The following is a 57,671-nucleotide window of genomic DNA, read 5'->3' on the forward strand; positions in this document are numbered from 1 at the left end:
TCGTCCGCCGACCGAGTTAGCTGACGGGTTCGGGCTGGGAAGATCAGCCCTACCCGCGTGGTCTGCAGCGATCGAGCGTGCTGCACCCCAGGCGGGATTCACCCCAGTGGAAACTTGGGTTCCCGGTTCGGGCTCCTCGCAGAGATCCCGATTAGGCGGTTCCTGACGATGCCGGTCCGTCTTTGGTCCGGCAAGACTTCGTTAGGTCTCAGGAAGGTTACGAAATGATCGCGGCGATGTCGACCGCACCGCGACTTTCATGCGCGATTCGTCCGATTCTGCGTCTTCTCGCGCTCGTTACGCCAATACGATCACAGCGAGATAACGATTAGTTTGGTTTACCGACCATCGACGACGCGTTTCTGTCGAACGCGATCCACGGTCCGAGCCCCCTGCTGGCACCCCGCCCCAGATCAGAAGTGCTTACGTACCAGTAGGACCTTTCCGGCGATTCAAGATCACGAACCGACATGGAGTCGCCTACTTCGACCCCGCAGAGCGTGCCGAACCGGATCAGCACCTGCGATGTCCAATCCAAAATTCAGGAAAACTGTGACGCTCGTCTCTCTTGCGTCATTCAGCGCGAAATGACTGGTGTCTCAACACGAGATACCCAGCCTCCGAACGTCCCGAAATCCACGCCGAAGGTCCTTCTCCTGCCCGACAAAACTTGTCGGACTCTCCCTCTACTGTCTGCTCTGTGAGTCCTGCCTCCACCGAAGCTTTTCCCGCCGCCTCTGAACTCAGCCCACACAACGGGCGCCAGTTGTCGTTCGACGAACTGGACACACCTCTCAGTGAGACCACGTTCGTCGTCGTCGACCTCGAAACAACAGGTGGCAGTGCGGATCAAGATTCGATCACCGAAATCGGCGCCGTCAAGATTCGTGGCGGCCAAGTGCTCGGCGAGATGGCAACGCTGGTAGATCCCGGACGATCGATCCCGCCATACATCGTCGAGCTGACCGGAATCACCGACGCAATGCTGATCGATGCTCCCCGCATCGATCGAGTACTGCCCGCATTTCTCGAATTCGCCGAAGGTGCCGTCCTCGTGGCTCACAACGCCCCGTTCGACATCGGATTCCTCAAGGCCGCAGCGTCACGCACCAGCCGCCCCTGGCCGGCCTTCCGGGTCCTCTGCACGGTCAAACTCGCCCGGCGGGTCCTCACCCGCGACGAAGCACCCTCGGTGAAGCTCTCCGCGCTCGCGCATCTCTTCCACGTCAGCACCCAGCCGACGCACCGAGCCCTCGACGACGCCCGGGCAACCGTCGACGTCCTCCACGGATTGATCGACCGCGTCGGCAACCAAGGCATCCACAGTTACAGCGAACTGATCGACTATCTGCCCAATATCTCGTCACATCAGCGGGCAAAACGATCCTTCGCGACCGACCTCCCCCGCAGTCCCGGTGTGTATCTCTTTCGCGGCCCGTCCGACGAAGCTCTGTACATCGGGACGGCGGTAGATCTGCGCCGTCGGGTCCGCACCTACTTCACCGGCTCCGAAACCCGCGGCCGCATGAAGGAGATGGTGGCCCTGGCCACCCGCGTCGACCACGTCGAGTGTTCCCACGCTCTCGAGGCCGGCGTACGCGAGCTACGACTCCTCGCTGCACATGCTCCCCCGTACAACCGGCGCTCGAAATTCCCCAAACGCGGTTGGTGGATCACCCTCACAGATGAGGCCTTTCCGAGGCTATCCGTCGCCCGCACCCCGACACCCCATTGCGTGGGGCCGTTCAGCTCGCGTGCCACCGCGCTCGACGTGGCCGAGACCGTCGCCGAGTTCACCGGCTTGCGCACCTGCACCAAACGGTTACCCCGAGGTGCTGTCCACGGCCCTGCCTGCCCCGCACGCGAGGTAGGTTCCTGTCCGGCAACTTCCCCAGCCGGAAGCACTGTCTCTACCGACATCACAGAAGAGCAGTACGCGTTCACCGCAACCGAGGTTCGCACATTTCTGCTGGGCCACCACGACCGTCCCTTGCAACGGATGAAGGAACGAATCGAAGGATTGTCTGCCGACGCCCACTTCGAGACTGCGGCACGACTTCGAGATCGAACAGCCGCAGTTGCCGGCGCCTTGCACCGCACCCAGCGACTCGCCGCAGTCGCTGCAATAGATCAGTTGGTTCTGGCCCACCCCGCTGCCGAGGGAGGCTGGGAACTGGCAGTGATACGAGCGGGCCGACTGGCCTCGGCGGGGCTCGCTCGACGAGGCACCCATCCCATGCCGGTAGTCGACGCCCTCGTCGCTGCAGCAGAAACAGTGCTTCCCGACGACGCTCCCCTCCGCGGCGCTTCCCCGGAAGAACTCGCATTGATCGTCCGTTGGCTCGGCTCCGAAGGCATCCGAATCGTCTCGGCCACTTCGGGATACGCGGAGCCTGCAATGGGTGCCGGTCGCTGGGCTGACTGGTGCCAACTCGCCAAGGCCGGAGCCCAATCCGAGCCACGCCGAGACCCACCGTGATCCACCGGTCCGGCGACTGATCGTCAGGACATAAGCTCGATCCAGCTTTACCGGAGTTCAAGATTCACCGGAGTTCACCAGAGGAGAGACATGATCAACGCCATCGTCATGATTCACGCCGAATCCGCACGGATCCCGGAGACAGCGCAGGCCGTCGCGGATATCCCCGGAGTCAGCGAGGTGTACTCATGTGCAGGTGATATCGACCTGATTGCGGTGGTCAAAGTGCGGGACCACGCTCAGATCGCAGACGTAGTCACGGGTGGCATCAACAAGGTTCACGGAGTGACGAAGACCGCCACCCACATTGCGTTCCAGTCCTTCTCCAGCGCTGACGTCGAGGCCGGTTTCTCCCTCGGCGAATGACAGCCAAGCCCGGCTGAACGTCAGGCGCCGTCGGTCAACGCCACCGTGAGCGACGCCCACCGGCGCAACAACTCCGCGGCCGCGCCGCTGTCGATTGCAGTGGCGGCCGATGTCATGCCGGCCGCAATCGCACCTTCCAGGTCGTCACCGACCCCGTTGAAGGCTGCGATGGCGGCGCCGGCATTGAGCAGCACTGCGTCTCTGACCGGTCCCGCCTGACCCGACAGCAGGGTTCTCGCTGCAGCCGCATTCACGTCCGCGTCACCGCCCCGCAATTGGTCCAACGGGACGCGCGCGATGCCGAGGTCGCGCGGGTCCAACGTCGCCGTTCTGACCTTGCCGTCACCGACGACGTAGACCGTCGACGTGGTCGACGTGGTCAACTCGTCCAATCCGTCGTCGCCGCGCACAACCAACGCCGAATTACCGCGTTGCGCAAGCACTCCCGCAACAACTGAAATCAGCTTCGGAAACGCACACCCGATCAATCCCGCGCGTGGACGTGCCGGGTTGGTCAGCGGACCCAGCACATTGAATGCCGTCGGGATTCCGATTTCCTTGCGCGGAACCGCCGCAAACCGCAGTGCCGGGTGAAATACGGGCGCGAAGCAGAATCCGATGCCTACCTCGTCGACGCAACGCGCCACTTGCTCCGGTCCCAAGTTAATTCGCACGCCCAACGCCTCGAGCACATCGGCACCACCACTCTTGGACGACGCCGCACGGTTACCGTGCTTGACGACGCGAATCCCCGATGCTGCCACCACAATTGAGGCCATTGTCGAGATGTTGACCGTGTTGGAGCGGTCGCCTCCCGTCCCCACGATGTCGACGACGTCGGAATCCACAGGCACGGCTTTGGAATGTTCCAGCATGGCGTCGGCGAGGCCCTGCAACTCGGCAGGCGTCTCGCCCTTCATCTTCAGACCCACACCGAACGCAGCGATCTGCGCGGAACTCGCGTTGTCGGACATGATCTCGCGCATCGCCCAACGAGAGTCGTCCAACGAAAGATCGTGCCCGTCGGTGAGTAACCCGAGAATCATCGGCCAGGACCGCACCACGGCGCTCGAATCGGCGTTCACAGCGTTGGATGCGTCGGTGCCGGCCATCTACTTCGGTCCCCTTGTGAGTCGTGCTGGATCGGACCATCGCAGCCTAGTCAGTGCTGTGCCGGGTCCTTGAAGTTGGCCCGGTCACAGAAACACGACACCTGCCCCGGAACTTGGTCACTTGACGGCGGCGGGCTGAAGCGCATCCCAACCCGCGACGAAGCCGCCGAGTCGCTGAGCCAATGCAGCCATCCTCGACCGCTCTTGGGAACAGTGAAGTGCATCGAGCATCTGAGTTCGCTCGAAGAGAACCCGCACCAGTCCGACTCCGTGGGGTTGAACGTCGAACTCCCTCGGAACGCCGCGCCGATAGCCGTCCCGGATGACGAACGCTTCGGCCTCCGCCACTGCAGCCTCCGGCAGATCCAGATGGTGCCGAAGTACGGCTTCCCGCTCCGACTGCCATCGCGGCTCCTCAGCGCTCGCCCGCGCCAAAACAGTCGAGCATGCTTCGACGTCGTCGAAACCCGCGGCGACGATCTCGAGATCGAGCCTTAACGGATCGAGTGGTGCCGAAACTTTTCTGCTGAAAATTCTCAGGAACCAAGGTCTAGTCTGGTCTGTAGCTGCCATTGCGCCAGCATATTCACAGACGCTCCACCAGCACCTACGCAGCCCGAATCCGCGATCTCGGTGCTAGCGACGCGCCGATGGTGGACCCGAGTGGCCGTCTCTTACGACGAAGCGTCATACTTCTGTCTGTGACGAGCGCAGTAGGGACTTCAGGATCGGCAATCACCCAACGCGTGCACTCGCTGAACCGGCCAAATATGGTCAGCGTTGGCACCATCGTGTGGTTGTCCAGTGAGCTCATGTTTTTCGCAGGGCTCTTCGCCATGTACTTCGTGGCACGTGCACAGGCGCCGGTAGGAAAATGGCCGCCGGAGCCGACCGAATTGAACCTGTATTTGGCTGTACCAGTGACGTTGGTGCTTATTGCATCTTCGTTCACGTGCCAAATGGGTGTCTTCGCGGCTGAGCGTGGCGATGTCTTCGGACTTCGCCGTTGGTACACCATCACCTTGATCATGGGGGCGTTCTTCGTCGCCGGTCAGGGTTACGAGTACTACCACCTCGTGCATTCCGGCACCACGATCTCGAGCAGCGTGTACGGCTCGGTGTTCTACATGACCACCGGCTTCCACGGTATGCACGTCATCGGCGGTCTTATCGCCTTCGTTTTCTTGATCGCACGTACCCGGGTCAGCAAATTTACGCCGGCTCAGGCAACAGCAGCGATCGTTGTTTCGTATTACTGGCATTTCGTGGACATCGTGTGGATCGCGCTGTTCGCCACGATTTATTTCATCCGTTAATCAGCTGAACGCCACAGGCAGCCCCTGACGTCCAGTCCGTCCCGACATACCAAAGGGATACAGATGAGTTCATCCCCCCCTCCCACATCCGATACCACAGCGAATGCCGCGAAGACGCGTCGCCAGCGGAAAATCCGCCGGCGCGTCACCGGAGCGCTCGTACTGATGATGGGATTGATCAGCGCCGGCTTCCTTGCCTCCGCCCTGACACCCGCTCCGCAGGTTGCTACCGCCAGCGACGACACTGCCGCTCTCATTCGAGAGGGCAAGCAGTTGTACGACACGTCGTGCATCACTTGCCACGGCGCCAACCTTCAGGGTGTCGAGGACCGCGGTCCCAGCCTGATCGGCGTCGGCGAGGCAGCCGTGTACTTCCAGGTTTCGACCGGTCGTATGCCTGCGGCCCGCAACGAAGCCCAGGCTTCGCGTAAGGACCCCAAGTTCGACGCTGCGCAGACCGACGCTCTGGGTGCATTCATCCAGGCAAACGGTGGCGGCCCGACGCTCATTCGTGACGAGAACGGCGAAATCGCTCAGTCCTCGCTGCGTGGTGGCGACATCGGCCGAGGCAGCGAGCTCTTCCGGCTCAACTGCGCGTCCTGCCATAACTTCACCGGCCGCGGTGGCGCACTGTCCTCGGGCAAGTACGCACCGGTCCTGGATCCGGCGAACGAGCAGCAGATTTATGCCGCTATGGTCACCGGCCCCCAGAACATGCCGAAGTTCTCCGATCGTCAGCTGACGCTCGAAGAAAAGAAAGACATCATCGCGTACGTGAAGTCCTCCGGTGAGGCCAAGAACCCCGGCGGTTACGGTCTCGGCGGCGTCGGTCCGGCCTCTGAAGGTCTCTTCATGTGGGCTGCCGGAATCATCGCTGTCGTTGGTGCAGCATTGTGGATCGGAGCAAGGTCATGAGCGACGCTGGCCAGCAGGGCGGCGATACGCCAAAGAAGTACACGGATGAGGAGCTCGACGCGATGTCTCGCGACGAGTTGGTCACCCTGGGTACCAATCTCGACGGCGTAGACATCGCCTTCCGCCGTAACCGTTGGTCGGTCGAAGGCACCAAGGCTGAGAAGCGCGCCGAGCGGAATGTTGCGTTCTGGTTCGGCCTCGCCGGTGTTTCGGCTATCGCGTTCATCGGAATTTACCTGTTCTGGCCCTGGCAGTACGCCGGTGCCGGTGAGGCGGATTACGGCAAGTACAGCCTGTACACCCCGTTGATCGGCCTCACCATGGGTCTCGCGATCCTCGGTGTCGGTATCGGCGCGGTGCAGTTCACCAAGAAGTTCATCCCCGAAGAGGTGTCCATTCAGGACCGCCACGACGGCGGATCCGCCGAGGTGGATCGACGCACTCTTGTCGCTCAGCTCGGCGAGTCCTTGGAATCGTCAACCATTCCCCGCCGCAAGGCAATCAAGCGCAGCTTGATGTTCGGCGGCGGCGCACTCGGTGTCATGATGGTCATGCCGCTCGGCGGACTCATCAAGAACCCGTGGGCCAAGGGCGACGACTCGCCACTGTGGGTGTCCGGATGGACCCCCAACTACAAGGGCGAGACCATCTACCTCCGTCGTGACACCGGCCGCCCCGAGGACATCGTTCTCGTGCGTCCGGAGGATCTCGACGCCGGATCCATGGAAACGGTCTTCCCGTTCCGTGAATCCGATCGTGGTGACGACCATGCGCTGCTCGCAGCACTGCGCGGCATCCGCAACGCGGTCATGCTCATCCGTCTGCGCACGGAAGACGCCGCGAACGTCACCAAGCGCAAGGGCCAGGAAAGCTTCAACTATGGCGATTACTTCGCCTACTCGAAGATTTGCACCCACCTGGGTTGCCCCACTTCGCTCTACGAACAGCAGAGCAACCGTATTCTGTGCCCCTGCCACCAGTCGCAGTTCGATGCACTGCAGTACGGCAAGCCGATCTTCGGTCCCGCTGCTCGCGCACTTCCGCAGTTGCCTATTACAGTGAACGAAGAGGGCTTCCTGGTCGCCGATGGTGACTTCATCGAAGCACTCGGCCCGGCATTTTGGGAGCGTCGACCGTGACCACAACCACCACACAACCATCCAAGATTGCGGCAGCCGCAGCTGGTCAAGCAGAGGCAGTGGATTCCCGCTACCACCTCGCAGCAGGCATGCGCCGGCAGATCAACAAGGTCTTCCCGACGCACTGGTCCTTCATGCTCGGCGAGATTGCGCTCTACAGCTTCTTGATCCTGCTGATCTCCGGTGTGTTCCTGACGCTGTTCTTCGATCCGTCGATGGCACACGTCGTTTACCAGGGCGCATACCAGCCGCTTCGCGGTGTGACCATGTCACGCGCTTACGAGACCACTCTGAACATCTCGTTCGAGGTTCGCGGCGGTCTCTTCGTTCGCCAGATTCACCACTGGGCAGCATTGATGTTCGCTGCCTCGATCATCGTTCACCTCGCTCGCATCTTCTTCACCGGCGCATTCCGTCGTCCGCGTGAAGCGAACTGGGTCATCGGCTGCTTGCTGCTGGTCCTGGCGATGTTCGAAGGCTTCTTCGGCTACACCATCCCCGATGACCTTCTTTCCGGTACCGGCCTCCGCGCCGCATTCGGTGGCATCACGATGAGTATTCCGGTCGTGGGCACTTGGATGCACTGGATGATCTTCGATGGCGATTTCCCCGGCGACCTCATCATCCCGCGCCTCTACGTTGCACACGTGCTGCTGTTCCCGGGCATCATCTTGGCTTTGATCGCCGGCCACCTCGCGTTGGTCTGGTACCAGAAGCACACGCAGTTCCCCGGCCCCGGACGCACCGAAGAGAACGTCGTCGGCGTTCGCATTCTCCCGGTCTTCGCAATGAAGGGTGGCGCTTTCTTCGCCATCACCTTCGGTATTCTCGCGCTGCTAGGTGGTCTGTTCCAGATCAACCCGGTGTGGAATATCGGTCCGTACAACCCATCTCAGGTCTCGGCTGGTTCCCAGCCCGATATCTACATGATGTGGACGGACGGCCTCGCTCGACTGTGGCCTGCGTGGGAGATCTACCTGTTCGACCGCTACACGATCCCCGCAGTGTTTGCCGTTGCCCTCATCATGGGTCTCGTCTTCGGCCTGCTGTTCGCGTACCCGTGGATCGAGAAGCGCCTTACCGGCGACGATGCGCACCACAACATCCTGCAGCGTCCCCGCGACGTACCGGTGCGTACCGCTATCGGCGCAATGGCCATCTCGTTCTACGTCGTACTGACAATCTCGTGCATCAACGACATCATCGCGTACCACCTGCACATCTCGTTGAACGCAATGACGTGGATCGGCCGTATCGGCATGGTCATCCTTCCGCCCATCGCGTACTTCGTGACGTACCGGTTCTGCATCGGCTTGCAGCGCAGTGACCGTGCAGTCCTCGAGCACGGCATCGAGACCGGCATCATCAAGCGGATGCCCAACGGCCAGTACATCGAAATCCACCAGCCGCTCGGACCCGTCGACGATCACGGACACCCGATCCCCCTCGAGTACCAGGGTGCAGCTGTTCCGAAGAAGATGAACAAGCTCGGCCTGGCCGGCAAGCCCGGCTCCGGTAGCTTGACCAAGGCTGACCCGGTGGAAGAGAGCGAAGCTCTCGAAGCCGCAGACCATGCAGCCGAGCACGAGCAGCTTCAGATTCTGCTCGACTACCAGAACCGCACGCACGGCAAGACAGACGGTTCCAGTGGAGAGCTCCACTAGAACTTGAGCAACAAGTAATGAGGCCCCGCACCGATTTCGGTGCGGGGCCTCATTGCTTTGTCCTCATCCATCACATCTGGATTGCCCAAATGTAGACACGTCTCCCCTGGTCCTGCGCTGGGTTCCACACACCTCGCAGGAATCCCTGACTGGACACCGGAGACTCGCAGGACGTCAGACCGCGTCGGCGCGGGGTTCCTCGGCTCGGGCACGTGAACTCGACTCGATGACCCGGTACGCGCTCGAGTCGAGGAACGAACTGTGGTACTTGGTGTACAAGATCGCGTCTGCGTCTGTCAGATATAGGCCGAGGTTGGTTGCCAGCGACTCCGCGGCTTTCTCAGCTGATCGCGCGTTCACCCAACGGTAGAGTGGCGGGCCGCCGAGAGCCCGAGGGCCAGCGCTCCGACAAGAACGGCAGCGCAGGTCCACAGTCGCTGTGACCGTTTCGGGAACCGAGTCACCGTTTCGGGAACCGAGTCACCGTTTTAGGAACCGAGTCATTGCCCTTACCGACCTGAATTTCCATCGAGTAGTGGATCGGGCGAGTCGACCTCGTCAGACCTCGAACACCGTCGCATAGTGCTCTACGGTCGGGAATGGGCTGTAGAACTTGTGGAGGAGCTCGCGCCAACGTTCGTAGCCCTCAGACTGCCTGAACCCCTCGGTGTGCGCCTCGAGGCTCTCCCACTCCACGAGCAACAGGTACTGCTCCGGCGACTCCAGGCAATGTGAGAGACGCAGTCGAATGAACCCTGGTACCGCCGCAATGATCCCCTTGGCCGTGCCGAAGGCGGCCTCGAACTCCCCGGATAGCTTCGGATCAACTTGCAGGAGTGCATGTTCAAGGATCATTCCTGAAGTGTGACATACGCCGAACTCACGCTCCCCCATTCGGCGACAAACAAAAGAGGCGCCGAGCCCTTGCGGGTTCGGCGCCTCTGAAGAGTGCGGGTGAAGCTAGTGCTTTTCTGGTCCCACGTGGTACTCGAACACGAGGCCTGCACACGCTGCGATGATGCAGATGACTCCAACAGCGATCATCCAGGGCTGGAAGAATGCCAACGAGACGGCTGCGATGGCGGCAGCAGCAGCCAGCAGGATCGGCCAGAAGCTACCGGGGCTGAAGAAGCCCAGCTCTCCCGAACCATCCGAGATTTCAGCGTCGTCGTAGTCTTCCGGACGCGTGTCCAGTCGACGAGCGACAAAGCGGAAATAGGTTCCCACGATGAGTGTCAGTCCTGCGGACAGGACGATAGCCGTGAGTCCGGCCCATTCGATTCCCGTACGCGAGAGCGCGGTGAACACTCCATAGATGATCGCGACGAGAATGAAGAAAACCGTCAGGATCTCGAAGAGCTTGGCTTCGATCTTCATATCAGCACTTGTCCTTGTTCAGTGAAGAGGCTGGCCGGCTCAGTTGCCTGCAGTAGCGACGGTTGCCTGACGGTACTCGCGGTCGGTGTTGAACGGCGTGGTCGACGTTGCCACCGGCGACTGACCGATTGCCGACAATGCCTCAGCTGTGGTCAGACCGCCGTTGCCCTCGGCGTCACCCTTACGCAGTTCGATGTACTTGGCGAAGTCTGCCGGCGATACCGCACGGACCTCGAAGTTCATCATTGCGTGGAAGGTGCCACACATTTCGGCACAGCGCCCGACAAATGCGCCTTCCTTCTCGATCTCACTGATCTGGAAGATGTTGTCGGAGTGGTTCTGCTTCGGGTTCGGCATAACGTCACGCTTGAACAGGAACTCGGGAACCCAGAACGCGTGAATCACGTCGGAGGATGCAAGTTCGAACTGAATACGCTTGCCGGTCGGCAGAACCAGGATCGGGATTTCGGAACTGGATCCGACGGTCTCGATCTTGTCGTAATGCAGGTAACTCAGATCCTGCACGCTGTTGCCGTGGATGGGTCCGGGAACCTCTTCGCCGTGAGCGTTCACGGTCGAGCCCTCAGCCTTGGATGCTTCCTCGGCCTCGGCATCGATGCCGTTGTACTTGGCAGTTCCGTCGCCCAGCTCGATTGAGCGGTAGCCGAACTTCCAGTTCCACTGGAATGCCGTGACGTCGACAACGACGTCAGGGTTTTCCGTCCTCTCCAGAACCTTGTTCTGGACGATGACGGTGAAGTAGAAGAGAACCGCGATGATCACGAAGGGAACTGCCGTGTAACCGAGTTCGAGGGGCACGTTGTATGCCGTCTGACGCGGGAACTCAGGCGAGTCCTTCTTCTTACGGTGGAAGATGACGGCCCAGAAGACCAATCCCCACACCAGAACACCCATGACGAGGGCGGCAACTACCGACCACGTCCACAGCTCTCGCATGCTCTTCGCCTCAGGAGTAATGCCCGAGGGCCACCCGAAACGGAGCACTTCATTGTCGATGGAGCAACCCGACAGCAGCAAGGCAGCAATGCCCAAAGTTACTGCCAGCCCCGCTCGCCGAAGGATCCGACCTTGCGCCACGTTCACGCCTTCCTGATCGCCACAAAATTCAACTAGGGCACCTCGAAGGGAAGGCCCAATTACTACGCAGCGTAGACCAAAGGTGGGCGGTATCCATCCCCGGGTCCTCGGCCGTGTCGCGTCGGACGTCACACAAATCTCTCAGGCGCAGCTCAGGAACTGGTCAGCCGCCGCAAGCGACCTACATCACTGCAATTCGATCGGTCACGATCGGCACAGCCTCGGATCTGCGGCATACTTTCGGGAAGAGTTCGTTGACCTCTCCCTGACGCGTGTTGTCCGGGAGCCTTCTGCATTAAAAAATTCTGAATCGAGGAACCGGACACTGTGTGTGGACTGCTCGGGCTACTGACATCTGGCGGAACCAGCGACGACGCCGTCGCTCAGGTCGACCAGGCGATGCACTGCCTGCGTCACCGTGGACCCGACGAACATGGGACATGGCATGACGACCACCTCGTCTTCGGTTTCAATCGCCTGTCGATCATCGACATCGAACACTCTCATCAGCCGTTGCGGTGGGGCCCGCCGGAGAACCCCGAGCGTTATGCGCTGACATTCAACGGCGAGATCTACAACTACCTGGAGATCCGGGCCGAGCTGGCGAAGGAACATGACGCGAAGTTCTTCACCGAGGGCGACTCCGAGGCCATCGTCGCGGCGTTCCACTACTGGGGCGAAGACGCGGTACGACGCCTACGCGGAATGTTCGCGTTCGCAGTCTGGGATACCGACACCCGTGAGTTGTTCATTGCTCGTGACCCCTTCGGCATCAAGCCGTTGTTCATCGCGACAGGCGCCGGCGGCACTGCTTTCGGCAGCGAGAAGAAGAGCCTCCTCGAGCTGACGGACTTGATCGGAATCGGCACCGAACTGGATCCGCGTGCGATCGAGCACTACACGGTCCTGCAGTACGTTCCGGAACCGGAGACGCTCCACAAGGAGATCCGCCGTCTCGAATCCGGCTGTTTCGCGCGGGTCCGTCCCGGCGAGAAGCCGCAGATCACGCGGTACTTCACGCCCAAGTTCCCGGCCACGCCGTTCGCTCCGGGTACGGAGAAGGCGCGATACAAAGAGATTGCCGACGCCCTCGAAGACTCCGTCGCCAAGCACATGCGCGCCGACGTCACCGTCGGTTCGTTCCTGTCCGGCGGTATCGACTCCACGGCTATTGCCGCGCTGGCAATCCGCCACAATCCCAACCTCATCACCTTCACGACGGGTTTCGAGCGCGACGGTTACTCCGAGGTCGACGTTGCAGCCGAGTCGGCCGAGGCCATCGGCGCCCGGCATGTGGTCAAGGTGGTCTCCCCCGCCGAGTTTGCCGCCGCCATCCCCGAGATCGTCTGGTACCTCGACGATCCGGTCGCAGATCCGGCATTGATCCCGCTGTGGTTCATCGCGAAGGAAGCACGCAAGCACGTCAAGGTCGTGTTGTCCGGCGAGGGTGCCGACGAACTGTTCGGCGGTTACACGATCTATCGTGAACCGTTGTCCCTCAAGCCTTTCGAGTACCTGCCGCAGGGATTACGTCGAGCCGCCGGGAAGCTGTCCGAGCGCATCCCCGACGGCACTCGCGGCAAGAGCCTGCTCAACCGCGGATCCTTGACGCTGGAAGAGCGGTACTACGGCAACGCTCGCAGCTTCAACGACGCCCAACTGCGTGCCGTTCTACGCGATTTCCGCCCCGAGTGGACACATCAGGACGTGACAGCACCGATCTACGCTCAGTCACGCGATTGGGATCCGGTAGCGCGTATGCAGCACCTGGACCTGTTCACGTGGCTGCGCGGAGACATCCTCGTCAAGGCTGACAAGGTCACGATGGCCAACTCACTGGAACTTCGAGTGCCCTTCCTGGACAAGGAAGTCTTCGACGTTGCGTCCCGCGTGCCCCTGGATCAGAAGATCACGAAAGACACGACCAAGTACGCGCTACGTCAGGCGCTCGAAGGCATTGTCCCGCATCATGTTCTGCATCGGGCCAAGCTCGGTTTCCCGGTTCCGCTTCGCCACTGGCTGCGCGGAACGGAACTCTTCGACTGGGCGCACCTGCAGATCGAAGAATCGGGCACCGACCACATCTTCGACAAGGCCGCTGTCGCGAAGATGCTCAATGACCACCGCGCCGGCGTCTCCGATCACAGTCGCCGGTTGTGGACGGTGCTGACCTTCATGGTCTGGCACGGAATTTTCGTGGAGAAGCGCATTGTTCCGCAGATCCAGGAACCGGTGTATCCGGTCAACATCTAGAGACCTGATGTAATGAACAAGCCCGGCTCACCTGTGTGAGCCGGGCTTGTTCGTACCGATGAGTGCTGATCAGGGCAAGATTTTCGCGATCTCTTCCGCAGCCGTGCCGCCGTAGGCCTCGGTGAGACGCCCCCGTGCCTCGTCCCGGTTGAACGTCCACTCCTGCGTGCCGACCGTCTCGAGAACCAGGACTGCGACAAACGAACCCAACTGTGCCGAACGCTCGAGGCTCAACCCCGCCCGGTGTGCGAGGAGGAAGCCAGCGCGGAAAGCGTCGCCGACACCCGTCGGATCGACCTTGCCGGTCTCGGGAACCACATCGACGTGCACCCGATTACCTTCGGCGTCAACGATTTCGACGCCCTTGGCGCCGAGAGTGGTGACACGGATTCCGACCTGCGCGCGGATCTCTTCTTCACTCAGGCCCGACTTCTGCTGGAGCAGGCCCCACTCGTACTCGTTGGTGAACAGGTACTTGGCACCATGGATGAGCGCCTTGGCTTCTTCTCCGGACAGGCGCGCGAGCTGCTGCGACGGATCGGCTGCGAACGGAATTCCGAGTTCGCGGCACTCGTCGGTGTGACGGACCATGGCTTCGGGGTCGTTGGCACCGACGAGAACCAATTCGACCGAACCGGCTGCCTTCGCCACCGCGGCGAGTTCGATGTCACGCGCTTCGCTCATCGCGCCGGGGTAGAACGACGCGATCTGTGCCATGTCCTCGTCCGTCGTGCAGACAAAACGAGCGGTGTGGGCCTTGTCGGAAATCAGGACTGCACTGCAGTCGACGCCGTTGTCCTCGAGCCAGGTGCGATATTCCGCGAAGTCCGCTCCCACTGCACCGACGAGCAGCGGAGATCCTCCGAGGACGCCCATTGCGTAAGCGATGTTTCCGCCGACGCCACCGCGACGGATCACGAGGTCGTCGACCAGGAAGCTGAGCGAGATGTTCGCGAGCTGATCGGCGAGGAGCTGATCGGCAAAGCGCCCGGGGAAGCGCATCAGATGGTCGGTGGCGATGGAACCGGTTACCGCAATAGTCACGGATCGAGGCCTTTCAGCGAAATGTGAGTGGGAAAGAATTCACGGTACCGCGCTCGGTACGCGTTTCGGCACATACGGATTCCGTACGTACGGTTCGCCGCAGACGACTGACGCGGAACCGATTATCGGTTCCGCGTCAGTGATGTACGTCTTAAGTTGTGATCGACTTAACTCAGTTGAACGAGTCGCCGCAGGCGCACGAGCCTGTTGCGTTGGGGTTGTCGATCGAGAAGCCCTGCTGCTCGATGGTGTCGAGGAAGTCGATGGATGCACCTTCGACGTACGGTGCGCTCATCCGGTCGACAACCAGGTTGACGCCGTCGAAGTTGACGGTGAGGTCACCGTCAAGAGTGCGGTCGTCGAAGAACAGCTGATACTTCAGTCCGGCACAGCCGCCCGGCTGCACTGCGATACGCAGCGCGAGGTCGTCGCGACCTTCCTGATCGAAGAGTGCCTTCGCCTTGGCGGATGCGGTCTCGGTCATCTTGACGCCGTGGGTGGCGGTCTCGTTCTGCACAGTCATGGGCTCTCCCTAATATTCGTACCAACCCGTGAACGCTTCAACGGTACGCCGCTGCCGTCTTATTCCCGCCAGTTCTTACCGTGTGCGATTCGCCTTCATCCTAGCTGTTCCCGCTCAGTCGGCAACGACACGTCGACCGTGCTCACGTGAGGCGCCAGATGTGCCAGTCGCGCGCAGTCCGTTCCGCCAGTCCACGCAGGTTCGCCCCGGCCTCTGTCATGGCTTCCTCGACTGATCCGGCGAACTCGGCCACCGATTCGGCGTGAACTATCCCGAACACCGTGTAGTCGGCGTCCGTCAGTTCCACTTGGCCGGCAAGCACCAGCGTGGGGACGCCGTACGACGCACCCGCAGCGGCCACGGAGGTGACCAGCTTTCCGTGCAACGATTGGTGGTCGAATTTGCCTTCACCAGTGATGACGAGATCGGCGGACTTCAGGAGTTCCGCTTGGCCCGTACGTTCCGCAACTACGTCGGCACCCGATCGTCGGACTGCGCCCAGGGCAAAGAGAGCAGCACCGATTCCACCCGCTGCACCCGCGCCCGGCAAAGTCGAGACTTTCATCCCGCCGGCTTTCTCCAACTCGGACGACCATTGCGCGTTCCGTTGTTCGAGTATCTCGACGGCACCGCTGTCAGCGCCCTTCTGTGGCCCGAAAACGGCCGCAGCACCATCCGGCCCGAGCAGTACGTGCTCCACGTCGGTGGCGGCCACCAGATCGACGCCGCGAAGTGCGTCGCGCGCAGTTGCCAATCCACCCAATGCGTCGACGAGGCCACGACCACCGTCGGTGCAACAACTCCCACCGAGGCCGACGGCGATGGTGGTTGCGCCCGCTTCGAGTGCTGCGGCAATGAGTTCACCGACCCCGCGACTGTGCGCGAGAAGTGAACTCTCTCGCGTCGGCGATCCGTCGAGCAGATTCAGTCCACACGCCTGCGCGGATTCGATGTACGCGGCCTCAGTCTCGAGGAGCCACCGTGCGTCGACGCTACGTGTGAGCGGGCCGGAGACTCGTGCGTTTCGGACCTCCCCACCGGTCGCGGAGAGCACATCGACAAACCCGGGTCCACCATCCGATTGCGGCGCCCCGATTACCTCGTCATCCGGTCGCGCTCGTCGCCAACCGTCGACAATGGCCTGCGTGGCCTGAACTGCAGTCAGGGTGTCACCGAAAGAGTCAGGAGCAACGATTACCCGCATATCTGGAGTCTAGGAGCCCAGAATGAAAGTCGATGTTTCACGATCTGCGGAAATACCGAGGTCGGTTTCCCAGAGCAGGCACTTATCCAATAGCCTGGAGGTGTGAAATTGCTACGCCGCGGTGACTCAGACAACTCCGACAAACGTGACGTCGAGGTCACTGAGGCATCCTCCGCCTCCGAAGAGACATCCATCGAGCAGGTGGGCAAGGGTCGCCCCACACCTAAGCGTCGCGACGCCGAAGCCAAGAAGCGTGGACCTGTCGCGCCCGCGCCTCTGACGGCCAAGGAAGCCCGCGCACGCCGAAAAGCAACGCGCGGTTCCAAGGCTGATCGCAAAATCGAAGCTGCCGAGCGTCGTGCGTCCTCAGCGGATCGCCGCGCCCGCATGCTCGCCGGTGAGGACAAGTACCTTCTCCCCCGCGACAAGGGACCCGTTCGCGCCTATGTCCGCGATTTCATCGATGCCCGCCGTAACCTGCTCGGCCTCTTCATGCCGATGGCGTTGATACTGATCATGGTCACGTTCGCCCTTCCCGGGCTCAGTGCCGTCGTCACACTCGCGATGTTCGTCATGATGCTGTTCATGGTCGGTGAAGGTGTCTGGCTCGGACGCATGATCAACAATCGCGTCGCAGAGCGATTCCCCGACAGCACCGACGGCGGATTCAAGCTCGGTTGGTACGCGTTTGTCCGCGCAACTCAGATTCGCAAGCTTCGCGCCCCGAAGCCCCGTGTGGGACCCGGCGACGCAATCTGAGCGTGTCGAAACCTCACAGAACACTCGTCCTCGGCGGCGCGCGGTCAGGCAAATCCGCGCACGCCGAGGCTTTGTTTTCTCCCGGAGCGCCGGTTCGCTACGTCGCCACAGCTCGGCACGACAGCACAGACGTCGACTGGGAAAGCCGTATCGATCAGCACCGAGTCCGTCGGCCGGCGCATTGGTCGACCGTCGAGACCGCTGCGTCCGGAGACCTCTCGATTCAACTCGAACGCGAGAATTCGACAGCAACGCTGGTTGACGATCTCGGCACCTGGCTCACCGGCGAGTTCGATCGACACAACGCCTGGGAATCGCCGCGTGGCACCATCACCCCAGCTGTGGACGCACTGATCGGTAGCGTCCGGAACTACTGCGGATCCCTGGTTCTGGTCAGCCCGGAAGTCGGCCTGGCCGTCATTCCGGAAACCCGCTCCGGACGGTTGTTCCGCGACGAGATCGGCACACTCAATGCGCGCCTCGCAGCAATCTGCGATCGCGTCGTACTGGTTGTCGCCGGCCTAGCGCTTGTCTTGAAAGATACTGCTGCACAACCGGAAGGCACGAAGTGAGCACCGAAGCCAACCCCGCCGAAAACACCGAGGCCGGCCCGGCAGAAAACACCGAGGCCAGCCCGGCCGGTAACACCGACGCCGATGCGGCCGTGTTCGAACCGGTGACTCCCCCGGACCGCGACGTACTCGCGCAAGCCGACGCTCGCCAACTCGACCTCACCAAGCCGGCCGGTTCGCTCGGACGCTTGGAAACCTTGGCCGGTTGGGCGGCCGCATGCCAGGGCGCCTGTCCCCCACATGCTTTCGCTCGTCCGCGCGTCGTTGTCTTTGCCGGTGACCACGGGATCGCCCGCAACGGTGTGTCCGCCTACCCGCCTGAGGTCACGGCACAGATGGTCGCCAACTTCCTCGGCGGCGGCGCGGCGGTCAACGTCCTCGCCGAGGTCGCGGGAGCCACCGTTCGCGTCGTCGACATCGCCGTGGAAGTCGATACCGACCCGGCCGTCTCCAACCACAAGGTGCGCCGCTCTTCCGGTTCCATCGACCGCGAAGACGCCATGACTCACGAGGAAACTCTGCAGGCAATCGCTGCCGGCCGCGCAATCGCCGATGAGGAAATCGACGGCGGCGCTGATCTTCTCATCGCCGGCGACATGGGCATCGGCAACACGACGCCGGCTACCGTCCTGATCGCAGCATTGACCGACAGCGAACCTGTCGCAGTCGTCGGACGAGGCACGGGCATCGATGATGCCGCTTGGATCCGAAAGACGGCGGCGATCCGTGACGCACTGCGCCGCGCCCGCCCCCATGTTCGCGATACCGTCGCACTGCTTCGCACTGTGTCCGGTGCAGACCTCGCGGCGATGGCGGGCTTCCTGGCTCAGGCTGCTTCTCGTCGCACTCCGGTCATCCTCGACGGTGTTGTTGTCACCGCGGCCGCAATGGTGGCCGACGAGTTGGCATTCGGCGCCCGCGAATGGTGGGTTGCCGGACATCGTTCCACCGAACCCGCGCATACGATCGCTCTGACCCGCATGGGAATGACGCCGATCGTCGAATTCGACATGCGTCTCGGCGAAGGCTCGGGCGCAGTCACTGCGCTTCCGATCCTCCAGGGCGCAGTGGCAATTCTCGCGAAGATGGCAACGTTCAGCGAAGCCGGCGTCAGCACCGAAGGCGCCGTACCTGCCGAGACAGACACGGCGGACTGACCGTGGCCGGCGCGCTTTCCGGTGTGCCGCTGGCATTTTCGTGGCTGACGGTACTTCCGGTACGTGGTCCGTCGGATATCGACCGCGCCGCCGGCCGACGCGCCATCGCAGCGGCACCGCTCACGGGCATCGCGCTCGGCGTACTTGCCGTCGCCGTTCTGTGGGGCACTACGAGCGTCGGCCTGAACCCGTATCTAGCCGGCTTGCTGACGGTGGGCGCACTGGCACTGGGAACCCGCGGCATGCACATCGACGGCCTCTGCGACACCGTCGATGGACTCGGCTGCTACGGTCCGCCTGAGCGCGCACGCGAGGTCATGCACAGTGGCGGCGCCGGGCCCTTCGGAGTGGCGGCGTTGTTCATAGTGCTCGGCCTACAAGCACTTTCGTTCGGAACCCTTGCCTCCGCAGACTCCCCCACCCACTGGGCTGCGGTGGCCGTTGCCGTCGCGGCAGGACGTGTGGCCGTCGTCTTTGCTTGTCGCCGAGGGATTCCCGCGTCGAGTCCCACCGGATTCGGTGCGCTGGTTGCCGATTCACAGCCGCTGTGGGTTGGCATCGTCTGGTCGGCCCCGCTGATTGCGGCGTCGGTTTTCGCAGCGGATCGCTGGTGGCTCGGTCCCCTAGTCACGACACTGACACTGCTGATCAGTGTTGTCTGCATACGTCATTGCATTCGCCGATTCGGTGGACTCAACGGCGATGTACTCGGTTTTGCCCTGGAACTGAGCGTGACGATCAGTGCCGTCGGCCTAACCCTCGGAATCTGAACGAAGAAGGCCCCACCAGACGGCGAGGCCTTCTTCGGCTAGAAGAGTGTCAGTGAAGCTTGGTCATCCAGCCATGCGTATCGGCGAACGTGCCACGCTGAATACCTGTGAGCGTGTCGCGCAATGCCATGGTGACCTCACCGGGTTCGCCGTCGGCGATAGTGAATTCGCCTTCGGCAGACTTGACCCGGCCGACCGGCGTGATGACTGCCGCAGTGCCACAAGCGAACACCTCGGTGATCTCACCGCTCTTGCACTTGGTACGCCACTCGTCGGTGCTGATTTTGCGCTCTTCGACCGCGAAGCCGGAATCGGCAGCAAGTGTCAGCAGCGAGTTGCGGGTGATGCCAGGCAACAACGAACCCGACAGCGAAGGCGTGACGAGGCGGGCGTCTGGGCCGGAACCGAAGACGAAGAACAGGTTCATGCCACCCATCTCCTCGACATAGGTGCGTTCGATGGCGTCGAGCCACACCACCTGGTCGCAGCCTTCGTCGGCAGCCTGGGCCTGAGCAAGGAGCGAGGCGGCGTAGTTGCCGGCGAACTTCGCAGCGCCCGTTCCACCCGGTGCAGCGCGCACGTACTCGGTGGACAGCCACACACTGACCGGCTTGACGCCGCGTGGGAAATACGCGCCGGCGGGCGAAGCGATCAGAAGGTAGCGGTACTCGTCGGCGGGACGAACCCCCAGCCCGGCCTCGGTGGAAAACATGAACGGACGCAGGTACAGAGCGTCTTCTCCGCCGGCAGCCGGAACCCAGTCGAGGTCGACGTCGACCAACTCGGTGATAGAGTCCACGAACATCTGCGTCGGCAACTCAGGCATCGCAAGTCGACGGGCCGAAGCTGCGAAGCGCTCGGCGTTGGCTTCTACGCGGAACGAGCTAATTTCGCCGCTCGGCTGGCGGTACGCCTTGAGTCCTTCGAAAATGGCCTGGCCGTAGTGCAAAACCATCGCAGCGGGATCAAGGGTGATGTTTCCATATGGCAACACCTGAGCGTTGTGCCATCCCTTTCCGGCCACATAGTCGATCGAGACCATGTGATCGGTGAAGTGCCGCCCGAAGCCGGGCGCCGCCAAAATGTCGCGGCGCTCGGCGTCGGACTTCGGGGACGAGCTCTGGACACGAACGAAATCGGCGGCACCTGTCATGGCCGCAATCCTATCGAACGCACCCGATGCAGTTACTTGGTGCTGGTCTCGACGAACGGAGGCGACACGACAATGCAACGCAATGCGCGCCCGCGGACGTCGACCGCGACCTCAGCACCCGCAGCGATGCCGACGCCGGAATCGAGGAGCGCCAACGCAATTCCGACCTTCAGCGTCGGCGAGAACGTGCCCGATGTGGTCTCACCGATGGATTCGCCGTCACGCAGAACGCTCAGCCCCGCGCGGAGCACACCGCGGTCGAGAGCCTTCAGGCCCCACAATTTGCGAGCCGGACCGGCAGCCTTCTCGTCGGTCAACGATTCCTTGCCCCAGAAAGTGGGCTTCGTCCAGCCGATAGCCCAACCCGTCCTGGCTTCGAGCGGCGAGATTTCGAGCGACAGCTCGTGTCCGTGCAGCGGGTAACCCATCTCGGTACGCAGCGTGTCGCGAGCACCCAGGCCGGCAGCCTGGCCGCCCTGCGCTTCGACTACCTCGAGCAATGCACGGAAGAGCGGCTCACTGTCAGCCCAACGCGGCAGAAGTTCGTAGCCGACCTCACCGGTGTAGCCACTGCGGCACACGCGAACGGGTACGCCGTTCCACTCTGCGTCCTCGAATGCCATGTACTCGATCTCGGTGGGCAAGCCGAGCGCGGTGAGGACGTCGGCCGACTTGGGTCCCTGTACCGCCATGACGCCGTATTCGCGGTGCTGATCCTCGACAGTTATCCCCTCCGGCGCAACGGCAACCAACGCAGCGACGACGTCGGCTGTGTTTGCCGCGTTCGGCACGAGGAAGATCTCCTCATCGCTGACGTAATAGACGATCAGGTCATCGATGACACCACCGGACTCGTTGCAGCACAACGTGTATTGAGCCTTGCCCGGACCGATCTTGCCCAAATCATTGGTCAGCGCCGAGTTCACGAACTCCGCTGCACCAACCCCACGCACGACGGCCTTGCCGAGGTGACTGACGTCGAAGAGTCCGACATTCTCACGGACAGAAGTGTGTTCGGCAACGACGCCGGCATACGACACCGGCATCTGCCAACCGCCGAACGATGCGAATGTCGCACCCAGTTCGACATGAACGGCGTGGATCGGGCCCTGCAACAGTAGTTCGTCGGTCATGGTCCACAATCTATCGGACTTCGAGCTATCGGACTTCGAGGCCCGAAACATGCTCGCAACCGAGGTAGAGAACCGGCCGACAAACCCGACTGGGCCTAACATCAACTAAGGCATCCGCCCGTACCGGACGCATCGAACACTCACCCCTGCAGGAGATATCTTGAGCACTCGCACAGCCCGATCACTGGGACCTGACCTAGTTCTCGCCGCAAAACTCGGCAAGCGCGCCGACGTATTGGTGGTCGGTCTCACATCGGGTCCCGACGGTCCCGAACTCGCACTCAGCGAAGGCATCGTTGACGAGGAAGTTCTCGCCGAGGTCCTCGACAGCCTCATCGCCGTCGGCGCCACCGGTAAGTCCGAGCAGCTCACCCGCATCCCCGCACCGAGCGACCTGCCCGTCGTCAGCGTCCTCGCCGTCGGCTTGGGTTCGGCAGACAAGCTCAGTAGTGAGCAGATCCGCAAGTCGGCCGGCGCCGCGGCGCGTTCACTGTCCGGCATCGACACCGCAGCTACAACGCTGTCGGTTCTCGATCTCGGCGCTGCAGTCGAAGGGTTTGCCCTCGGCGCATACACCTTCACCGAATTCAAATCCTCGAAGACAGCACCCGGACCCGACGCTCAGCCCCTCGCCCGCGTCGAACTTCTCGTGCCGGCTCCGCGCGCCAAGGAAACCAAAGCAACGCTGGCACGTTCGGCCGCCATCGCCGAAGCCGTCGCCACTGCACGGGAATTCGTCAACACTCCCCCCAGCCACCTGTACCCCGCCGAGTTCGCGGACCGCGCCAAGGCCCTCGGCATCGACGCCGGCCTGACGGTTCAGATTCTCGACGAGAAGGCACTGGCCAAGGGCGGCTACGGCGGAATTCTCGGCGTCGGAAAGGGCTCGTCGCGTCAGCCCCGCCTGGTCCGGATGGAATACGCGTCGAAGAAGCGCGGCGCACGCAAGGTCGCCCTGGTCGGTAAGGGCATCACCTTCGACACCGGCGGAATTTCCATCAAGCCCGCGGCCGGCATGGAGAACATGACTTCCGACATGGGCGGCGCTGCAGCCGTCATCGCGACCGTCGTGCTCGCCGCCAAGCTCGGCCTGCCCGTCAACGTCGTGGCCTACATTCCGATGGCCGAGAACATGCCGTCCTCCACCGCTCAGCGCCCGGGCGACGTTCTCACCCAGTACGGCGGAATCACCATCGAGGTCATCAACACCGACGCCGAGGGTCGCCTGGTCCTCGCCGACGCCATGGTTCGCGCCGGTGAAGACAACCCCGATTACATGATCGACACCGCAACCCTGACCGGCGCGCAGATGGTTGCCCTGGGCAACCGCACACCAGGCGTCATGGGCACCGACGAGTTCCGTGATCGCGTCGCCACCATCTCGCAGAGCGTCGGCGAGAACGGGTGGGCTATGCCACTGCCCGAGGAACTGCGTGCCGATCTCGATTCCAAAGTCGCCGACATGGCCAACGTCACCCCGCACCGTTGGGGCGGCATGCTCGCGGCAGCGCACTACCTCAAGGAATTTGTTCCTGAGGGCGTGCAGTGGGCTCACATCGACGTCGCCGGCCCGGCGTACAACACCTCAGGCCCCTGGGGTTACACCGGCAAGGGCGGCACCGGCGTTCCGGTCCGCACCATGATCTCGGTGCTCGAGGACATTTCGGTCAACGGCTGACCCCTGTGCTGTGCGCCCTTATCGACCCTCCGCGGGTGATAAAGGCGCACAGCACATCAACTTCCGTCCCTCAGTTCCTGCTCGCGAGCGCGCTTGCGCTGAATACGCATGCGCTCGTCGTAATCGCGCATACGCTGCGGATATCCCGTCTTGCGGACGTCGTAAACGGGGATTCTCAAATCCTCACCGAGTTTGCGGGCACCACGTTCGCCGCCCACGCGTCGACGCGTCCATTCGCCGTACTTGTCGACAAGAACAACGGTCACCTCGGTCACGGTAGTTTCCGGTTCCACGAAGGCTTCGACGCCTTCATGCGAGTGTGCCCAGTTGGCCAGATGTTCTGCGTCACCCCTCGCAGCCACTTGCCCCGCACTCGGCTGACGTTTGAATCGATCGAACAATCCCACGCGCGGGTCCTCCTCGGTACCGAGACCGCGGAGTGACCCCGGCCATATGTCAAGTTTGCCAGGACAGAGCAACCATTCCGACAAACGACATACCGTTTGGTCCCATTCGAGCGTTACATTCAGCCGTTGCACGCATACCTACTCGCCGGTAGCGACACACCGAAAACGAACGGCATCCCCCTCAGCGGACGCGCCCGGCGTATCAATGGAAAGATGAACGACGGTGACGCCGCGCCTGCGCGTCGACATCGGCAAAATAGCGACAAGTAGCCGCATGGTGCGCGCAACTCGAGCACAATGCATTACGACCACAAGTCGACAAATTAAACAACCCGAACACAACTGTCGAGGAGTCAAAAGACATGGCCTTCTCCGTCCAGATGCCAGCCCTAGGTGAGAGCGTCACCGAGGGAACTGTCACACGGTGGCTCAAGCAGGAAGGAGACACAGTCGCAGTTGACGAACCCTTGCTCGAAGTCTCCACGGACAAGGTCGACACCGAGATTCCGTCTCCCGTCGCCGGTGTCCTGACCAAGATCGTCGCGCAGGAAGACGACACCGTGGACATCGGTGGCGAACTCGCCGTAATCGGTGAAGCGGGCGATGCTCCCGCAGCTTCGGCACCCGCTGCAGAAGAAGCTCCGGCCGCGGCAGCACCGGTGGAAACGGCAGCGCCCGTAGAAGCAGCTCCCGCACCGGCAGCACCCGCAGCACCCAGCGGCTCCGCCGAAGGTACCTCGGTGACGATGCCCGCCCTCGGCGAATCCGTCACCGAAGGAACCGTCACACGTTGGCTCAAGGCCGTCGGCGACGAAGTTGCTGTCGACGAACCGCTGCTCGAGGTCTCGACCGACAAGGTCGACACCGAGATCCCGTCGCCTGTCGCCGGTGTTCTCCTCGAGATCAGCGCTGCCGAAGACGACACCGTCGAGATCGGTGGCCAGTTGGCTGTCATCGGATCCGGCGCTCCCGCAGCAGCAGCTCCCACACCCGCTCCGGCCGCTCCGGCCGCTCCGGCCGCTCCGGCCGCTCCGGCTCCCGCGGCACCCGTAGCAGCTCCGGCGCCTGCAGCCGCTCCGAAGCCCGCACCGGCAGCGCCGGCAGCACCGGCTCCCAAGCCTGCTGCTCCCGCCGCCGCACCGGCAGCGCCCGCAGCTACCGGTGACAACAGCCCGTACGTCACTCCGCTTGTCCGCAAGCTCGCCAAGGACAATGGTGTCGATCTGGCTACCGTGACCGGTACCGGCGTCGGTGGACGCATCCGCAAGCAGGATGTTCTCGCTGCAGCAGAGGCCAAGAAGGCTCCGGTTGCTGCAGCAGCTCCCGCAGCAGCAGCGTCTGCACCCGCGGCTGCCGCATCGGCCGGTGTCCGTCCCGAATTGGCTCACCTGCGTGGAACCACGCAGAAGGCCAACCGGATCCGCCAGATCACGGCCACCAAGACCCGTGAATCTCTGCAGACCACGGCGCAGCTCACGCAGACCTTCGAGGTGGATGTCACCAAGATCGTCGCTTTGCGTGCCCGCGCCAAGGCAGGCTTCATCGAGCGTGAAGGCGTCAACCTGACGTTCCTCCCGTTCTTTGCCAAGGCAGTTGTCGAGGCACTGAAGTCACACCCCAACATCAACGCCAGCTACGACGAGGCCGCGAAGCAGATCACGTACTACGACGCCGAGCACCTGGGCATCGCAGTCGACACCGATCAGGGCTTGCTGTCCCCGGTCATCCACAATGCGGGTGACCTCGGTCTTGCCGGTATCGCGCGCGCAATCGCGGACATCGCCAAGCGCGCACGTTCAGGTGGGCTGAAGCCTGACGAGTTGTCGGGTGGAACGTTCACGATCACCAACATCGGCAGCCAGGGCGCACTCTTCGACACTCCGATCCTCGTACCGCCGCAGGCGGCTATGCTCGGAACCGGAGCGATCGTCAAGCGACCGATGGTCGTCACCGACGAGAACGGCAACGAGTCGATCGGCGTGCGGTCCATGATCTACTTGCCGCTCACCTACGATCATCGTTTGGTTGACGGCGCGGACGCCGGTCGCTTCCTCACCACGGTGAAGCAGCGGCTGGAAGAGGCTTCGTTCGAAGCCGATCTGGGCCTGTAACCACGAGTTTCCCAGCAGGGGCGCCATCTCCACCAGGAGGCGGCGCCCCTGCTGTTTTCTCGAGTTGTTGTCCGAAGTTATTGTCGTGAGACAACCTCATCGAAGGAGGCACTACGGTATGCGAGTAGTCATCGCCGGTTCGTCCGGTCTGATCGGAACGGCATTGGTGTCGTCTTTGCGCTCCGACAATCACGACGTCGTGCGTCTGGTGCGTCGGCCGACTACAGGCCCCGACGAGTCCCGCTGGGATCCGAATCGAGACCGCCTGGATACGTCCGTGCTACGTGGCGCTGATGCCGTCGTAAATCTGTGTGGAGTCGGGATCGGCGACAAGCGGTGGTCCGGTTCGTACAAGCAGGAAATCCGTGACAGTCGCATCAGCACGACGGACTTCCTGGCTGAGGCCGTCGCGAGTGCGCGCATTCCGGTGCTCGCCAACGCGAGCGCGGTCGGTTATTACGGCGACACCGGCGACCGCATTGTCGACGAGGAATCCCCCGCGGGTACCGATTTTCTGGCTACGACGTGCCGCGATTGGGAACTTGCCACGGAACCTGCCCTCAAGAGCGGAACGCGAGTGGTCAATCTACGCTCGGGCGTCGTGATGTCGCCGCACGGCGGGATGCTCAGCCGCCTGCGCCGAATCTACTCACTGGGCCTCGGCGGCAGGCTGGGTAACGGTCGTCAGTACATGCCGTGGATCTCCCTCGAAGACGAATGCGACGCAATCAAGTTCGCCCTCACTCATCCGACCCTCTCGGGTCCGGTCAATCTGACCGGGCCGGCACCGGTGACGAATGCACAGTTCAACGGCGCGATGTCGCGGATCATGCACCGTCCAGCGCCGTGGATCGTGCCAGGATTCGCGCTCGAGGCATTGATCGGCGAATTCGCGAAAAATGGCATTCTCGGCGGCCAGCGAGCAATACCGTCGGCGCTCGAAAATGCGGGATTCACCTTCCACCACAACACAATCGATGAAGCGCTAGCGGCCGCGATCCATTGAGATAACGTTCGGGCGTAATCTCTAGTGCCATGAGCAGCGCTGCCGTCTCCGCCCGATTGTCGCAACTCCCGATCACCGTCGAACGTCTCGGATTGATCGACTACACGGTCGCGTGGGACCGCCAACGTGAGCTGGCCACAGCACGTGCCGGCAACATCGGCCAGGACACCCTGCTGCTGCTCGAACACCCGCCGGTGTACACGGCCGGGCGGCGCACCGAACCCGAAGACCGCCCCGTCGACGGCACCCCGGTCATCGACGTCGACCGCGGCGGAAAAATCACGTGGCACGGCCCCGGCCAGCTGGTCGGCTACCCAATCGTGAAACTGGCTGAACCCATCGACGTCGTGCGCTACGTCCGCCGCCTCGAGGAAGCCTTGATCGTGGTCTGCACTGACCTGGGACTGACCTGTGGACGAATCGACGGCCGCTCGGGCGTCTGGCTGCCAGCAGAGTTGTCGGGCGGGCAGTGGAAGCCGGAACGCAAGGTCTCCGCAATCGGTGTCCGCGTCCAACAGGGCGTCGCTCTGCACGGATTCGCCTTGAACTGCAATTCGGTCCTGACCGGCTTCGACAACATCATTCCGTGCGGTATCCGAGACGCCGGCGTGACGACACTGTCCCAGGAACTCGGGCGTGACGTTACCGTCGACGAGGTCACTCCGGCCGTCACCGAGGCGGTCATCGCCGCACTGGACGGCAGCCTGCCCGTCAGCCAGCGGGACATCGAGCGCGTCACGTTCGACACTGCCCCGGTTACCCCGACTTTTACTACCGTTCAGTACAGCTGAGGGCCTTCCCCGGAACGGCCGACAAGAGCACGCGGGCGTACCATCAGTCCCGTGACTATCGCCCCGGGTAATCCCCCCGTCGCTTCGCTCGCCCCTGACGGACGTAAGCTGCTCCGCCTCGAGATCCGAAACGCGGAAACGCCCATCGAACGCAAACCGAACTGGATCAAGACCCGAGCAAAAATGGGCCCCGAGTACTCGGAGCTCAAGGGCCTGGTCAAGCGTGAAGGTTTGCACACCGTCTGTGAGGAGGCGGGCTGCCCCAACATCTACGAATGCTGGGAAGACCGCGAAGCCACCTTCTTGATCGGTGGCGAACAGTGCACCCGCCGCTGCGACTTCTGCCAGATCGACACCGGCAAGCCCGATGCCCTCGATCGTGACGAACCTCGTCGCGTCGCGGAAAGCGTTCAGGCGATGGGACTTCGGTACTCCACCATCACCGGTGTCGCGCGCGACGATCTACCCGACGGCGGTGCCTGGCTCTACGCCGAGACGGTCCGCAAGATCCACGAACTCAACCCCGGCACCGGCGTCGAGAACCTGATCCCGGACTTCAACGGAAAGCCTGAACTTCTCGACGAGGTCTTCGCCTCCCGGCCCGAGGTTCTCGCCCACAATGTCGAGACGGTCCCCCGCATCTTCAAGCGCATCCGTCCGGCATTCCGGTACCAGCGCAGCCTCGATGTCATCACCGCTGCCCGCGAATACGGCTTGGTTACCAAGTCCAACCTGATCCTCGGTATGGGTGAGACTCCCGAAGAGGTCACCGAGGCGATGACTGATCTGCACGCCGCCGGTTGCGACATCCTCACCATCACCCAGTACCTGCGTCCGTCGCCGCGGCACCATCCCGTCGAGCGTTGGGTCAAGCCGGAAGAATTTGTCGAGCACTCCAAGGCCGCTGAGGAAATGGGCTTCGCCGGCGTCATGGCCGGTCCGTTGGTCCGTTCGTCGTACCGGGCTGGTCGTCTGTACGCGCAGGCCATGGCTCATCACGGGCGCGAATTGCCCGAGGCCCAGCGTCACCTCACCGAGGGCGGCGAGGCTTCGCAGGAAGCCAGCTCACTGATGGCACGCCTGAATCGCTGATCGCCATTTTGCTGTGCACCTTTACTAACCGCGGGCGGTTAGTAAAGGTGCACAGTGATGGACGTATCCTGGTTACATGGCGAACGGCAGCAAATCCGGCAGCAGTAAATCAGGCAAGGGCAAACCCACCAAAGAAGCAAAGGCTGCAGCGAAGGCTGCTCGCAGGCAGGCTTCCAAGGAACGCAGGACCCAGCTCTGGCAGGCATTCCAGATGCAGCGCAAGGACGACAAGCTCCTTCTGCCGCTGATGATCGGTGCCCTCGTGGGCGCTGGTCTGGTGTTCTTCCTGGTCGGCCTCATCTGGGGTCTTCAGTGGTTCTTGCTGCCGATCGGCATCGTGCTCGGAATTCTCGGCGCTTTCATCATCTTCGGTCGACGCGTCCAGAAGTCCGTGTACAAGAAGGCCGAAGGTCAGGCCGGTGCTGCTGCGTGGGCTCTGGACAACATGCAGGGCGCGTGGCGCGTGACCAACGCTGTCGCCGGAACCACCCAGTTGGATGCTGTTCACCGCGTCGTCGGACGTCCGGGCGTCATTCTGGTCGCCGAAGGTTCCCCCCAGCGCGTCAAGGCTCTCCTCGCGCAGGAAAAGAAGAAAACGGCGCGCCTCATCGGCGACACCCCGATCTACGACATCATCGTCGGCAACGACGAAGGTCAGGTTCCGCTGTCCCAGCTGCAGCGCTACATGACCAAGCTTCCGCGCAACATCGACACCAAGCGCATGGACAACATCGAAGGCCGCCTCGCAGCTTTGAGCGCCCGCGGCGGCGGTGCAGCGATGCCGAAGGGGCCGATGCCCGGCGGCGCGAAGATGAAGGGCATGCAGCGCACGATCCGTCGACGCTGACATTGCAAACAAGAAGACCCGGGTCCGCATCGGACCCGGGTCTTTTTGATAGTTGTGGAGGTCAGCGAGAGCGGACCAGCAAAGTACCCGTCGCACGATCCTGCATTCCGCGTCCGTCGATGTCCGTGATGGTCGCCGGAATCACGAAGACGAGCAGAGCCTGGCGAGCGAGGGCGCGCACAAGTCCGACTCGGATGGGACCTTCGATTCGCGCCACCTGAAGGCCCATGACGAACTGGCCGGGCGTGAAGTTGAAAAGGCCGACGGTGACGACGCCTACCGCGAACCACACCATCAGCGTGATGGTGGACGTCTTGCCGTCGAAGAAGTCGCCGGTAATCAGGGTGGCAACGCCGACGGCCATCAGCCAATCGATCATGAGTGCAGCCAAGCGTCGCCCCGAGCCGACCAGCGATCCCGGCCCCTCTTGCGGAAAGCCGAGCAACTCGCCGCGGTAGACCTGCTCGCGACCGTCAGAGTTCTTCGGCAAAGCTGCTTCGGGCCCAGAGAGCCAAGATCCGGTGATACGTGCCATGCTGTCCAGGATAGGCGTCGTAGCACCGTAGTCCAGATTGCCGGGTTTTTGCTGTGTAGCTGGTCACACCACTTTCGGAAAACCCCAGGACATTACGACGCGTAACACTGGCGAAACAAAGGGTTGACGAGCGGGCAACACCAGCTCCCTACCGTCTAGCTCGACGGATTCACACTTTCATACACTTGGTTGAAGCGACTTAAGGAGCACGAGCGTGGCATTTACCACGGCCGAAGAGGTCATCAAGTACATCGCGGACGAGAACATCGAGTACGTCGACATTCGCTTCAGCGATTTGCCGGGCGTGCAGCAGCACTTCTCCATCCCTGCGTTTGCTTTCAACCAGGACGTATTCGAGGACGGCCTTGCGTTCGACGGTTCCTCCGTCCGCGGCTTCCAGTCGATCCACGAGTCCGACATGATGTTGCTTCCCGACATCAGCACAGCCCAGATCGACCCCTTCCGGAAGGCGAAGACCCTCAACATCAACTTCTTCGTCCACGATCCGTTCACCCGTGAGTCCTACAGCCGCGACCCGCGAAACGTTGCCCGCAAGGCCGAGGAGTACTTGCTCAGCACCGGTATCGCGGACACCGCATTCTTCGGAGCCGAGGCCGAGTTCTACATCTTCGACTCGGTTCGTTACGACTCCGGCATGAACTCCGCTTTCTACGAGCTGGATTCTGTCTCCGGCTCCTGGAACACCGGCGCCGAGACCAATCCCGACGGCTCCCCCAACCTCGGCTACAAGGTTCGCTCCAAGGGCGGGTACTTCCCCGTCGCTCCGTACGACCACTACGTGGACCTGCGCGACGAAATCTCCACCAACCTGACCAACGCGGGCTTCGAGCTCGAGCGCGGCCACCACGAGGTCGGCACCGGCGGTCAGCAGGAGATCAACTACAAGTTCAACACCCTGCTCGCAGCCGCCGACGACCTGCAGCTGTTCAAGTACATCGTCAAGAACACCTGCTGGCAGCATGGCAAGTCCGCCACCTTCATGCCGAAGCCACTCTTCGGTGACAACGGCTCGGGTATGCACGTCCACCAGTCCCTGTGGAAGGACGGCAAACCCCTCTTCCACGACGAGTCCGGCTACGCAGGCCTCTCGGATATGGCTCGCCACTACATCGGCGGCATCCTGCACCACGCTCCGTCTCTGTTGGCCTTCACCAACCCGACGATCAACTCCTACCACCGTTTGGTGCCGGGCTACGAAGCTCCCATCAACCTCGTGTACAGCCAGCGCAACCGTTCGGCAGCTGTCCGTATCCCGATCACGGGCAACAACCCGAAGGCCAAGCGTCTCGAGTTCCGCGCACCCGATGCGTCCGGTAACCCGTACCTGAACTTCGCGGCGCAGATGATGGCCGGCCTGGACGGCATCAAGAACAAGATCGAGCCGATGGCTCCGGTCGACAAGGACCTCTACGAGCTTCCCCCGGAGGAGGCGCGCAACATCCCGCAGGCTCCGACCAACCTCGAGACCGTCATCAACAACCTCGAGCGCGATCACGAGTACCTGACCGAGGGTGGGGTCTTCACCTCCGACCTGATCGAGACCTGGATCTCCATCAAGCGTGAGCAGGAAATCGCTCCCGTGAACCTGCGTCCGCACCCGTACGAGTTCGAGCTCTACTACGACGTGTGATCCGCATCCTGACGTAAGTCAGACATCGCTGTTTCCAAGTCCACCCGTTCCGCATCTGCGGGGCGGGTGGACTTGTCTGTGCATCGCCACATGTGCTGGCTGAGACGGGTTCTTGGTACCGTCGTCGGTATGAATCCGCCGAAAGGCGCATGACGCGCCACCGCCCGCGCAGTCGTGCTGATCGACACCGCACGCGTCGTCGTGCTGATCGACACCGCACGCGTAGTCGTGCTGATCGACACCGCACGCGTAGTCGTGCTGATCGACATCGCACGCGTAGTCGTGCTGATCGAGGACGGCGAGATCACGCTGCACGTCGGGAGAGGTGATCGAATTTCCGCTTCTCTTCGTCGAAAGACCCGCATCCGAAGCCGACACGGTGACGATCCGCGCGCTCCTGGAAGCAAGTTCTCGCGATCCGAATCTTCAGTACACCGGCCACAATTCGCCTCGCCGGTGAGAATGGAACGGAGTACTGCGCGGTGACGGTGGGACAGCGTCATGGCGAGGCTTTCGGCCACTCAGCGGAAACGTCGAACTGGTAGGCCGGTTTTACGGAGTGTTGGGCGAGGTATCTTCGTATGTGCGTGGACGGGTCATCTGCGTGCAGCTGGTCACCGAACGCTACCGGCGGCGACGTCGCAGTGGTGGTACTTCCCGACCTGACCTACGGGGCGGTGGAGCAACTCGGAGGTGACGTCCGCCGTGGAAGTCAGGTCGGCGACATCGTGTGGATCATCGGTCACCCCCGGACGGGACGTCTCGAACGGGATGGTGGCCGCTACCCGGCCCTGTCGATTACGACCGCACTCGCCAGTTCTGGCTTTTGACCTTGCTGGATGCGAGCACTCTCGAACCGGTGAAGAGCACACCGATTTTTGCCACCAACCCCGCTGTCACGGTCGATCGCAACGGAACCGTCTGGGTGAGAGGTGCCGGTGTGCAGTCGATTCCGGCGCAGTCGATGCAGTGTCCGGAGAACTTGGACGTAGCTGCTCTACTCGATGAACCGTGCCGGCAGTAGCCGCGCACCGATAGGCCTGCATTCACATGCGCTACACATACGGGAAACCGTTTCAGACCAGCCGGTATTTCCTGTCCGACCAACCTGGTAGTACTTACGACATGAAACGGACAGCCGCCCCACGTCGGCGGATCCGTGACACGCCTACCCGTGATCGGTCGACACAAGAATTCACGGGCAATCACTCAAAGTAAGGAAAACCATGACAACACCGGCCGGATGGCACCCAGACCCCGAAGGCTCCGGACAACTGCGGTGGTGGGACGGACAACAGTGGACAGCGGCACTTCAGCCACCCCCGACGAGTCCGACACCATACGAACACGTGTCGACACCATACGAACACGTGTCGGACCCGCAGGCCGACCCGGAGTCCGGTAAACCCACACGCAAAAAGTGGCCGTGGATCGCCGGTGGCGTGGTGGTGCTCTTCGTCATTCTAGGTGTGGCTACTTCTATCAATAAGTCGTCCGATGTTGCATCGAGCAGCCAGTCGACCACAACACAGCCCACTGCGATAGAAAAGACTCCGGTCACAACGAAGGCGACAACTTCGACTCAGGCCCCGCCGCCCTCGAAGGCACCGGTGGCACCTATCGAAACAGTGACGCAAGCACCCACTACGACGACCAATCCTAAGACCACCGCACCGGCAAGGCCGGAGCCCGGAATGACGGGTGGGCAAAAGAACGCTGTACGCGCCGCGAAAGACTACCTCGCCTACACCGCCTTCTCCCGACAGGGCCTGATTGAGCAGCTGGAGTACGAGGACTACTCGACTGCGGACGCAACTTTCGCTGTGGACTACGTTGCGCCTGATTGGAATGAGCAGGCTGCAAAGGCTGCCGCGGACTACCTCGACTACTCCGCCTTCTCCCGACAGGGCCTGATTGAGCAGCTGGAGTACGAGGGCTACACCACCGCACAGGCACAGTACGGAGTCGAACAGACCGGCATCTAGCGTCCCGCGCCTGGTTTCGGACCCATTCGAAATGGCTATTCCCAGAGCGTTGGCCACCAATGTCGGTGTGGCACGTTCACTCTCGTTACTGCATTCGCAAGTGTTCAAGGTATAGCCAGCCACGGAAGGTCGGACATGACCACTGAGAATGCGCCGGACACCGATTCTGCAGATGAAGAGTGCGTGGACTGTGGCTACGAACCAGAACTGAAGCGAACTCTTGGTTCCTTCCAGGTGTTCGCAGTTTCTTTTGCATTCATCTCCGTGGCGGTCGGCATCTTCGCCACCTATGACAATGTGCTGACCAGTGCCGGCCCGGTGGGTATCTGGCTATGGATATTGGCGGCGATCGGTCAGGCACTGGTGGCACTGGTGGTCGCTCAGTTCGCAGCCCGCATCGCGCTCAGCGGGTCCTCGTACCAATGGGCGTCGCGGCTGGCGAGCCCGAAGATCGGCTGGCTGTTCGGCTGGCTGACCTTCTGGTATCTGGCGATCGCGGTAGTCGCGTTGGATAACGCGCTGGCCAGCCAGGCGTTCATGCCGCTGGTAGGGATGCGGGAAAATGAGAGCACCGCTCGGCTGATCACGGTGGTCATTCTCGTTGTTCAGGCCGTGCTGGTGATCGCCTCGACGCGACTGCTCGGCCTGATCACCTCCAGCGCAGTGGGGATCGAGTTGGCCATCGTGGTGGTGCTGGTCGTTGTATTGGCCGTTGTCATGGTGTTCACGGGCAGCGGCGATCTCGGCAACCTCACTTCGCGTGGGATCACCGTCGATTCCCCGAACTATTTTGCCATCGGCGGCGGGTTGATGGCCGGCATGATCATGGGGCTCACAACGCTGGTCGGCTTCGACTCAGCGGCGAATCTGGCTGAGGAAGCCAAGGATCCGTTTCGCAGCGTCCCCCGGGCGATCGTGGCCTCGGTCGTCGCGGCGGGAGTCTTAGGGCTGATTTTCCTGATCGCGCTTACTATCGCGATCAAGGATGTCCCGGCGGTGAGCAACAGCGGCTCGCCGGTGGCCGCGATCATCCGAAGTCAGCTCGGGCCGGTTGTAGAACGAATCCTGTTGGCGGGCCTGGCATTCGCAATGTTCGGCGCCGGGATGGTGGTGATTGCAGCGTGCTCGCGGCAAGTCTTCGCAATGGCGCGTGACGAGCGGTTTCCTGCGCACCGGTTGATGCGACGAGTCAATCCCAAGACGCAGACCCCGGTTCCGGCGACGATCCTGATCCTCGCCGTCGGGGTTGTCCTGATGGTCGCACTACCCGGTTCAGCGCTGCTGCAGCTGATCATCGGGTCGACGATCTTGCCGGCACTGATCTACGGGGCGATAGTGATCCTCTATTTGGCGGTGCGGAAACGACTGGAGCGCAAAGAAGGTGGCTTCAGCGTGGGCCGCTTCGAACTGCCGGTCGCCGTCGCTGCATTGATGTGGGTGGTGTTCGTAGTGTTTGTTCTCGTGACACCCGGGGATGCGGCCGTTCCTGTCTTGATCGTCGTCGGCCTGATCGTCGCCGGCGGAATCTATTTCGCGTACATGATGATCTTCAATCGCAAGGTGCTCGATACTGAACCCGGTGATGTCGATGAATTCGCGGCTGCACCCGCGATTCCCGAGACGACGGAATGAGTACCACCACAGACCGACCAGCCGAGTTGACCGGCCGTATCGTCCGTCCGGACAACTCCGACTACCCCGATGCACGCGCCTGCTGGAATCTGCTTTTCAACCACGCACCGAGGGTGATCGTGTTCGCGCGGGAAACCCAGGACGTTGTCAACGCGGTGGGCTGGGCGCGGCAGAATCAGATCCAGATTCGGGTACGCAGCGGTGGTCATTGCCTCGAGGGTTGGTCGTCTGTCGATGACGGGATCGTGATCGACGTCAGCGAAATGAAGTCGGCAACCATCGACACGGCATCGAACACCGCGACCGTCGGCGCGGGACTCAACCAGACGGAAGCCGTAGCCCTGCTCGGCAACGTTGGCTTCGCCGCGCCGACCGGCACCGAAGGAACCGTCAGTTTGGGCGGCGCGACCCTGGGCGGCGGCTTCGGACTCCTCACCCGCAACTTCGGCATGGCGTGCGACAATTTGGTTGCGGCCGAGGTCGTCGTCACGTCAAACGTCGACGGGGCCAAGACAATCGTCGTCGACGAGGAGACCCACTCGGACCTGCTGTGGGCGCTTCGCGGCGCTGGCAACGGCAACTTCGGAATCGTCACCTCGTTGACCTATACGATTCACCCCCTGGCGCGGACCGTCTACGTCACGGCGAGGTGGCCAGGTCTAGGCAATCTCCCGTGGGTCTTCGACGCTTGGCAGCACTGCGCGCCCTTCGCCGACAACCGCCTGACAAGCCAACTCGAGATACACCACGACGAGATCCTGCTGGTCGGTGTCCTCGCATCCGGGTCGGAAGCCGAGGCGATCCGGATGCTGAAGCCGATCCTGTCAATCGGAAATCCCGACGTCTCGACGACGAACGCGAGTTGGGCTGACACCTATGCCGGATTCCAGATACCGACCCCCGAGGAACCTGCGAACTGGAAGTTCTTCTCGCAGTTCGTCTCCCACCAATTCCCCATTGAAGCGATCAACCTGATCTGTGGGTTCATGTCGACGGCCCCTTCGCCGGACTGTAACTACTTCACCAATGCTCTCGGCGGAGCGGTCATCGACAGTGAACCTTCCGGCGGCTCAGCTTTTGCCCATCGCAACGCACTGTTCTACGCCGAGCCAGGTGCAGGCTGGGGCACCCGAGGTGGGACACCCGCACCGGAAGATCCGCTCACTGCGAAGTGCCAGGCCTGGATAGCCGAATTCAGCCAAGCGCTGGCGCCCTACATCAATGGCGCCTACACCAACGTGCCCAATGCCGACATGACTGACTGGCAGACCGCCTACTGGGGGTCCAACGTCGACCGACTGCGCACAATCAAGGCGAAGTACGACCACGACAACGTATTTCACTTCGAGCAGAGCATTCCACCGGCCCCGTCCCGGTGACTGGAAGGAATCTCGGAACTGACCCGCGCGCGCAGTTTGGTTCGTACTGTTACCGAGTCGAACAAATTCACCTGATACGCGCGGGGTCGAACGGGAGTGGCAATGGAGATGGATGTGATCGTCGTTGGCGGCGGTACAAGCGGCGCGGTATTGGCCGCACGACTCTCTGAAGACCCGGGTCGACGCGTACTGCTGCTCGAGCAGGGCCAGGACGACGCAGCGTACGACGACACCGTCCTACAACCGTCTGCAGCGGGAAACGTCTGGGCCGGAACCCCTTTCACTCAAGGGTTTCCCATGCGAGCGAAGGGCGAAGCTACAGTCCCCATGGTGCGCGGGCGCGTCTTGGGCGGGACTTCAGCCGTGAACTATCTGGCAACGATGCGCGGCCAGCCTGCCGACTACGACGCGTGGGCCGCCAGTGGACTCGACGGTTGGAGCTGGACGGACATCCTCGCGACATTCCGCGCGATGGAGAACGACCTGGACTGCGGTGCATCGGAGCTTCACGGCTCGGACGGTCCGCTCGTCGTACGACGCTCCACACCCGAGCAACAGACCGAATCCCAGCGGGCCTTCCTCGCCGGACTGCGCGAAATCGACGTGCCCTGGGTTGACGACGTCAATGACCCTGAGCAGCTCCCGGGCGTCGGAATCTTCCCGTTGACGGTGTCCGCGGACGGCGCCGAGCGGCTGACCGTGAGTCGGGCGTACCTGACCGAAGAGGTTCGGTCGCGACCGAACCTCACCGTCGAGACAGGTGTCACGGTGAACCGGGTGGTCGTCGAGAACGGACGGGCGACGCATGTCATCACCGCCGACGGCCGGAAACTCTCCGCCGGCGAGATCATCGTCAGCTGTGGAGCCACTGGTTCACCGGCGCTCCTGCAGCGGTCCGGAATCGGCCCGAAGGACCTGCTGGACAGCCTCGACATCCCGGTCGTCGCCGACATCCCCGGGGTGGGGGCGAACCTGCAGGACCACCTCGGTGTCCCCTTGGTTTATCACCATCCGGGCGGCAGTCCGCTGCGCGGTGGCCCGGTCCAACCGGTGTGGGTTGGCCGAACCCCTCAGTCGGACATCATCGACTTCCACGTCCTGAACCTGCCGATCGGCGAACCGACGGCCGACGGCGCGCATTTCTCGATCGTCCCGTTCCTCTTCGACGTCGGCGGGCGCGGACAGGTTCGAATCTCCTCGACCGAACCCAATGACGAACCCGATGTGTCGATGCCGGAGCTGACTGCGCGAGACGTCGAACGCCTCGACTGGGTGCTGGGGCGCATCGCCGCTTTCGAATCAACAGGCCCGTTCGCCCAACTCGGCGCCACCAGAATCCAACCGACAACGGACCTGACCTCCGAAGGTGCCGCTGCCGGATTGATCAACAGCGGCCAGATCAGCTACGCGCACCTGGGCGGCACCTGTGCGATGGGCGCAGACGGTGACCCGAACGCCGTCCTGGACGAGCGCTGCCGGGTACGCGGGGTCGAGGGCCTGCGGGTCGTGGACGCCTCCGCGATGCCGGTGTTGCCGGCGGGAAACACCTATCTCGGCTGCGTGATGATGGCAGAACGCGCCGCGCAACTGATCTGAGGCGGGTGGCTGTTACTGGCAGCCACTCACCTTCAGTAACTCCGCCGGCAGATCGTTCTGCATGACGACGTGTTCGCCGTCCCAGACGAAAGTCGCAGACGCCAGACCGGAAGGGTGTGCATTCGAGTCCATTCCGCGCGGCCACCTGTACTGAACCGTGGCGCTGTCACTGGTGGAATCGACCACCGACGTGAATCCGAACGCACAGGACGTCGCGGTTCCGAGGTACTTACCGCGGTGGAAGAACATCACGTGTTCCGGCGAACTGCCTGTGCCACCTTTGGCTTCCGCCATGGCATAGCTCAGATCAGCGCAGGGGTCAAAGTTGTTGTCCCCCAAGAATGTCCACTCGATCCCCGGAATCCTGGAATCCGCTGGAACCTGGCTGATCGCATCCGCAATTGCTGCACTCTGGGGCGTTGTGCCGCATTTGACGGTCGCCACGGTTGCCGGATCGATGGCATTGTCCCCACACAGCCAGGGCCATCCTGCCATGTGTCCGAGGTTCTGCGGTTCCGCATTGAAGGTCTCCTCTTGACCGAACATGGAACCGTCACCGAACTGACCACCGTTAGCACCGTCGTAGTTGTACGACGTCACCGTCATCGACGGGTGCGCAGTGGATCCCCCGTACGGCGCCGTGAATTCCCAGACCTCGATGGGCCGAGATGTGTCACCGGTGCATCGCACCGCCGTTTCGTTGCCTTCACCTCGATACAGCGTCCATTCGACCGGGCTTCCACCGAGAAGCAATACCGGTGGGGACATCACCGCGAGGTGCGAGTCCTCCCAGGACCAGACCTTGTACGACGCGGAAACCCCGGGATCGACGGTTGCGATAACAACTTCGGCCCCTGGCCTTCCGTCGATGTCCCAGGCTCCGACAAACCCGCCAGCCCGCTGAACAACCGGGTCCGTCAACGTCTTCGACGCGGTGCCGGCCACCTGAGTGTCGACGCCGCTGGCGGTCCGAACCACAATCTGGTCACCGACTCGGCCGATCGCGTCATCGATGCCATCTCCGTCGACGTCGGCGACAGCCAACTCGATGCAGTCCGACTTGCCCGCGCAGACGTCCGGCGTCGTGTCTGTCGGTGTCGAGATTGGTGTGCTCTCCCCCGCTTTCGCAGACCCTTCTACAGATTCCGACCCACAAGCCGTCAGAAGCAACGCAGCCGATGCGAATACAGAAATCGCCAATGTGGCTCTCACAGCGCCCCCTGATTCCGTACGCACTCCGTGATCGGAATGAGTACAACTTCCAGGCAGTATTGCAGACGCTCAGGCGATATCGAACCGATCGAGATTCATCACCTTCGTCCATGCTGCGGCAAAGTCCTCGACAAATTTCTGCTGTGCATCCTCACTGCCGTAAACCTCTGCAAGAGCGCGCAGTTGCGAGTTCGATCCGAAGACGAGGTCCACCGCCGTGGCGGTGTACTTGGCATCACCGGTGGCGCGATCGCGTCCCTCGTAAAGGTTTTCCGACGACGCCGACGGCTTCCACTCCGTACCCATGTCCAGGAGATTGACAAAGAAATCGTTGGTCAACGTTTCCGGCCGATCGGTGAAGACCCCGTAACCCGCGTGCTCGTAGTTGGCGTTCAGGGCGCGCAAACCACCCACCAGGACAGTCATTTCGGGAGCCGTCAACGTCAGCATGTAGGCCCGGTCGACCAGCAGATTTTCCGCCGGCACCTTCTCCCCCGGCCGCAGATAGTTGCGGAATCCGTCAGCCCGAGGTTCGAGCACGGCAAACGACTCCACGTCCGTCTGCTCCTGCGACGCGTCGGTACGCCCCGGCGTGAACGCGACAGAGACTTCCTGACCGGCCTGCTGTGCTGCCTGCTCGACAGCCGCAGTTCCGGCCAGGACGATCAGATCAGCCAGTGAAACCTTCGCTCCACCAGCGGAATTGAACTGCTCCTGAATCTCCTCGAGAGTCGCCAGCACTACCGACAGAACTGCAGGGTTGTTGACCTCCCAGTCCTTCTGAGGCTCGAGCCGGATCCGTGCCCCGTTGGCACCACCACGATTGTCGGTGCCACGGAAACTGGCCGCAGACGCCCACGCTGTGGACACCAATTGCGAGATGGACAGCCCGGATTCGAGAATCGTGCGTTTGAGGGCAGCGATCTCCTCGGCTCCGATCAACGGGAGTTCCACTTCCGGGACGGGGTCCTGCCACAGCTGCGGTTCCGGAACCCACGGGCCGAGGTATCGCGTCACAGGCCCCATGTCGCGGTGCAGCAATTTGTACCAGGCCTTGGTGAACGCCTCGGCGAGTTCATCCGGGTGATCGAGCCAGCGCCTCGTGATCGGTCCATAGATCGGGTCCAGCCGCAACGAGAGGTCCGTGGTCAGCATCGTCGGGGCACGATGCGCCGACGCGTCGAACGGGTCGGGAATCGTGCCCGCCCCACCGCCGTCTTTCGCCACCCATTGCCAGGCACCTGCGGGGCTCTTGGTCAGCTCCCAGTCGTAGCCGTAGAGGATTTCCAGGAAGCTGTTGTCCCACGACGTCGGAGTCGGCGTCCAGACAACCTCGATGCCGCTGGTGATCGCGTCCTTGCCCTTACCTGTGCCGAAAGAACTCTTCCAGCCCAGCCCTTGCTGTTCGATCGGAGCAGCTTCCGGCTCTGGCCCGACGAGGTCGGCGGGGCCGGCACCGTGGGTCTTGCCGAAGGTGTGGCCACCGGCGATCAGCGCGGCTGTCTCGACGTCGTCCATCGCCATCCGAGCAAATGTCTCGCGGATGTCGATAGCTGCGGCGACCGGATCCGGCTGACCGTTGGGCCCCTCGGGGTTCACGTAGATCAAACCCATTTGCACGGCGCCGAGTGGACCGGCCAGTTGACGGTCGCCGCGGTAACGTTCGTCACCGAGCCACGTGTCCTCCGGGCCCCAGAAAATCTCGTCCGGCTCCCAGATGTCCTCACGACCGAAACCGAAACCAAAGGTCTTGAACCCCATCGATTCCAACGCGCAGTTGCCCGCAAAGATGATGAGGTCTGCCCAGGAAATTTTCCTGCCGTACTTCTGCTTGACGGGCCACAACAGTCGACGAGCCTTGTCGAGGCTCGCGTTGTCGGGCCAACTGTTGATCGGAGCGAAACGCTGAGCGCCTTGGCCACCACCACCTCGGCCGTCCCCAATTCGGTAAGTCCCGGCAGCGTGCCAACTCATCCGGATGAACAGGCCACCGTAATGGCCGTAGTCGGCAGGCCACCACTCCTGAGATGTTGTCATCAACTCGAAGACATCACGCTTGAGCGCCTCGACATCAAGCTTCGCGAACTCTTCTGCGTAGTCGAAGTCCGCGCCCATCGGATTCGATTTGGCTGAATTGCCATGCAGGACCGATAGATCCGGCTGGTTCGGCCACCAGTCGCGGTTCGTCATCGGACGATGCGCCGTAGGCGTCGGAGACGAGATCGCGGGGTTTTCACTGTCGCCGCCGGCCCGGGACTCTTCCTCTGGCCCGGGCGGTCTGTTATCGGACACGGCATTCCTTCCAGCAGAAAGCGTCGCCGGCTCGGATTGCGGCTGAAAGCCGACGCACCTCGCGCAGCGCAAGGCAGGGTGCATCTCTACTATTACTCACTTTTCCGGACTGATCCAAGACCCTTGCAAAAGTAGCTCTTACCTGCTCTGCCGAAGGTACCGACAGCCCGCTCTATTCTGGCGGGTCGACCGGATTGTTCCGCGAGACGATGAGCGGATCGATCGGAGTCCAGGGAAATTGCGGCAATTGCTGTTCCCGAACGCCGAACGCTGCCGCCAGCACTCCCCGCGAAAACGCGGAAGCTGTTGCCCGGTAGCCGATATCGCCGGGAGTCGGCTGGTCGAAGAAGATCAGAAAGTTGATGTCGTCGTCACCGAGAACCTCGATGTGGTGCGGATACGCCCGGGGAACGAAGTACACCTGGCCCGGTTCGAGGAGGTAGGTATCGAGGGAGCCGTCGGGATCGAGAACAGTCATCCGCCCGCGGCCTCGGTGCACGTATCCCATCTCGGCGGTGACCGGATGCCAATGTGGCTCACGCATCCCGCTCTCACGGATGGTCAGCGAATACATCGAAAGATCCTCGAGCGCTGCCCAATACTGCTTGCGAGCGAGTTTCGCGTGGCCGAACGGATATGCGAGAGGTGCGATCTGACCTTCGAGGTCGAACAGGTGAGCATTGGGCAACCCTGCCGTTTCGGGGATGTGCGCGTCGCCCGCTCTCGGGACTATCTGACTCGCATCGCTGCGGCCGAAAACGTCGAATGCCGACGCGGCAAGATCGTAGGTATTGCCAAGTACCACGTTTGTCATTGCGCTGAAGCTGTTCTGAAGTGAAAAGTGCGTCGGACGCTCGGTTCGCAAGGCCGCGATGATCTCCGCGTCACCGTCCCCGACGTTTTCGATGTGATAGATGGCGCCCGACTCGACGTGATACATCTGGCCCGTTCTCACCACGAAGGCCGCGAACTCGTCTCCGGTCCCCAGCATCGAGACGAGCACTGTCCCAGCGGTGACATAGGCAATCTGGTTGGCGTCGACGTTCCATTGAGGTTCCCGGATCGCGCCGGGGCCGAGACTGATTCGTTTGATCGACAAGCCTGACAGAATCGGCAGTGATCCTTTGTCGACCTGCGAGATCGAGCCGTACTCGTTCTCGAAAATCCTCGAACCCTGGAGGAGAGAAGCTACGTGTGCGGACATGGCGCTGCTCGTTTCTCGTGTCGTTGAAGGAGATCCGGAAGCTCTGTACTCGCCGGCTTCCCGCCTCTGACGCTATGGATGCCCACATCGGCATGAGTAGAGACGAGCATCGGCAGATATTCCCGCAAATGCCGGGACCTACACCGGACGCAATTCCAGGAAGGTGTCGTCGACTCCTCAGTCGACCCGATAGGCGTCGGTGCACGCAGGGTCAACCAGATTGCGCATGATTCGGTACGCATGGTCCGGATCGGTGGTAGGCGGAATCATCTTCAAGGCGAGTCGGCAACCGAAGATGTCTTCGAAGAGCATCAAATCCGACGGCTGGCCAGGGTACGGCCCCCGCACTTCGAGTCCGTCGCCCTCATCGATACGCCGTTGCTCGCTGCTGATCATGTTCCAATCGAACGCAACTCGCGCAATCGGCCCAAGCCGCAACGAGAGCGCGGATATCAAATCGTGTAACTCCGACGTGACATTGGAAGTCCACGGAAACCATGCACCGTCAACCTGTGATTGCACGGCGCCCTGACCGCGAAGAAGGAATCGTGGTGTTCTGGTGGGAGATGGGAAGGGCTGTCCCACGGGACGTGGCGGCGTCTCCATCGCGAAGTCGAGTGTGATTGCGTGCGCCATGACAGACTTTCCTCAGTGAAGTGTTCGTGGGACCGTCAGGCACATACGCCGGATCGTGAGACCCATACGTCCACGCTACGCCGTTGCGGGCCGCCCGGATGCGATCCCTGCGGCTCACGATTCGACCGTGACGACCACTCCGGTATCGCCGTACGGAAATGACCCTTTGCCGATGTGCCCCAGAGTGTTGAAGAATCTCGAGATCGGGACCATCACGCCATATTTCGCTTTGACCTTGCTCTGAATCTCGTCGAATTCCGGGCCCGCGGCAACCAATTGCGCGGTACCGGCGACGGTCGGTGCGCCGGGAACGACTTTTCCGCGGTTATGGCACGGGACAATCGCCACTCGAGGATCGTTCCGTAACCGCTTGGCCTTGCCGGAACTCGAGGACGTCCAGAATCAGATGCGTCCGTCGGACAACGGCACGACCCAAGTGGGTGTCGCGACGCCGTCGCCGCTCTTCCGGAATGTGCTGACCGAGATGGTTTTCTCTTCGCCGAGTGACATGGACTGAGCGTATTCCTCGAGTGAACGTGAACCTAGGGTTCTGATTACCGGTACTGCCACGGAACAAGCCTGCTTGACCTCGGTTTACCGACCCTCCATGAGGGACAGTCAGTAATTGTGAATGCGGAACTGATCGTTCTACTCGTCGTCGTCGTCACCGCACTGGGATTCGACTTCACCAACGGTTTTCATGACACCGGCAATGCCATGGCCACATCGATTGCGACAGGCGCACTGCGCCCCAAGATTGCGGTAGCACTGTCCGCTTCTTTGAATCTGGTCGGAGCATTCCTCTCGGTCGAGGTTGCCGCCACTGTGGCCAAGGGCGTGGTAAATCTTGGAAACGTGGGCGGTCAAGCACTTCTCACCATCGTCTTTGCCGGCCTGATCGGCGGAATCATCTGGAATCTGGCAACGTGGTTGCTGGGCATCCCGTCAAGCTCCTCACATGCGTTGTTCGGTGGCCTGATCGGCGCCGCAATCGCATCTCTGGGCATGAGCGGCGTCGCTTGGAGCGGAGTCCTCAGCAAGGTCGTCATCCCCGCGCTACTCGCCCCCGTCGTCGCCGGTTTTGTTGCGACGGCCGGAACCTGGTTGATCTATCGCATCACTTCGAATATTCACGAAGAAACCAAAGAAAAAGGCTTCCGCCTCGGCCAAATCGGCTCGGCGTCACTGGTTTCCCTCGCACACGGCACCAACGACGCCCAGAAGACAATGGGCGTCATCTTCTTGGCTCTCGTCGCCCACGGCACCATCTCAGCGGATGCCGACATGCCGTTCTGGGTCAAGTTGGCCTGCGCTCTGGCCATCGCGGCCGGTACTTATCTGGGCGGTTGGCGCGTCATCCGCACACTTGGCAAGGGGCTCGTCGAAATTGCCGCACCGCAAGGAATGGCAGCCGAAGCATCCTCAGCCGCAATCATTCTCACCTCCAGCCACCTCGGACTCCCTCTCTCCACCACCCATGTGGCGACTGGTTCCATCCTGGGCACCGGCCTCGGACGTAAGGGCGCCGAAGTTCGTTGGGGCGTCGCCAGGCGCATGGCGCTCGCGTGGATGATCACCCTGCCGTCGGCAGCACTCGTCGGCGCCTTGTGCTGGGGTCTGGCGAACATCGTCGGCGGACTACCCGGTGTGCTGGTCGTCTTCGCTGTGCTGATCGCCCTGTCTATCTGGATGTACCTGCGCTCGCGCAGGGATCCCGTCGATTCCGGCAACGTCAACGCAGATTGGGACGGTGGACTGGTTCCCACCGAGGTTCCCGGGCCTGACGCTCACATCACCGTAGATAAGCGTGAAAGAGGAATCGACGTGAATGTCTTGAAGAACAGCGCCGACGGTACGACTGCCGCGACCCGCAGCCACATTCCCACGATGAAAGGAACCACACAACAGTGATGGCACCATCTTCGTCGTTGGCCCAGTCGATCCTCGAATGGCTGCAAGCCGGCTACCCCGAGGGAATCCCACCAAAAGACCGAATCCCGCTGGTCGCGCTACTTCGCAGAAAACTTACTGACGCACAGGTACGTGAAATCGCGATCGGTGCAGCACTGGCTGAACTGAGTGACGAGACCAGCGATCAGATCATCTCGGTGGAAGAAGTCAGTGCTCAGATCGCCGATGTGACAAGCGCGAGCGCCTCCGACAGTGACATCGCACGTGTGGCAGCTGTGCTGACTGAGGCTGGATGGCCGCTCACCGATTTCGACTCCCCCCGAGGTTCTGCTTCCTGACACTTCGCCCAACACCTCACTGCCTCAGTCACGAAGCAGTAACGGATCGGTCGACGAGGTTACCTACCACTTAGTGTTTTGAAGAATTCCGCGCCTCGGGGGGCACGGTCAGGAATTCTGCAATCGATCACCAAGGGGCGGAGTGACGAATATGCGATTTGTCCGACACGGAACTAAATCTGCCAGACGACGCTGGTTGGGAACAGCGGCGGCCGCCCTGGCGTTCCCACTGGCGATCGGTCTTGTCGGGCCGTCTGTCGCCACCGCAACACCAGCACGAACTGCTCAGTCAGGCGGATACGAAGAGGCCTTCGTCGACTCCACGATGGGTCCGATCAAGGTACAGATTCAATGGGCGTCACGCGGCGGCAATGCCGCACTGTACCTGCTCGACGGCCTACGCGCCCGAAACGATCGCAACGCCTGGAGTTTCGAAACCAACGCCTTCGATCTGTTCCGCGATGACAACATCACCCTGGTGATGCCGGTCGGTGGCCAATCAAGTTTCTACTCCGATTGGTACTCCACCAGTAGCCTCAACCGACAACCAACCACGTACAAATGGGAAACCTTCTTGACCGAAGAATTGCCCGCGTATCTCGAAACCCGCGGAGTCTCCCGGACCAACAACGGTGTCCTCGGCCTGTCGATGGGCGGCAGCGCAGCGTTGACGTTGGCTGCCTATCACCGAGACCAGTTCAAGTTCGCGGGATCGTATTCCGGCTACCTCAACATCTCCGCTCCGGGAATGCGTGAAGCAATCCGTGTCGCGATGATCAGCGCCGGGTCATTCAACGTGGACGCCATGTGGGGACCGCCATGGAGTCCGGCTTGGTTGCGCAACGATCCCTTCGTTTTTGCACCTGAACTGCGAGGGCTTTCGCTGTACGTCTCCGCGGCAAGTGGCTTGCCGGGAGAATTCGACAGACCGCGATCGCCCGTCGACTTCGTGAACACGGGCAGCGCCATCGGTCTCGAAGCACTAGCCCTGATGAATACGCGCGCATTCCAGTTTCGATTGGACTCCCTCGGAATCCCGGCAACCTACAGCTTCCCGTCAAATGGAACGCATTCGTGGCCGTACTGGGGATCGGAACTCGGGAAATCACGGGGACAAATCCTCGACGCGTTGAACGCCCGGTAAACCGCTTCCACATCTGCAGAATCCCATGCCGACGGCCGTGACAGATACTGTCGCGGCCGTCGGCAAAAGCATGTGTAGTTCAACAATATTCACCTTCGGACAAGTGAATCTCCGCCCAAACTTTCCCTTGACTCGAATGTATGTTCGAATACAATTCAGGGTAAGGATGGGGGGATCCGATGAGTATCGATACCGTAGTTGCCGATGTCGTGGCTGGTTCTGCTGTGAATGTGCGTGGCATGCTGTGGCGGTTACGTCCGTGCGATGTGCGGGACGTCGCGATCACCGCATCAGCGGAAATCCTTCGACTGGAAGCGATCCGCGTTGCCGCGGTCGACGAGTTGGCACTTCGTCCGGACGAGCAGGTGCTGTGTTACCGCGGTGTCGGTCGCTGGCTGGCGGCGAATACGATGCTGCAGAACGCGGCCGGAAACAAGATCGCCGCCCTCGGCGTCGCCTTACGAGCCTTCCCCGATATCGCGGCGCAGTTCGATGCCGGTGACCTCACCGTCGATCATGCCGCGCTGATCACCGCGTTCTGCGAATCCCCACCGAAAGGGATGCCGGAGCACGCTCTGCCGCACTGCACCACAACCCTGCTCGCGGCAGCTTCCGGCGTGGAAGCGACCACCACGAAACTGCGGTACGCCATCGCGGTGCTCGAGCGGATCTTCGAATCCGAGGACGTCCCGGCGGGGGAAGACGACGATCGCAACGAACTACGTATTTCTCCGACGTTGAACGGTCGGGTGGTGATCAAAGGTGAGTTCGATGCGTTGACCGGCGAAATGCTTCTCTCCGCGTTGTCGGGGTTGTCGATGCCGACGCCCGCGGCGGACGGGACACCGGATGCGCGGTCGGCTGCGAAGCGGACGGCGGATGCGTTGACGGAGTTGATTCGCCGGTATCTCGATAATGCGGCGACGGGGGTCGATGGTGGTCAGCGTCCGCATGTGAATGTGCATGTGTCTGTGAAAGATCTTGCGGAGCATCGAGAGTGCGCGAGCACGCGGACTGCTTCGTCGAGTTCGGCTTCTCCCGACGAAGAGACTGATGTCGAGGATGTACCGGTGTGGGGTTTCGACGACTTCGACGATCTTGATGTCGGGCACATGCCGTGGATGGGTCCGTTGAGTATCACCCGCACCCGGATGTTGGCGTGTGACTGCATGCTCTCGACGGTGCTCCTCGACGAGAATGGTGCCCCGCTCGATGTCAGTCCGCTGAAACGGGTGGTGTCGGCGGCGCAGCGGACGGCGTTGATCGCCCGAGACGAGGGGTGTGCGTTTCCGTCGTGTGATGCGGTGCCGGCGTGGTGCGATGCGCACCACATCAAGGGGTGGTCGAAGGGTGGGCTGACGGTGATGGACAACCTCACCTTGCTGTGCCGAGCGCATCACACTCTGATTCACCGTCAGGCCGGGTTCGCGGGGCGGTGGGAAATCAAGATGGGGTCGGATCGTAAGCCGTGGTTCATTCCTCCGGCGGGGGTTGATCCGGAGCGGTGGCCGCGGCGATCAACCCTGCCGCCCGGTCCGGTGCTGCGCACCTGAAAAGTGTTGCACCACAATTGCAGACGTATCAGGCTTCGCATCAAAATCTCGCCGATGCGAAGCCCACACGCATGTGCCTATGCACTGCCAGTTACTGCACTACCAGTTACTGCACTACCAGTTACGCGATCGTCCTACACAATCAGAGCGCAGCAAAAAGGTCGACAGTATTGCCGTCCGGATCGAGAAGTACCGCGTAACGCTGCCCCCACACAGCGTCGAATGGTTCCCTGTGGCCAGGAAACTCAGCCGTAATACGCGCGTAGGCCTCGTCGACGGCGTCGGGAGTACCGAAGTCGAACGCCAAAGCCACTGGATGACGGCCATCGGTGACAACGAAGTCCGGATCGAAACTGGCGATTGTGGAGGGTGCATCCCACGCCAGGCGTAAGCCGTTGTCGAAGGTGAATTCGACATGCGGCGCGTCGGACGGAGTCTCGGGAATGTCGAGTCCCAAACTCCGATAGAACGCGAGTGAACGATCGAGGTCGTTGGTGACGATTCCGACGAGGTCTAGTCGCGGTGACACAGACACGGTAATTTCTCCTGCTTCGGTTCGAGAAGTATTCGGCAGGTGTGTGACGATAAATCTATGACTGCCACGGGCACCTTCAACTCCGACGGTAGTCGTGCGGCCATGACGAGTCTTGAACAAACCGGCCATGGCTATGCCGAGCGACCCATCGAAGGCGGCACAGAATTGTTCAACTGCCTGTGGAAGAGCATGAGCTCACACAAATCCACCAATGCCCCCAAGCGAATCATCCCCGACCTGTGCGCCGACTTTATTGTCGACAACACCGGCAAGTCGTGGCTGGTCGGGCCGGCGACGACAGCAGATCTTGTGACGGTCACACCAGGTACAACGTTGTGGGGAATTCGGATCAATCCTCCGTCGCTGCGATCCATCCTCGGGACCGAGGCCGACGGCGTAAAGGACTCCAAAATCAGCTTTGCCGACGTGCTCTCTTCCAAGCAGTCCCGCTTGCTGGCGGAGGCCCTTCGAACCGAAAGAGTCGATGCTCGCATGCTCGAAGGCTTATTGCCGAGCGCACACCGAGATACGCACGCGATAACCGGCTACACGGCTCTTACTTCTGCGCCCAACACGTCGATCCGCGAGATCACTGCCGATCTCGGAATCTCCGAACGGCATTTTCGACGCACAATTACGGCTTCGGTTGGACTGTCCCCCAAAATGATTCAGAAGGTTCAGCGTCTGCAGAATGTGCTGACACTGGCCCGCCGCGAAAACACGTCGCTATCTGCCCTCGCAGCGCGCACCGGGTACGCCGACCAGGCCCATCTCTCCCGCGATGTCCAGGCACTGGCCGGCATTACCCCGACGCTGCTACTTCGCGATCACGGCTAGCCGAGCTCAGTCCAGCGCGTCGAACCGTGGAATCAGGTACTCGGACACCCATTTTGCCTCTTCGATGAGTGGCCAACCCGCGAGAATCAGTGCTGTGAGACCGGTGCGTGCACGAAGAGTGCGCACCGAATCGGTGATCGAGTCCGGATCGCCGACGTAGTAGACCGCTGACGAACCGGTTCCGAAGATGTCGAGAGGTGACCACGCCGTGATTCCGGCGTAGAGACCGTCACCGACGTACAGATCTTCGGGTTCCGGCAGCTTCCCGGCTGCGATGGAGTCGACCCAACCCTGACGCTGCGCGTCGCGAGCTGTGAACGTCTTCAGATCATGCTCCCCGTGAGTGCGTCGACGCACCGCATTGTCGAGAACATGTGTGATCTGGTCGATTCCGGTCTTCTCGAACAGCGACCGGAACCGCTCGAGCGCTTGCGCCTTCGTGGGCCGAACGATGACACCGGTGAGCGCACCGAAGTCCGTGAATTCTCGTCCCGCGTTTTCGGCAGCACCTCGCGCTGCAGTGAACTTGTCCTCGATGAAGGACGTCTCGCGGAGCATCGCAAGATATGTATCCAGCACCTTGCCTGAATTGGCCAGTCCGGCGGGCGAATCACCGGTTCCCCACAGCGGAACCTGGTGACCGGCCGGGGCATCGATCCGCAGCGGTGTGTTCGGGAAATTCGATTCGGTGCCCTCGGCGTAAATGCGGCGGAAGTCAGCCCAGTACTGCTCCCCCAATTCGTATCGCCGATCGTGCTCGACGTTCATGTCGTACTTCGTGAGGATGTTCTCGCGTCCGTTGACTGAGTTGATCATCAAGCGTCCGCCACTGAAAGCGTCGAAAGTGAGCGCCTTTTCAGCAAGCAAACGTGCCGGCGTCATGTTCGCGTAGACAGCGACCAGGAACTTCATTCGAGTTGTATGCGCAGCGGCCCAGGTCGCCGAGATGAAGGGGTCGTTCGGCCACGTGGCAACCAGGGCACCTTCGAATCCGCCGTCGTCGATCGTTTTCGCCAACTCGATTTGCCTCGCACCGTCCACCGGGTAGAGGCCATCCGGAGTCCACGGGTAGTCGCCGTCGGCTTGCGTGAGGTACCAAAAAGTCTTGACACTCATCAGTTTTGCGCTCCAGTCGGCAATTCGAAAGATTCGACGCGTGCAAGCGTCCGGATGGTATCGGCGTCGACGGTATAGAGAGCGTCGAGGTAGGCGACGGCAAACGAACCCGGACCGGTCGAGTTCTTCTCGGCGATTTCGGATGCGACCGCGACGTGGGCGTGCGCAGCAACGAGGCCTTCGAGTGCCGTTGGTGTCACTGCCAGATAAGCGGCGACGAGCCCACCCAATGAGCAACCCGTGCTCGTCACGCGAGGAAGAAGCGCGCTACCACCTGACACACGCACGCCACTCACTACACCTTCGCTGTCGCGACCCACGATGTAATCGACAGGCCCCGAAGCGGATACGGCGTCGGAATGGTTCAACAGGGAAATTGCCGCAGGAACAGCATCGATGGAATCCGATGCGCTGTCGACTCCACGCGTATCACCGCCGAGACCTGCGAGCGCGATGATCTCCGACGCATTGCCTCGAATTGCGGTTGGGCGGAATCGAAGCAGGTCCACGGCAATGTCACTGCGCCAAGGTAATCCGCCGACTCCGACCGGGTCGAGAACCCAGGGAGTGTCGGCCTTCTGCGCAGCCTCCGCAGCTACTCGGAATGCAGCGGCAGTCGCGTCGTCGGGGGTTCCGAGATTCACCAGCACTCCCCCAGCGATGGCTGCAAAACCTGCGGCTTCGTGCACGTTGTCGATATGCGCGTTGCTCGCGCCGGCGGCAAGCAGGACGTTGGTAAGGAAATTGGCCGAGACGATGTTGGTGAGCGATTGGACAAGCGGCACCTGCTCACGCAATGCGTCGAGAGAAGTGGCAACGGAATCAGCAGTAATAATGTGGGACATGAGTTTTCCTTCAGGCAATAAGTCTGTACAGGGCCGGTCAATCACGACCCGTGACATCGATCGCCTTCGCCGGGTGCATTTCCGGTAACCATCGGCAATGCCGGATCGGCAGTCCATTCCTCGAGGGAACCGTCGTAGATCTTGACGTCGCCGTACCCACTCATCACCAGACCGAGCGCGGTAAGGCACGCGGAAACACCTCCACCGCAGTAGATTACGACGGGTTTTGGGTGCCCACGCAGGACCGATCCGGCACGTGTGGAGACCTCCGTAATCGGGAGCATCAGCCCCTCGTCGTCAAGTAGGCTTTTCGCCGAGAGGTTCAAACTCGCCGGAATATGACCACGGCGTGAGTATCTCGTCTTTTCAGTGCCCGCATACTGCTCGGGCGACAGGGCGCATACGAGTGTTCCCGGCCGGGATCCGGTTGACACAGCCGCTACCAGATTTTGATCAACCCACAGGCCGAGGTCCGAAGCAGCCCAACGTGATTCGGCAAATCCAGACGCAGCTTCCGGACCGGTACCAACCGGCAAGCCGATCCGGGTCCACTCGGCGAGACCTCCGTCAAGAACTCGCGCATAGATGCCCGCGTTGCGGAGCACCCACCAGAATCGTGAGGCCCACGTCATCGATCCCTGGTCGTAGATCACTATCGACGCACCAGGTTCGACTCCGAGTGCCGCGAGGTCGTCCGACAACTGATCAGCGCAAGGTCGCGTGAAGTGCAACGATGCGGCGCGATCGGAGAACGTCGTCATCAGGTCGACGTGACGGGAACCCGGGATATGACCCTCGACCCAACCCGCGTATCCCGATTCCGGTCGATAGTCGCCGTCGAACCGCGCCGGCGGAAAATGCACGCTCACGTCGAGCACAACCACGTCATCCGCGGTCACAAGCGCTTCGAGCGCCACCGCGTCGATCAACGGCGTGTCGATCAACGGCGTGTCCAATTCCCTCGTCACGAAGCACCTTCCTTTCGAAATCGACACCGACGAACCTAAGTGAGTACTAGCGTATACGCAAGTACTCACGCGCCGTCAGTGGCATAATCGAACACGCTTCACTCACAAGAAGGAACGGGGACGCATGAGCGCCGAGGAAACTGCAAGCACCACACACCTGCTGGTGCCGGAGACAGCGCTGGGCCGCTCGGACCAAACCTCGCGGCAGTACCTCCGACTGCGTGCAGACATCTTGGACGGCAAATTCACGCAGGGCACCCCTCTACACGAAACACAGCTGTGCGAATCGTATGGAGCCTCGCGTACACCCATTCGCGAAGCACTGAATTGGCTTGCACACGACGGACTTCTCGAGCGGGCCGCGCGTGGATTCCGCGTCCGCTCCGGAACGCCCGAAGACGTCATCGAAATCTACGCGGCGCGAGTCGCCTTGGAATCAGAAGCCGCCGGCGCAGCTGCACTGCGGCACAGCGACCTGGATCTCGCACGGCTGGAACAGCTCCATACCTTCTGTTGCACGGCAATTGAAGGAACGGAAGTCAGATCAGGGAACTTCAAGTTCCACGAGGCCCTCTGGCAGGCCGCCCACAATTCCACGATCATGTCGCTGCTCATCCGCCTGACCACACAACTTCGGATCTACGACAGCGGACCACCTTCGAACTACGGCGAACCTGACCTGCTCAACGCCGAGCATCAACAAATCCTAGATGCCATTCGCGCCCGCAACGAACGGACCGCGCGCGAATGCATGCGCACGCACCTCGAACGCAGCCGCGACCAGAGGATCAAGATGTTCGCAAGCCACTAACTGCACCAGAACTCCAACACAACCGCACGCCCAGGAAGGACGTGCGGTTGTTCTATGTCACCCGCATCACAAAGCAGGGTATCCAACCCTAACTAAACCTATGCTAGCCTAAGAAAATTGAGAAATTCATTTCACTTTTCGGTAACCGTCACCGTGACAAGACTTTTCGGAGAACTCATGCGTCCGCTGCAGAACCCGTCCACTGTGGGAGGCGCCATGACGCGCCGCCAACTGATTCGATCGATGGGGGTAGCCGCCGCCGCACTCGGAGCTTTCGGGATCACGGCTTGCTCTAGTCGCACGCCCGTTGACGAAGCCTCGACAACCGAGAGCGCATCGGGTCCGTTCACCGTCGTGGACCAGTATCAGAACACTATTACGTTCGACACCCCCGTCGGGCGTATCGCCTCGGCGATCATTCCTGTCCCCTCCATGATCGCCGGTTCCGACCAGTCGATCTCACGCAATGTCGGCGTCAACTCCAGTGCTATTTCCCTCGCCAAAAACGGCATGCTTGCCACGATGTTCCCGGAATTCCTCAACACCCCAGTAGTTTCCGGCCCCGACTTCGTTCCGAACGTCGAACAAATCCTCTCCCTCAACCCGGATGTCGTGATCCAGTGGGGCGACAAGGGTGACGACATCGTTGCGCCACTCCGCAACGCCGGATTGAAGGTCATTCTCCTCAAGTACGGAACTCAGGAGGATCTCGAAGCATGGATCAACATCTTCGGCGATCTGCTCGACAAGAAGCCGGAAGCGCGGGAAATACTCAACCGCATGGCTGCCGATCGAAAGACTGTCGAGTCCATCGCCGTCGCAAATGCCGCCAAGGCCCCACGCGCGATGTACTTCTACAGCACACCCGAGACTAAAGTCTCCGCTGACAACACCTACATGGACTTCTGGATCACTCTCGCCGGCGGTAAGAACGTCGCCCGCGGTGCCGGAAAGGGCACCAGCGTCGCGGTCACCAAAGAGCAGATTCTGACCTGGGATCCCGAGGTCCTGGTTCTCGGAAACTTCGACGCTGCCACCCCGCAGGACATCTACGACAACCCCAACTGGGCATCACTGAGTGCGGTGAAGAACAAGCGCGTCTACAAAGCACCGATCGGCGGGTTCTCCTGGGATCCCCCCTGCAACGAATCCAACCTGATGTGGCTGTGGGTGGCCGAAATCTTTTACCCCGAAGCACAACTCGACCTCGATCTGCGCAACCGTATTCGCGAAACGTACCAGTCACTGTATGCCTACGATGTCACGGACGCCGAGATCGACCGCATCCTGCATCTCGAGTCCAACAAGGTAAGCACAGGCTATGACTCGTTCAGCGCTTGAGAGTGCAACCCTTGGTGGTGAAGCAACTGCCGCAGACGCCGGGAAACCCTCCCGGTACAAGGTTTTCACTGTTCCACTGATCCTGACCTTCGGCATCCTCGTGATCGGCTTGGCAGCCCTGGCCATCGGCCGATACACCATTCCGGTCAACGAAGTCGCCCGCATCCTCATCGATCGAGTGATTCCATTGGAACAGACCTGGACCGAGGTCGAGTCGCAAGTTGTTCTCGGCGTTCGCCTCCCACGACTGCTTCTAGGCATGCTGGTCGGCGGCGGACTGGCACTGGGCGGTTCGGCGTTGCAAGCAGTGTTCCGGAATCCGTTGGTAAGCCCACAGGTCCTCGGAGTCTCCTCCGGAGCGTCGTTCGGTGGCGTCCTCGTCCTCATGCTCGGCCTCGGATCGGCATTCCTCGTCGGCGGAGCGTTTATATTCGGTATCGCTGCGCTGGTGATGGTCACCGCCATCGGCAAAACCCGCACGGGCAGTTCCATTCTCATGATCGTGCTCGGCGGCGTGGTTACCAGTGCGTTCTTCTCCGCGCTCGTCTCGCTGATCACCTACCTCGCCGATCCGTACAGCACACTGCCGTCAATTGTCTTCTGGCTCATGGGTTCCCTGGCAACCGCCGATATGGGCAAAGTTGCGATCGCCGCAGTTCCGATCCTGCTCGGCAGCGCCGTGATTCTCGGACTCCGCTGGCGTGTGAACATTCTCTCGCTCGGCGACGACGATGCCGCATCGCTGGGCATCAAGCCTCACCGTCTACGCATGGTGCTTCTGGTCATGGTCGCATTCATGACGGCCGGCGCCGTTGCCGTATCCGGTGTCATCGGTTGGGTCGGTTTGGTCGTTCCACACCTAGCCAGGCTGTGGGTTGGTCCCGATCATCGGATCTCGATGCCGACGACGTTTGTTCTCGGCGCGGCGTACCTGACTGTAATCGACACTCTTTCGCGCACGATCAGCCCCGGCGAGATTCCCCTGGGAATCCTCACGGCAATCATCGGCGCTCCGGTATTCGTCGTTCTCCTTCGCAAGTCGAGCAGACAGGCGTTCATCAATGCTTGAGCTAGTGGATCTCGGCTTTCGGTATCCCGGGCGGGACTGGGTATTCCGACACACCAACCTCGCCATCGCGTCGGGCTCGATCACCTCGATTCTCGGCCCCAACGGCAAGGGCAAAACCACCCTGTTGCGGTGCATCGCGGGTCTCACCACCCCCGAAGAAGGTCGGGTCATCAGAGATCCGAACATCGGCTACGTCCCGCAGGCAACAACGTCGAATTTTGCGTACTCGGTGTTCGACATGGTGCTGATGGGCCGGGCAAAGAAAGTCTCGACATTCGGAACCCCCGGCAAAGCCGATGTCGCACGAACTCGGAGTGTTCTCGAACGAGTGGGTATCGACCATCTTGCGTCGTCGAATTTCACCGAACTATCCGGCGGACAAAGACAATTGGTCCTCGTCGCCCGCGCACTGAACACAGACTGCACGTTCATGATTCTCGACGAACCAGTCTCCGCACTCGACCTGCGAAACCAAGCGCACGTCCTCCAACTTCTGCGCGAACTCGCTGCAGAAGGCATGGGAATCCTGCTGACCACGCATCACCCCGATCACGCGCTGCACCTCGGCGGAGACGCAGTCGTCATGTACAGCCCCGAGGAGATTGTGGTCGGCGGCGTGGAAACCCTCGTGACGAGCGAAACCCTCTCCCGCCTCTACGGTATCGACGTCGCAACCGAAACCGTCCTCGATCGCGGTAGTCCGCGCACCGTGGTCTACACCCGCTATGACAATTTCGCGGTGGCCGACAACGACCTCCGTCTCAAAGAAAGCTCGCTCTTATGACCGCCGAAAGTGGTACAGCCACAAAAACAATCGCCCGAGTTCTGCACTTGGTAATGGGTTCCAACACCGGCATGTCCGGTAACACCTCCAATACCGCACTCGTGCGTAATGTCGATCTCTACGAACTCGATACGATCGATCTGAGCGCCGTTTCGGGACTCATCATCAACGGAAACTGCGATCAGATCTACCTGGAGCGCAACCGAGACGTTCTCACCGACTTCGTCACTGCCGGTGGTCGTATCGCCGTGATGGGCCATCCCCTCACAGACTTCCTTCCCAACCTTGGACAATGGCGCAAACTCCAGTACTCAGGCCCCAAGGATCTTGC

The 57,671-nt window shown here is 61.6% G+C and carries 57 protein-coding genes and 1 riboswitch (1 of these 58 running past the window's edge); of the genes, 35 read left to right on the plus strand and 22 right to left on the minus strand.

Annotation, left to right across the window (positions count from 1 at the left end; all coding sequences use genetic code 11):
- A riboswitch (cyclic di-AMP (ydaO/yuaA leader) is annotated at positions 1–168 on the minus strand. This riboswitch is flagged as partial in the annotation.
- 598 nt (positions 169–766) lie between these two features.
- Positions 767–2,479 (plus strand): DEDD exonuclease domain-containing protein, encoded by a 1,713-nt coding sequence (locus QM600_RS15825; RefSeq protein WP_502942996.1) that lies wholly within the window; start codon positions 767–769, stop codon positions 2,477–2,479.
- 90 nt (positions 2,480–2,569) lie between these two features.
- On the plus strand, positions 2,570–2,845 hold the full coding sequence (locus QM600_RS15830; RefSeq protein ID WP_094273717.1) for an Lrp/AsnC family transcriptional regulator: 276 nt from the start codon (positions 2,570–2,572) through the stop codon (positions 2,843–2,845).
- A 20-nt stretch (positions 2,846–2,865) separates the two neighbouring features.
- Here the strand turns inward: QM600_RS15830 and trpD are convergent, their stop codons facing one another.
- Together trpD and QM600_RS15840 are read right to left on the minus strand one after the other, a co-directional pair.
- Complete coding sequence (gene trpD, locus QM600_RS15835; protein WP_283262442.1) at positions 2,866–3,957, minus strand: anthranilate phosphoribosyltransferase; 1,092 nt, start codon at positions 3,955–3,957, stop codon at positions 2,866–2,868.
- Positions 3,958–4,074: 117 nt separating this feature from the next.
- Positions 4,075–4,530, minus strand: coding sequence for a hypothetical protein (locus tag QM600_RS15840; protein ID WP_283262443.1), 456 nt, complete (start codon positions 4,528–4,530; stop codon positions 4,075–4,077).
- A gap of 128 nt (positions 4,531–4,658) precedes the next feature.
- Between QM600_RS15840 and ctaE the strand changes: the two genes are divergently transcribed.
- From ctaE to qcrB, 4 genes are all read left to right on the plus strand, one after another.
- Positions 4,659–5,273 carry an aa3-type cytochrome oxidase subunit III gene (gene ctaE / locus QM600_RS15845; protein ID WP_283262444.1) on the plus strand — a complete coding sequence of 205 codons (615 nt, stop codon included), beginning with the start codon at positions 4,659–4,661 and terminating at the stop codon, positions 5,271–5,273.
- Positions 5,274–5,336: 63 nt separating this feature from the next.
- Positions 5,337–6,188, plus strand: a complete 852-nt coding sequence (qcrC, locus tag QM600_RS15850; RefSeq protein WP_283262445.1) for a cytochrome bc1 complex diheme cytochrome c subunit — start codon at positions 5,337–5,339, stop codon at positions 6,186–6,188.
- Positions 6,185–7,327, plus strand: coding sequence for a cytochrome bc1 complex Rieske iron-sulfur subunit (qcrA, locus tag QM600_RS15855; protein ID WP_283262446.1), 1,143 nt, complete (start codon positions 6,185–6,187; stop codon positions 7,325–7,327). The genes qcrC and qcrA overlap by 4 nt, the downstream gene beginning before the upstream one ends.
- Positions 7,324–8,991: a cytochrome bc1 complex cytochrome b subunit gene (qcrB, locus tag QM600_RS15860; protein ID WP_502942994.1), complete on the plus strand. Its 1,668-nt coding sequence runs from the start codon at positions 7,324–7,326 to the stop codon at positions 8,989–8,991. Before qcrA ends, qcrB begins: the two co-directional genes overlap by 4 nt.
- Positions 8,992–9,165: 174 nt before the next feature.
- Here qcrB and QM600_RS15865 read toward each other — a convergent pair whose 3' ends face one another.
- The 4 genes from QM600_RS15865 to ctaC all read right to left on the minus strand — a co-directional run bounded on the left by QM600_RS15865 (position 9,166) and on the right by ctaC (position 11,472).
- Positions 9,166–9,351, minus strand: coding sequence for a hypothetical protein (locus QM600_RS15865; RefSeq protein ID WP_283262448.1), 186 nt, complete (start codon positions 9,349–9,351; stop codon positions 9,166–9,168).
- Positions 9,352–9,549: 198 nt separating this feature from the next.
- Positions 9,550–9,846: an antibiotic biosynthesis monooxygenase family protein gene (locus QM600_RS15870; RefSeq protein ID WP_283262449.1), complete on the minus strand. Its 297-nt coding sequence runs from the start codon at positions 9,844–9,846 to the stop codon at positions 9,550–9,552.
- A 105-nt stretch (positions 9,847–9,951) separates the two neighbouring features.
- Complete coding sequence (locus QM600_RS15875; RefSeq protein ID WP_094273724.1) at positions 9,952–10,368, minus strand: cytochrome c oxidase subunit 4; 417 nt, start codon at positions 10,366–10,368, stop codon at positions 9,952–9,954.
- Positions 10,369–10,407: 39 nt separating this feature from the next.
- Complete coding sequence (gene ctaC, locus QM600_RS15880; RefSeq protein WP_283262450.1) at positions 10,408–11,472, minus strand: aa3-type cytochrome oxidase subunit II; 1,065 nt, start codon at positions 11,470–11,472, stop codon at positions 10,408–10,410.
- A 321-nt stretch (positions 11,473–11,793) separates the two neighbouring features.
- Between ctaC and asnB the strand changes: the two genes are divergently transcribed.
- Positions 11,794–13,719, plus strand: coding sequence for an asparagine synthase (glutamine-hydrolyzing) (asnB, locus tag QM600_RS15885; protein WP_283262451.1), 1,926 nt, complete (start codon positions 11,794–11,796; stop codon positions 13,717–13,719).
- 69 nt (positions 13,720–13,788) lie between these two features.
- Here the strand turns inward: asnB and QM600_RS15890 are convergent, their stop codons facing one another.
- The 3 genes from QM600_RS15890 to QM600_RS15900 form a co-directional block, all read right to left on the minus strand.
- A complete protein-coding gene (locus tag QM600_RS15890) occupies positions 13,789–14,763 on the minus strand; it encodes a carbohydrate kinase family protein (RefSeq protein WP_283262452.1) in 975 nt (324 codons plus the stop codon).
- A gap of 172 nt (positions 14,764–14,935) precedes the next feature.
- Positions 14,936–15,286, minus strand: a complete 351-nt coding sequence (locus tag QM600_RS15895) for a HesB/IscA family protein (RefSeq protein ID WP_094273728.1) — start codon at positions 15,284–15,286, stop codon at positions 14,936–14,938.
- A 142-nt stretch (positions 15,287–15,428) separates the two neighbouring features.
- Entirely contained in the window at positions 15,429–16,490 is a 1,062-nt protein-coding gene (locus QM600_RS15900) for a glycerate kinase family protein (RefSeq protein WP_283262453.1), read from the minus strand.
- 102 nt (positions 16,491–16,592) lie between these two features.
- Between QM600_RS15900 and QM600_RS15905 the strand changes: the two genes are divergently transcribed.
- The 4 genes from QM600_RS15905 (at position 16,593) to QM600_RS15920 (ending at position 19,748) form a co-directional block, all read left to right on the plus strand.
- Positions 16,593–17,249 carry a DUF3043 domain-containing protein gene (locus tag QM600_RS15905; RefSeq protein WP_283262454.1) on the plus strand — a complete coding sequence of 219 codons (657 nt, stop codon included), beginning with the start codon at positions 16,593–16,595 and terminating at the stop codon, positions 17,247–17,249.
- 2 nt (positions 17,250–17,251) lie between these two features.
- Complete coding sequence (locus QM600_RS15910; protein ID WP_283262455.1) at positions 17,252–17,821, plus strand: bifunctional adenosylcobinamide kinase/adenosylcobinamide-phosphate guanylyltransferase; 570 nt, start codon at positions 17,252–17,254, stop codon at positions 17,819–17,821.
- Between the two features lie 92 nt (positions 17,822–17,913).
- Positions 17,914–18,978, plus strand: a complete 1,065-nt coding sequence (cobT, locus tag QM600_RS15915; protein WP_283262500.1) for a nicotinate-nucleotide--dimethylbenzimidazole phosphoribosyltransferase — start codon at positions 17,914–17,916, stop codon at positions 18,976–18,978.
- A 2-nt stretch (positions 18,979–18,980) separates the two neighbouring features.
- Entirely contained in the window at positions 18,981–19,748 is a 768-nt protein-coding gene (locus QM600_RS15920; RefSeq protein WP_283262456.1) for an adenosylcobinamide-GDP ribazoletransferase, read from the plus strand.
- Between the two features lie 49 nt (positions 19,749–19,797).
- Here QM600_RS15920 and QM600_RS15925 read toward each other — a convergent pair whose 3' ends face one another.
- Entirely contained in the window at positions 19,798–20,901 is a 1,104-nt protein-coding gene (locus tag QM600_RS15925; RefSeq protein WP_283262457.1) for a branched-chain amino acid aminotransferase, read from the minus strand.
- Positions 20,902–20,933: 32 nt separating this feature from the next.
- Entirely contained in the window at positions 20,934–22,034 is a 1,101-nt protein-coding gene (gcvT, locus tag QM600_RS15930) for a glycine cleavage system aminomethyltransferase GcvT (RefSeq protein WP_283262458.1), read from the minus strand.
- A gap of 160 nt (positions 22,035–22,194) precedes the next feature.
- Here gcvT and QM600_RS15935 point away from each other — a divergent pair, with 160 nt between their 5' ends.
- Positions 22,195–23,712, plus strand: coding sequence for a leucyl aminopeptidase (locus tag QM600_RS15935; protein WP_283262459.1), 1,518 nt, complete (start codon positions 22,195–22,197; stop codon positions 23,710–23,712).
- 56 nt (positions 23,713–23,768) lie between these two features.
- On the opposite strand, the gene QM600_RS15940 is transcribed toward QM600_RS15935, so the two are convergent.
- On the minus strand, positions 23,769–24,119 hold the full coding sequence (locus QM600_RS15940) for an oxidoreductase (protein ID WP_283262460.1): 351 nt from the start codon (positions 24,117–24,119) through the stop codon (positions 23,769–23,771).
- 362 nt (positions 24,120–24,481) lie between these two features.
- On the opposite strand from QM600_RS15940, the gene sucB reads away from it, so the two are divergent.
- The 5 genes from sucB to QM600_RS15965 all read left to right on the plus strand — a co-directional run bounded on the left by sucB (position 24,482) and on the right by QM600_RS15965 (position 29,966).
- Positions 24,482–26,230, plus strand: a complete 1,749-nt coding sequence (gene sucB, locus QM600_RS15945) for a 2-oxoglutarate dehydrogenase, E2 component, dihydrolipoamide succinyltransferase (protein WP_283262461.1) — start codon at positions 24,482–24,484, stop codon at positions 26,228–26,230.
- A 118-nt stretch (positions 26,231–26,348) separates the two neighbouring features.
- The gene (locus QM600_RS15950) at positions 26,349–27,236 is read left to right on the plus strand and encodes a TIGR01777 family oxidoreductase (protein WP_283262462.1); all 888 of its coding nucleotides are present in this window, start codon (positions 26,349–26,351) and stop codon (positions 27,234–27,236) included.
- A 29-nt stretch (positions 27,237–27,265) separates the two neighbouring features.
- Positions 27,266–28,027 (plus strand): lipoyl(octanoyl) transferase LipB, encoded by a 762-nt coding sequence (lipB, locus tag QM600_RS15955; protein ID WP_283262463.1) that lies wholly within the window; start codon positions 27,266–27,268, stop codon positions 28,025–28,027.
- Between the two features lie 51 nt (positions 28,028–28,078).
- On the plus strand, positions 28,079–29,119 hold the full coding sequence (lipA, locus tag QM600_RS15960; protein ID WP_283262464.1) for a lipoyl synthase: 1,041 nt from the start codon (positions 28,079–28,081) through the stop codon (positions 29,117–29,119).
- Positions 29,120–29,195: 76 nt separating this feature from the next.
- The gene (locus QM600_RS15965) at positions 29,196–29,966 is read left to right on the plus strand and encodes a DUF4191 domain-containing protein (RefSeq protein WP_283262465.1); all 771 of its coding nucleotides are present in this window, start codon (positions 29,196–29,198) and stop codon (positions 29,964–29,966) included.
- 61 nt (positions 29,967–30,027) lie between these two features.
- Here QM600_RS15965 and QM600_RS15970 read toward each other — a convergent pair whose 3' ends face one another.
- Positions 30,028–30,501: an RDD family protein gene (locus tag QM600_RS15970; protein WP_283262466.1), complete on the minus strand. Its 474-nt coding sequence runs from the start codon at positions 30,499–30,501 to the stop codon at positions 30,028–30,030.
- A 214-nt stretch (positions 30,502–30,715) separates the two neighbouring features.
- Here QM600_RS15970 and glnA point away from each other — a divergent pair, with 214 nt between their 5' ends.
- From glnA to QM600_RS16010, 8 genes are all read left to right on the plus strand, one after another.
- Positions 30,716–32,152 carry a type I glutamate--ammonia ligase gene (gene glnA, locus QM600_RS15975; RefSeq protein WP_283262467.1) on the plus strand — a complete coding sequence of 479 codons (1,437 nt, stop codon included), beginning with the start codon at positions 30,716–30,718 and terminating at the stop codon, positions 32,150–32,152.
- Positions 32,153–32,326: 174 nt separating this feature from the next.
- Complete coding sequence (locus QM600_RS15980; RefSeq protein ID WP_283262468.1) at positions 32,327–32,638, plus strand: hypothetical protein; 312 nt, start codon at positions 32,327–32,329, stop codon at positions 32,636–32,638.
- Positions 32,639–32,739: 101 nt separating this feature from the next.
- Positions 32,740–32,982: a hypothetical protein gene (locus QM600_RS15985; protein WP_283262469.1), complete on the plus strand. Its 243-nt coding sequence runs from the start codon at positions 32,740–32,742 to the stop codon at positions 32,980–32,982.
- A gap of 29 nt (positions 32,983–33,011) precedes the next feature.
- Positions 33,012–33,176 (plus strand): hypothetical protein, encoded by a 165-nt coding sequence (locus QM600_RS15990; RefSeq protein ID WP_283262470.1) that lies wholly within the window; start codon positions 33,012–33,014, stop codon positions 33,174–33,176.
- A gap of 202 nt (positions 33,177–33,378) precedes the next feature.
- Positions 33,379–34,137: an Ltp family lipoprotein gene (locus tag QM600_RS15995; protein WP_283262471.1), complete on the plus strand. Its 759-nt coding sequence runs from the start codon at positions 33,379–33,381 to the stop codon at positions 34,135–34,137.
- Between the two features lie 135 nt (positions 34,138–34,272).
- Positions 34,273–35,769, plus strand: coding sequence for an APC family permease (locus QM600_RS16000; protein ID WP_283262472.1), 1,497 nt, complete (start codon positions 34,273–34,275; stop codon positions 35,767–35,769).
- A complete protein-coding gene (locus QM600_RS16005) occupies positions 35,766–37,148 on the plus strand; it encodes an FAD-binding oxidoreductase (RefSeq protein WP_283262473.1) in 1,383 nt (460 codons plus the stop codon). Before QM600_RS16000 ends, QM600_RS16005 begins: the two co-directional genes overlap by 4 nt.
- 102 nt (positions 37,149–37,250) lie before the next feature.
- On the plus strand, positions 37,251–38,744 hold the full coding sequence (locus tag QM600_RS16010) for a GMC family oxidoreductase (RefSeq protein ID WP_283262474.1): 1,494 nt from the start codon (positions 37,251–37,253) through the stop codon (positions 38,742–38,744).
- A 12-nt stretch (positions 38,745–38,756) separates the two neighbouring features.
- Here the strand turns inward: QM600_RS16010 and QM600_RS16015 are convergent, their stop codons facing one another.
- The 5 genes from QM600_RS16015 to QM600_RS16035 form a co-directional block, all read right to left on the minus strand.
- The gene (locus QM600_RS16015; RefSeq protein WP_283262475.1) at positions 38,757–39,956 is read right to left on the minus strand and encodes an LppP/LprE family lipoprotein; all 1,200 of its coding nucleotides are present in this window, start codon (positions 39,954–39,956) and stop codon (positions 38,757–38,759) included.
- A gap of 69 nt (positions 39,957–40,025) precedes the next feature.
- A complete protein-coding gene (katG, locus tag QM600_RS16020) occupies positions 40,026–42,248 on the minus strand; it encodes a catalase/peroxidase HPI (protein WP_283262477.1) in 2,223 nt (740 codons plus the stop codon).
- 172 nt (positions 42,249–42,420) lie between these two features.
- Complete coding sequence (locus tag QM600_RS16025) at positions 42,421–43,452, minus strand: cupin domain-containing protein (RefSeq protein ID WP_283262478.1); 1,032 nt, start codon at positions 43,450–43,452, stop codon at positions 42,421–42,423.
- A 177-nt stretch (positions 43,453–43,629) separates the two neighbouring features.
- Positions 43,630–44,088 (minus strand): DUF5994 family protein, encoded by a 459-nt coding sequence (locus QM600_RS16030; RefSeq protein ID WP_283262479.1) that lies wholly within the window; start codon positions 44,086–44,088, stop codon positions 43,630–43,632.
- Positions 44,089–44,202: 114 nt separating this feature from the next.
- Positions 44,203–44,436, minus strand: coding sequence for a F420-dependent protein (locus tag QM600_RS16035; protein ID WP_283262480.1), 234 nt, complete (start codon positions 44,434–44,436; stop codon positions 44,203–44,205).
- 279 nt (positions 44,437–44,715) lie between these two features.
- Between QM600_RS16035 and QM600_RS16040 the strand changes: the two genes are divergently transcribed.
- From QM600_RS16040 to QM600_RS16055, 4 genes are all read left to right on the plus strand, one after another.
- A complete protein-coding gene (locus QM600_RS16040; RefSeq protein WP_283262481.1) occupies positions 44,716–45,999 on the plus strand; it encodes an inorganic phosphate transporter in 1,284 nt (427 codons plus the stop codon).
- Positions 45,999–46,337, plus strand: a complete 339-nt coding sequence (locus tag QM600_RS16045) for a DUF3349 domain-containing protein (RefSeq protein ID WP_283262501.1) — start codon at positions 45,999–46,001, stop codon at positions 46,335–46,337. The genes QM600_RS16040 and QM600_RS16045 overlap by 1 nt, the downstream gene beginning before the upstream one ends.
- A 151-nt stretch (positions 46,338–46,488) precedes the next feature.
- Positions 46,489–47,481 (plus strand): alpha/beta hydrolase, encoded by a 993-nt coding sequence (locus QM600_RS16050; RefSeq protein ID WP_283262482.1) that lies wholly within the window; start codon positions 46,489–46,491, stop codon positions 47,479–47,481.
- Between the two features lie 185 nt (positions 47,482–47,666).
- The gene (locus QM600_RS16055; protein WP_283262502.1) at positions 47,667–49,034 is read left to right on the plus strand and encodes an HNH endonuclease signature motif containing protein; all 1,368 of its coding nucleotides are present in this window, start codon (positions 47,667–47,669) and stop codon (positions 49,032–49,034) included.
- A gap of 142 nt (positions 49,035–49,176) precedes the next feature.
- Here the strand turns inward: QM600_RS16055 and QM600_RS16060 are convergent, their stop codons facing one another.
- Positions 49,177–49,569, minus strand: coding sequence for a VOC family protein (locus QM600_RS16060; RefSeq protein ID WP_283262483.1), 393 nt, complete (start codon positions 49,567–49,569; stop codon positions 49,177–49,179).
- Positions 49,570–49,626: 57 nt separating this feature from the next.
- Here QM600_RS16060 and QM600_RS16065 point away from each other — a divergent pair, with 57 nt between their 5' ends.
- Positions 49,627–50,406 carry a helix-turn-helix domain-containing protein gene (locus QM600_RS16065; RefSeq protein ID WP_283262484.1) on the plus strand — a complete coding sequence of 260 codons (780 nt, stop codon included), beginning with the start codon at positions 49,627–49,629 and terminating at the stop codon, positions 50,404–50,406.
- Between the two features lie 6 nt (positions 50,407–50,412).
- Here QM600_RS16065 and QM600_RS16070 read toward each other — a convergent pair whose 3' ends face one another.
- Genes QM600_RS16070 through QM600_RS16080 form a run of 3 tightly spaced genes read right to left on the minus strand, consistent with a single transcriptional unit; the run spans position 50,413 to position 53,335 of the window.
- Positions 50,413–51,522 (minus strand): LLM class flavin-dependent oxidoreductase, encoded by a 1,110-nt coding sequence (locus tag QM600_RS16070; protein ID WP_283262485.1) that lies wholly within the window; start codon positions 51,520–51,522, stop codon positions 50,413–50,415.
- Positions 51,522–52,367, minus strand: coding sequence for a hydroxyethylthiazole kinase (gene thiM / locus QM600_RS16075; RefSeq protein WP_283262487.1), 846 nt, complete (start codon positions 52,365–52,367; stop codon positions 51,522–51,524). Before thiM ends, QM600_RS16070 begins: the two co-directional genes overlap by 1 nt.
- Before the next feature lie 41 nt (positions 52,368–52,408).
- Entirely contained in the window at positions 52,409–53,335 is a 927-nt protein-coding gene (locus QM600_RS16080) for a sulfurtransferase (RefSeq protein WP_283262488.1), read from the minus strand.
- Between the two features lie 124 nt (positions 53,336–53,459).
- Here QM600_RS16080 and QM600_RS16085 point away from each other — a divergent pair, with 124 nt between their 5' ends.
- The 5 genes from QM600_RS16085 to QM600_RS16105 form a co-directional block, all read left to right on the plus strand.
- Entirely contained in the window at positions 53,460–54,146 is a 687-nt protein-coding gene (locus QM600_RS16085; protein ID WP_283262489.1) for a GntR family transcriptional regulator, read from the plus strand.
- A gap of 117 nt (positions 54,147–54,263) precedes the next feature.
- Positions 54,264–55,487, plus strand: coding sequence for an ABC transporter substrate-binding protein (locus tag QM600_RS16090; protein ID WP_349307266.1), 1,224 nt, complete (start codon positions 54,264–54,266; stop codon positions 55,485–55,487).
- Complete coding sequence (locus QM600_RS16095; protein WP_283262490.1) at positions 55,468–56,556, plus strand: FecCD family ABC transporter permease; 1,089 nt, start codon at positions 55,468–55,470, stop codon at positions 56,554–56,556. Before QM600_RS16090 ends, QM600_RS16095 begins: the two co-directional genes overlap by 20 nt.
- A complete protein-coding gene (locus QM600_RS16100) occupies positions 56,549–57,340 on the plus strand; it encodes an ABC transporter ATP-binding protein (protein ID WP_283262491.1) in 792 nt (263 codons plus the stop codon). The genes QM600_RS16095 and QM600_RS16100 overlap by 8 nt, the downstream gene beginning before the upstream one ends.
- A protein-coding gene (locus tag QM600_RS16105) for a hypothetical protein (RefSeq protein ID WP_283262492.1) crosses the window boundary here: on the plus strand, positions 57,337–57,671 show its 5' portion. It continues 307 nt past the right edge of the window; the window shows 335 of its 642 coding nt (coding positions 1–335); the start codon lies at positions 57,337–57,339; the stop codon falls past the right edge of the window. Before QM600_RS16100 ends, QM600_RS16105 begins: the two co-directional genes overlap by 4 nt.

It is taken from the genome of Rhodococcus sp. IEGM 1379 (assembly GCF_030056815.1).
GTDB lineage: Bacteria > Actinomycetota > Actinomycetes > Mycobacteriales > Mycobacteriaceae > Rhodococcus_F.

What these genes read in the sequence shown, in the direction of transcription:
- QM600_RS16000 (WP_283262472.1), top strand. Translation starts at nt 34,273, where the DNA reads ATGACCACTGAGAATGCGCCGGACACCGATTCTGCAGATGAAGAGTGC.
- QM600_RS15950 (WP_283262462.1), top strand. Translation starts at nt 26,349, where the DNA reads ATGCGAGTAGTCATCGCCGGTTCGTCCGGTCTGATCGGAACGGCATTG.
- QM600_RS15895 (WP_094273728.1), bottom strand. Translation starts at nt 15,286, where the DNA reads ATGACTGTGCAGAACGAGACCGCCACCCACGGCGTCAAGATGACCGAG.
- QM600_RS15900 (WP_283262453.1), bottom strand. Translation starts at nt 16,490, where the DNA reads ATGCGGGTAATCGTTGCTCCTGACTCTTTCGGTGACACCCTGACTGCA.
- QM600_RS15830 (WP_094273717.1), top strand. Translation starts at nt 2,570, where the DNA reads ATGATCAACGCCATCGTCATGATTCACGCCGAATCCGCACGGATCCCG.
- QM600_RS16005 (WP_283262473.1), top strand. Translation starts at nt 35,766, where the DNA reads ATGAGTACCACCACAGACCGACCAGCCGAGTTGACCGGCCGTATCGTC.
- QM600_RS16095 (WP_283262490.1), top strand. Translation starts at nt 55,468, where the DNA reads ATGACTCGTTCAGCGCTTGAGAGTGCAACCCTTGGTGGTGAAGCAACT.
- QM600_RS16025 (WP_283262478.1), bottom strand. Translation starts at nt 43,452, where the DNA reads ATGTCCGCACACGTAGCTTCTCTCCTCCAGGGTTCGAGGATTTTCGAG.
- QM600_RS15870 (WP_283262449.1), bottom strand. Translation starts at nt 9,846, where the DNA reads ATGATCCTTGAACATGCACTCCTGCAAGTTGATCCGAAGCTATCCGGG.
- QM600_RS16070 (WP_283262485.1), bottom strand. Translation starts at nt 51,522, where the DNA reads ATGAGTGTCAAGACTTTTTGGTACCTCACGCAAGCCGACGGCGACTAC.
- lipB (WP_283262463.1), top strand. Translation starts at nt 27,266, where the DNA reads ATGAGCAGCGCTGCCGTCTCCGCCCGATTGTCGCAACTCCCGATCACC.
- QM600_RS15965 (WP_283262465.1), top strand. Translation starts at nt 29,196, where the DNA reads ATGGCGAACGGCAGCAAATCCGGCAGCAGTAAATCAGGCAAGGGCAAA.
- gcvT (WP_283262458.1), bottom strand. Translation starts at nt 22,034, where the DNA reads ATGACCGACGAACTACTGTTGCAGGGCCCGATCCACGCCGTTCATGTC.
- QM600_RS16085 (WP_283262489.1), top strand. Translation starts at nt 53,460, where the DNA reads ATGAGCGCCGAGGAAACTGCAAGCACCACACACCTGCTGGTGCCGGAG.
- QM600_RS16050 (WP_283262482.1), top strand. Translation starts at nt 46,489, where the DNA reads ATGCGATTTGTCCGACACGGAACTAAATCTGCCAGACGACGCTGGTTG.
- thiM (WP_283262487.1), bottom strand. Translation starts at nt 52,367, where the DNA reads ATGTCCCACATTATTACTGCTGATTCCGTTGCCACTTCTCTCGACGCA.
- QM600_RS16010 (WP_283262474.1), top strand. Translation starts at nt 37,251, where the DNA reads ATGGAGATGGATGTGATCGTCGTTGGCGGCGGTACAAGCGGCGCGGTA.
- QM600_RS15925 (WP_283262457.1), bottom strand. Translation starts at nt 20,901, where the DNA reads ATGACAGGTGCCGCCGATTTCGTTCGTGTCCAGAGCTCGTCCCCGAAG.
- QM600_RS16100 (WP_283262491.1), top strand. Translation starts at nt 56,549, where the DNA reads ATGCTTGAGCTAGTGGATCTCGGCTTTCGGTATCCCGGGCGGGACTGG.
- QM600_RS16065 (WP_283262484.1), top strand. Translation starts at nt 49,627, where the DNA reads ATGACTGCCACGGGCACCTTCAACTCCGACGGTAGTCGTGCGGCCATG.
- qcrC (WP_283262445.1), top strand. Translation starts at nt 5,337, where the DNA reads ATGAGTTCATCCCCCCCTCCCACATCCGATACCACAGCGAATGCCGCG.
- qcrA (WP_283262446.1), top strand. Translation starts at nt 6,185, where the DNA reads ATGAGCGACGCTGGCCAGCAGGGCGGCGATACGCCAAAGAAGTACACG.
- trpD (WP_283262442.1), bottom strand. Translation starts at nt 3,957, where the DNA reads ATGGCCGGCACCGACGCATCCAACGCTGTGAACGCCGATTCGAGCGCC.
- sucB (WP_283262461.1), top strand. Translation starts at nt 24,482, where the DNA reads ATGGCCTTCTCCGTCCAGATGCCAGCCCTAGGTGAGAGCGTCACCGAG.
- QM600_RS16030 (WP_283262479.1), bottom strand. Translation starts at nt 44,088, where the DNA reads ATGGCGCACGCAATCACACTCGACTTCGCGATGGAGACGCCGCCACGT.
- QM600_RS15970 (WP_283262466.1), bottom strand. Translation starts at nt 30,501, where the DNA reads ATGGCACGTATCACCGGATCTTGGCTCTCTGGGCCCGAAGCAGCTTTG.
- QM600_RS16045 (WP_283262501.1), top strand. Translation starts at nt 45,999, where the DNA reads ATGGCACCATCTTCGTCGTTGGCCCAGTCGATCCTCGAATGGCTGCAA.
- QM600_RS15995 (WP_283262471.1), top strand. Translation starts at nt 33,379, where the DNA reads ATGACAACACCGGCCGGATGGCACCCAGACCCCGAAGGCTCCGGACAA.
- QM600_RS15840 (WP_283262443.1), bottom strand. Translation starts at nt 4,530, where the DNA reads ATGGCAGCTACAGACCAGACTAGACCTTGGTTCCTGAGAATTTTCAGC.
- QM600_RS15875 (WP_094273724.1), bottom strand. Translation starts at nt 10,368, where the DNA reads ATGAAGATCGAAGCCAAGCTCTTCGAGATCCTGACGGTTTTCTTCATT.